General features: G+C 68.9%; 52 protein-coding genes (1 of these 52 only partly in view). 30 read left to right on the top strand and 22 right to left on the bottom strand.

Translation table 11 applies throughout. From position 1 onward, the window contains the following. Positions 1-324, bottom strand: a 324-nt coding sequence (locus tag C5B97_RS00005; RefSeq protein WP_146080674.1) for an aldehyde dehydrogenase family protein, incomplete at its 3' end; no start/stop codon positions are given. Positions 325-513: 189 nt separating this feature from the next. Between C5B97_RS00005 and C5B97_RS00010 the strand changes: the two genes are divergently transcribed. Then, positions 514-1890, top strand: a complete 1377-nt coding sequence (locus C5B97_RS00010; RefSeq protein ID WP_104310564.1) for an NAD-dependent succinate-semialdehyde dehydrogenase — start codon at positions 514-516, stop codon at positions 1888-1890. Positions 1891-1925: 35 nt separating this feature from the next. Here C5B97_RS00010 and C5B97_RS00015 read toward each other — a convergent pair whose 3' ends face one another. Beyond that, positions 1926-2174 (bottom strand): DUF6458 family protein, encoded by a 249-nt coding sequence (locus C5B97_RS00015; protein ID WP_104310118.1) that lies wholly within the window; start codon positions 2172-2174, stop codon positions 1926-1928. Positions 2175-2325: 151 nt separating this feature from the next. Between C5B97_RS00015 and C5B97_RS00020 the strand changes: the two genes are divergently transcribed. The 6 genes from C5B97_RS00020 to C5B97_RS00045 all read left to right on the top strand — a co-directional run bounded on the left by C5B97_RS00020 (position 2326) and on the right by C5B97_RS00045 (position 7461). Next, positions 2326-2766, top strand: coding sequence for a pyridoxamine 5'-phosphate oxidase family protein (locus tag C5B97_RS00020; RefSeq protein ID WP_181026828.1), 441 nt, complete (start codon positions 2326-2328; stop codon positions 2764-2766). A gap of 2 nt (positions 2767-2768) precedes the next feature. Further along, complete coding sequence (locus tag C5B97_RS00025; protein ID WP_146080675.1) at positions 2769-3887, top strand: class I SAM-dependent methyltransferase; 1119 nt, start codon at positions 2769-2771, stop codon at positions 3885-3887. 94 nt (positions 3888-3981) lie between these two features. Then, on the top strand, positions 3982-5538 hold the full coding sequence (locus C5B97_RS00030) for an aminoglycoside phosphotransferase (protein WP_104310121.1): 1557 nt from the start codon (positions 3982-3984) through the stop codon (positions 5536-5538). 148 nt (positions 5539-5686) lie between these two features. Continuing rightward, complete coding sequence (locus tag C5B97_RS00035) at positions 5687-6013, top strand: hypothetical protein (protein WP_146080676.1); 327 nt, start codon at positions 5687-5689, stop codon at positions 6011-6013. A gap of 42 nt (positions 6014-6055) precedes the next feature. After that, on the top strand, positions 6056-6337 hold the full coding sequence (locus C5B97_RS00040) for a hypothetical protein (RefSeq protein ID WP_146080677.1): 282 nt from the start codon (positions 6056-6058) through the stop codon (positions 6335-6337). A gap of 80 nt (positions 6338-6417) precedes the next feature. After that, positions 6418-7461 (top strand): zeta toxin family protein, encoded by a 1044-nt coding sequence (locus C5B97_RS00045; RefSeq protein ID WP_181026829.1) that lies wholly within the window; start codon positions 6418-6420, stop codon positions 7459-7461. A gap of 31 nt (positions 7462-7492) precedes the next feature. Here C5B97_RS00045 and C5B97_RS00050 read toward each other — a convergent pair whose 3' ends face one another. Then, positions 7493-8830 (bottom strand): alpha/beta hydrolase, encoded by a 1338-nt coding sequence (locus tag C5B97_RS00050; protein ID WP_146080679.1) that lies wholly within the window; start codon positions 8828-8830, stop codon positions 7493-7495. A gap of 87 nt (positions 8831-8917) precedes the next feature. Continuing rightward, positions 8918-9697, bottom strand: coding sequence for an L-threonylcarbamoyladenylate synthase (locus tag C5B97_RS00055; RefSeq protein ID WP_104254793.1), 780 nt, complete (start codon positions 9695-9697; stop codon positions 8918-8920). Positions 9698-9842: 145 nt separating this feature from the next. On the opposite strand from C5B97_RS00055, the gene C5B97_RS00060 reads away from it, so the two are divergent. Further along, positions 9843-10805, top strand: coding sequence for a hypothetical protein (locus tag C5B97_RS00060; RefSeq protein WP_104310126.1), 963 nt, complete (start codon positions 9843-9845; stop codon positions 10803-10805). Between the two features lie 124 nt (positions 10806-10929). Then, positions 10930-11346 (top strand): META domain-containing protein, encoded by a 417-nt coding sequence (locus C5B97_RS00065; RefSeq protein WP_181026830.1) that lies wholly within the window; start codon positions 10930-10932, stop codon positions 11344-11346. Between the two features lie 15 nt (positions 11347-11361). On the opposite strand, the gene C5B97_RS00070 is transcribed toward C5B97_RS00065, so the two are convergent. Both C5B97_RS00070 and C5B97_RS00075 read right to left on the bottom strand, forming a co-directional pair. Then, positions 11362-12216 (bottom strand): hypothetical protein, encoded by an 855-nt coding sequence (locus C5B97_RS00070; protein ID WP_146080680.1) that lies wholly within the window; start codon positions 12214-12216, stop codon positions 11362-11364. Between the two features lie 189 nt (positions 12217-12405). After that, positions 12406-17808 (bottom strand): chitinase N-terminal domain-containing protein, encoded by a 5403-nt coding sequence (locus tag C5B97_RS00075; RefSeq protein ID WP_181026831.1) that lies wholly within the window; start codon positions 17806-17808, stop codon positions 12406-12408. Positions 17809-18048: 240 nt separating this feature from the next. On the opposite strand from C5B97_RS00075, the gene C5B97_RS00080 reads away from it, so the two are divergent. After that, positions 18049-19137, top strand: a complete 1089-nt coding sequence (locus C5B97_RS00080; protein WP_104310130.1) for a substrate-binding domain-containing protein — start codon at positions 18049-18051, stop codon at positions 19135-19137. Between the two features lie 3 nt (positions 19138-19140). Here C5B97_RS00080 and C5B97_RS00085 read toward each other — a convergent pair whose 3' ends face one another. Continuing rightward, a complete protein-coding gene (locus C5B97_RS00085) occupies positions 19141-19692 on the bottom strand; it encodes a methylated-DNA--[protein]-cysteine S-methyltransferase (protein ID WP_181026832.1) in 552 nt (183 codons plus the stop codon). Positions 19693-19880: 188 nt separating this feature from the next. On the opposite strand from C5B97_RS00085, the gene C5B97_RS00090 reads away from it, so the two are divergent. The 3 genes from C5B97_RS00090 to C5B97_RS00100 all read left to right on the top strand — a co-directional run bounded on the left by C5B97_RS00090 (position 19881) and on the right by C5B97_RS00100 (position 24134). Next, positions 19881-22052, top strand: coding sequence for an ATP-dependent Clp protease ATP-binding subunit (locus tag C5B97_RS00090; protein WP_104310132.1), 2172 nt, complete (start codon positions 19881-19883; stop codon positions 22050-22052). 244 nt (positions 22053-22296) lie between these two features. Then, entirely contained in the window at positions 22297-22824 is a 528-nt protein-coding gene (locus C5B97_RS00095) for a hypothetical protein (protein ID WP_104310133.1), read from the top strand. 101 nt (positions 22825-22925) lie between these two features. Continuing rightward, a complete protein-coding gene (locus tag C5B97_RS00100; RefSeq protein ID WP_104310134.1) occupies positions 22926-24134 on the top strand; it encodes a hypothetical protein in 1209 nt (402 codons plus the stop codon). Positions 24135-24247: 113 nt separating this feature from the next. Here C5B97_RS00100 and C5B97_RS00105 read toward each other — a convergent pair whose 3' ends face one another. Beyond that, the gene (locus C5B97_RS00105; protein WP_104310135.1) at positions 24248-25027 is read right to left on the bottom strand and encodes an isocitrate lyase/phosphoenolpyruvate mutase family protein; all 780 of its coding nucleotides are present in this window, start codon (positions 25025-25027) and stop codon (positions 24248-24250) included. Between the two features lie 124 nt (positions 25028-25151). After that, positions 25152-25733, bottom strand: coding sequence for a nitroreductase family protein (locus tag C5B97_RS00110; protein WP_104310136.1), 582 nt, complete (start codon positions 25731-25733; stop codon positions 25152-25154). 171 nt (positions 25734-25904) lie between these two features. On the opposite strand from C5B97_RS00110, the gene C5B97_RS00115 reads away from it, so the two are divergent. The 3 genes from C5B97_RS00115 to C5B97_RS00125 are packed head-to-tail and all read left to right on the top strand — an operon-like array spanning position 25905 to position 28151. Further along, on the top strand, positions 25905-26603 hold the full coding sequence (locus C5B97_RS00115) for an NUDIX domain-containing protein (protein ID WP_104310137.1): 699 nt from the start codon (positions 25905-25907) through the stop codon (positions 26601-26603). Then, positions 26596-27489: a dihydrodipicolinate synthase family protein gene (locus C5B97_RS00120; RefSeq protein WP_258067802.1), complete on the top strand. Its 894-nt coding sequence runs from the start codon at positions 26596-26598 to the stop codon at positions 27487-27489. The genes C5B97_RS00115 and C5B97_RS00120 overlap by 8 nt, the downstream gene beginning before the upstream one ends. A 50-nt stretch (positions 27490-27539) precedes the next feature. Beyond that, positions 27540-28151: a 2'-5' RNA ligase family protein gene (locus C5B97_RS00125; RefSeq protein WP_258067803.1), complete on the top strand. Its 612-nt coding sequence runs from the start codon at positions 27540-27542 to the stop codon at positions 28149-28151. 148 nt (positions 28152-28299) lie between these two features. Here the strand turns inward: C5B97_RS00125 and C5B97_RS00130 are convergent, their stop codons facing one another. After that, positions 28300-29313 (bottom strand): DMT family transporter, encoded by a 1014-nt coding sequence (locus tag C5B97_RS00130; protein ID WP_104310138.1) that lies wholly within the window; start codon positions 29311-29313, stop codon positions 28300-28302. Between the two features lie 38 nt (positions 29314-29351). On the opposite strand from C5B97_RS00130, the gene C5B97_RS00135 reads away from it, so the two are divergent. Continuing rightward, the gene (locus C5B97_RS00135; protein ID WP_104310139.1) at positions 29352-29897 is read left to right on the top strand and encodes a CGNR zinc finger domain-containing protein; all 546 of its coding nucleotides are present in this window, start codon (positions 29352-29354) and stop codon (positions 29895-29897) included. A 106-nt stretch (positions 29898-30003) separates the two neighbouring features. On the opposite strand, the gene C5B97_RS00140 is transcribed toward C5B97_RS00135, so the two are convergent. The 3 genes from C5B97_RS00140 to C5B97_RS00150 form a co-directional block, all read right to left on the bottom strand. Further along, positions 30004-30342 carry a P-II family nitrogen regulator gene (locus C5B97_RS00140; RefSeq protein WP_104310140.1) on the bottom strand — a complete coding sequence of 113 codons (339 nt, stop codon included), beginning with the start codon at positions 30340-30342 and terminating at the stop codon, positions 30004-30006. Positions 30343-30463: 121 nt separating this feature from the next. Further along, positions 30464-31717 (bottom strand): ammonium transporter, encoded by a 1254-nt coding sequence (locus C5B97_RS00145; RefSeq protein ID WP_104310141.1) that lies wholly within the window; start codon positions 31715-31717, stop codon positions 30464-30466. Positions 31718-31799: 82 nt separating this feature from the next. Next, positions 31800-32849: a phosphotransferase enzyme family protein gene (locus C5B97_RS00150; RefSeq protein WP_181026833.1), complete on the bottom strand. Its 1050-nt coding sequence runs from the start codon at positions 32847-32849 to the stop codon at positions 31800-31802. A 235-nt stretch (positions 32850-33084) separates the two neighbouring features. Between C5B97_RS00150 and C5B97_RS00155 the strand changes: the two genes are divergently transcribed. The 4 genes from C5B97_RS00155 to C5B97_RS00170 all read left to right on the top strand — a co-directional run bounded on the left by C5B97_RS00155 (position 33085) and on the right by C5B97_RS00170 (position 37087). After that, a complete protein-coding gene (locus tag C5B97_RS00155) occupies positions 33085-34416 on the top strand; it encodes an aspartate aminotransferase family protein (RefSeq protein WP_219819736.1) in 1332 nt (443 codons plus the stop codon). Positions 34417-34707: 291 nt separating this feature from the next. After that, positions 34708-35370, top strand: coding sequence for a GAP family protein (locus C5B97_RS00160; protein ID WP_104310143.1), 663 nt, complete (start codon positions 34708-34710; stop codon positions 35368-35370). 41 nt (positions 35371-35411) lie between these two features. Beyond that, positions 35412-35972 carry a hypothetical protein gene (locus C5B97_RS00165; RefSeq protein WP_181026834.1) on the top strand — a complete coding sequence of 187 codons (561 nt, stop codon included), beginning with the start codon at positions 35412-35414 and terminating at the stop codon, positions 35970-35972. 89 nt (positions 35973-36061) lie between these two features. Continuing rightward, a complete protein-coding gene (locus C5B97_RS00170) occupies positions 36062-37087 on the top strand; it encodes an NAD(P)-dependent alcohol dehydrogenase (RefSeq protein ID WP_104310144.1) in 1026 nt (341 codons plus the stop codon). Positions 37088-37209: 122 nt separating this feature from the next. On the opposite strand, the gene C5B97_RS00175 is transcribed toward C5B97_RS00170, so the two are convergent. After that, the gene (locus C5B97_RS00175) at positions 37210-37854 is read right to left on the bottom strand and encodes an NAD(P)-dependent oxidoreductase (RefSeq protein WP_104310145.1); all 645 of its coding nucleotides are present in this window, start codon (positions 37852-37854) and stop codon (positions 37210-37212) included. Positions 37855-38032: 178 nt separating this feature from the next. Between C5B97_RS00175 and C5B97_RS00180 the strand changes: the two genes are divergently transcribed. The 3 genes from C5B97_RS00180 to C5B97_RS00190 all read left to right on the top strand — a co-directional run bounded on the left by C5B97_RS00180 (position 38033) and on the right by C5B97_RS00190 (position 40015). Then, positions 38033-38401, top strand: coding sequence for a helix-turn-helix domain-containing protein (locus C5B97_RS00180; protein WP_104310146.1), 369 nt, complete (start codon positions 38033-38035; stop codon positions 38399-38401). A gap of 103 nt (positions 38402-38504) precedes the next feature. Continuing rightward, positions 38505-39356: an SDR family oxidoreductase gene (locus tag C5B97_RS00185; protein ID WP_104310147.1), complete on the top strand. Its 852-nt coding sequence runs from the start codon at positions 38505-38507 to the stop codon at positions 39354-39356. Between the two features lie 47 nt (positions 39357-39403). Next, on the top strand, positions 39404-40015 hold the full coding sequence (locus C5B97_RS00190) for a hypothetical protein (RefSeq protein ID WP_104310148.1): 612 nt from the start codon (positions 39404-39406) through the stop codon (positions 40013-40015). A 15-nt stretch (positions 40016-40030) separates the two neighbouring features. On the opposite strand, the gene C5B97_RS00195 is transcribed toward C5B97_RS00190, so the two are convergent. The 4 genes from C5B97_RS00195 to C5B97_RS00210 form a co-directional block, all read right to left on the bottom strand. Then, positions 40031-40468, bottom strand: a complete 438-nt coding sequence (locus C5B97_RS00195; RefSeq protein ID WP_104310568.1) for a VOC family protein — start codon at positions 40466-40468, stop codon at positions 40031-40033. A 70-nt stretch (positions 40469-40538) separates the two neighbouring features. Further along, entirely contained in the window at positions 40539-41312 is a 774-nt protein-coding gene (locus C5B97_RS00200; RefSeq protein ID WP_104310149.1) for a class I SAM-dependent methyltransferase, read from the bottom strand. Between the two features lie 37 nt (positions 41313-41349). Then, the gene (locus C5B97_RS00205; RefSeq protein WP_258067804.1) at positions 41350-42045 is read right to left on the bottom strand and encodes a triacylglycerol lipase; all 696 of its coding nucleotides are present in this window, start codon (positions 42043-42045) and stop codon (positions 41350-41352) included. Then, entirely contained in the window at positions 42042-42806 is a 765-nt protein-coding gene (locus C5B97_RS00210; RefSeq protein WP_104310569.1) for a DUF429 domain-containing protein, read from the bottom strand. The genes C5B97_RS00205 and C5B97_RS00210 overlap by 4 nt, the downstream gene beginning before the upstream one ends. A 239-nt stretch (positions 42807-43045) precedes the next feature. Between C5B97_RS00210 and C5B97_RS00215 the strand changes: the two genes are divergently transcribed. Beyond that, the gene (locus tag C5B97_RS00215) at positions 43046-43996 is read left to right on the top strand and encodes a DMT family transporter (RefSeq protein WP_258067805.1); all 951 of its coding nucleotides are present in this window, start codon (positions 43046-43048) and stop codon (positions 43994-43996) included. A gap of 62 nt (positions 43997-44058) precedes the next feature. On the opposite strand, the gene C5B97_RS00220 is transcribed toward C5B97_RS00215, so the two are convergent. From C5B97_RS00220 to C5B97_RS00235, 4 genes are all read right to left on the bottom strand, one after another. Then, positions 44059-45288: an MFS transporter gene (locus tag C5B97_RS00220; RefSeq protein WP_104310150.1), complete on the bottom strand. Its 1230-nt coding sequence runs from the start codon at positions 45286-45288 to the stop codon at positions 44059-44061. A gap of 44 nt (positions 45289-45332) precedes the next feature. Further along, positions 45333-46463 carry a Gfo/Idh/MocA family protein gene (locus C5B97_RS00225; protein ID WP_181026835.1) on the bottom strand — a complete coding sequence of 377 codons (1131 nt, stop codon included), beginning with the start codon at positions 46461-46463 and terminating at the stop codon, positions 45333-45335. An 81-nt stretch (positions 46464-46544) separates the two neighbouring features. Next, on the bottom strand, positions 46545-47615 hold the full coding sequence (locus C5B97_RS00230; protein WP_258067806.1) for an NADPH:quinone oxidoreductase family protein: 1071 nt from the start codon (positions 47613-47615) through the stop codon (positions 46545-46547). 253 nt (positions 47616-47868) lie between these two features. Beyond that, positions 47869-51369 (bottom strand): glycosyl hydrolase, encoded by a 3501-nt coding sequence (locus C5B97_RS00235; RefSeq protein ID WP_104310152.1) that lies wholly within the window; start codon positions 51367-51369, stop codon positions 47869-47871. Positions 51370-51532: 163 nt separating this feature from the next. On the opposite strand from C5B97_RS00235, the gene C5B97_RS00240 reads away from it, so the two are divergent. The 5 genes from C5B97_RS00240 to rhaS all read left to right on the top strand — a co-directional run. Continuing rightward, positions 51533-52156, top strand: a complete 624-nt coding sequence (locus C5B97_RS00240; protein ID WP_104310153.1) for a TetR/AcrR family transcriptional regulator — start codon at positions 51533-51535, stop codon at positions 52154-52156. A gap of 189 nt (positions 52157-52345) precedes the next feature. After that, entirely contained in the window at positions 52346-53854 is a 1509-nt protein-coding gene (locus C5B97_RS00245) for a sugar ABC transporter ATP-binding protein (RefSeq protein ID WP_104310154.1), read from the top strand. A 47-nt stretch (positions 53855-53901) separates the two neighbouring features. After that, the gene (locus C5B97_RS00250) at positions 53902-54906 is read left to right on the top strand and encodes an ABC transporter permease (RefSeq protein WP_219819748.1); all 1005 of its coding nucleotides are present in this window, start codon (positions 53902-53904) and stop codon (positions 54904-54906) included. Further along, positions 54903-55976 carry an ABC transporter permease gene (locus tag C5B97_RS00255; protein WP_104310156.1) on the top strand — a complete coding sequence of 358 codons (1074 nt, stop codon included), beginning with the start codon at positions 54903-54905 and terminating at the stop codon, positions 55974-55976. Before C5B97_RS00250 ends, C5B97_RS00255 begins: the two co-directional genes overlap by 4 nt. A 96-nt stretch (positions 55977-56072) precedes the next feature. Beyond that, on the top strand, positions 56073-56187 hold the beginning of the coding sequence (gene rhaS, locus C5B97_RS00260; protein ID WP_104310157.1) for a rhamnose ABC transporter substrate-binding protein. It continues 917 nt past the right edge of the window; only the first 115 of its 1032 coding nucleotides appear in the window; its start codon is at positions 56073-56075; the stop codon falls past the right edge of the window.

Raw genomic sequence — 56187 nt, forward strand, 5'->3', positions numbered from 1 at the left:
GCGCTGGATCTCACCGGCCGCGTCGGACACGACCTTGCCGTGCTCGGACGTGATGATCTTCGCGAGCTCGAGCTTCCGCTCGTTCAGCAGCTCACGGAAGCGGAACAGCACTCCCTGGCGCTTCGCCACGGAGGCGTTCGACCAGACGGGGAACGCGGCTTTGGCTGCGGCGACCGCGGCGTCGATCTCCGCCTGCTCCGCCAGCGCGACGTTCGCGGTGGCGACACCCAGGGCAGGGTTGAAGACCGGGGCTGTGCGAGCCGGCGTCGTCGTTGCGAGGGCGCCGTCGATCCAGTGCTGGATCGTGGGAAGTGCAGAGTCCACGTGTTACTCCTCGGGCTTGCTTGGCTGGTGGGATGGCTGGTGTCTGCGGAGCAGAAGCATGGTCAGACTACGGACGGCCACCCACGCCCGAGTGGCGGCTTTGTAGAGTCGAGGGTCAGCATTCGACCAAACTGGCAACGGGTTTTGCGTCAGACTGGCTTCGACACGATGGCCGAGCTGAGGAGCGACATGTCCGAGTACCGAGTGCAGAATCCTGCGACTGGCGAGATCATCGAGACCTTCGACGACGCGACGGATGCGCAGATCGAGCAGGCCGTCGCGAGCGCGGACGCCGTCTACCGCGAGTGGCGGGAGCGCAGCGTGCAGGATCGCGCCGCCGTCGTGCGGCGGGTCGCCGAGATCTTCCTCGAGCGCAAGGACGAGCTCGCGCACCTCATCGCCGTCGAGATGGGCAAGTCGGTGCAGGAGTCGATCGACGAGGTCGAGTTCGCGGCGTCGATCATCGACTACTACGGCGTGCACGGCCCGAGCCTCATCACCGACTTCGAGATCCCGAGCACGATCCCGGGCAAGGCGTACGTCGAGCACCGCCCCGTCGGCACCCTGCTCGGCGTCATGCCGTGGAACTTCCCGTACTACCAGGTGGCGCGCTTCGCTGCCCCGAACCTCGTGCTCGGCAACACCATCCTGCTCAAGCACGCCGACATCTGCGCGCGGTCTGCGCTGACCATCCAGGAGATCATGGAGCAGGCTGGCGTGCCGGTCGGTGGCTACCAGAACGTCTTCGCATCCCACGACCAGATCGCGACCCTCATCGCGGACGACCGCGTGCAGGGCATCTCGCTGACGGGATCCGAGCGTGCCGGCGCGATCATCGGCGCCCAGGCGGGCCGCAACCTCAAGAAGTGCGTGCTCGAGCTCGGGGGCATCGACCCGATGGTGGTGCTCGACTCTGACGACGTCGCGGCCGTCGCGCAGCAGGCGTGGGACTTCCGCGTCTACAACGTCGGCCAGGTCTGCAACTCGAACAAGCGCCTCATCGTCATGGATGACATCTACGACGAGTTCGTGGAGGAGCTCAAGAAGCTCGCCACGGGGCTCGTGCCCGGCGACCAGCTCGACCTCGCCGATGGCGCCTTCTCGCCCATGTCGAGCCGGACAGCCGCCGAGACGGTGCACGCCCAAGTGCAGAAGGCCGTGGCAGAGGGCGCGACCCTCGAGGTCGGCGGAGTGCTGTCAGACGGACCTGGCGCCTACTACTCGCCAGCCGTGCTCACGGGTGTCCCGCGCGACTCCGAGTCGTACGGTGTCGAGATGTTCGGCCCCGTCGCCACCGTCTACCGGGTGTCGAGCGACGAGGAGGCCCTCGAGCTCGCGAACGACTGCGCCCTCGGCCTAGGCGGCTCGGTCTTCTCGACCGACGAAGCGCGAGCCACCCGCGTCGCCCAGCGACTCGAGGTCGGGATGGCGCATGTGAACACGATCGCCGCGGAGGCCGCCGAGCTGCCATTCGGCGGCGTCAAGAACTCCGGCTTCGGTCGCGAGATGGGCCCCATCGGCATCGGAGAGTTCGCCAACAAGCGCCTGTTCTTCGTCTCCGCCTGAACCGGGCGGGCGCCCCGCTCAGGCGTTGGCGCCGGTCAGTTGCTGCGGTTCGTGCGCTCGATGACTTCCTGGCCCGTGTTGGGGTCGATGACCTTGCGGGTCGTGGAGGTCGACTGCTTGCGGCGGAGGGCGGTCACGAGGCTGATGATGAACACGACGGCACCCGCTCCCATGAGGATGTAGCCGATCGTCTTCAGGTCGACGAAGCCGTCGAGGTCGATGTTGATGGCGAACGCCAGGATGGCGCCGATGACGATGAGTGCGATGCCGCTGCCGTAGCCCATGGGATGACCTCCGTGTCGGATCGAGCGGACGTCGCTCGGGGTGCATCAAGTTTCGCACCGCTCGCGGCGTATATCGATGCTCAGTCTCCGATTCGTGGGCCTGGTGCGAAACGGTCAAGCGGTTCAGCCTGTCGCAGGCCATGATGGACCCATGGAAGACGAGCAACTCATCACCGTCCTGACCGACGAGGAAAGCCGCGAGCTCCTGCGGGCCACGAAGTTCGGGCGCCTCGCGTTCGCGGTGAACGGCCGCGTCGAGATCTATCCGCTGAACATCGTGTTCAGTGAAGACGACGGCGAGCTCGTCTTCAAGTCGGCGCCCGGTTTCAAGCTCGCGGGGGCCTCCATCGCGAAAGAGGTCGTCTTCCAGGCCGATGCGGTCGGTGACGGCTTCGCGACGAGCCTCGTCGCCCGTGGTGTGGCGCGAGTGCTCAGCACTGAGGCGGAACTCGAGCGGGCAGAGCAGCTCGACGTGCGCCCCCTCATCGCGACGCCGAAGAACGAGTATGTCGCCATCACGGTGGCGGAGGTCACCGGCCGCCGGTACATCACCGGTGACGAGCCCGAGCCGCTCATCGACACCGTCGCGTGACCGTGAGCGATTCCTCTCCGGGCCTGCCCTTGCTCGGCGTTCAGCCTGACCCCGTCGATCGCCTCATCCTCGATGAGGCTTCCGAACTCGAGGGTGTGGATGCGCCCCTCGCGGTCGTCGGCGACGGCACTGGTGCGCTTGCCGTCGCGGCTGCCGAGCGGTTCGAGCTCGACACGATCCGCACGTTCCACGACTCGGTCACGGATGAGCGGGCGAGCGACGAAGCGGTCCGGGCGAGCTTCCGCTCACTGAAGGCGGTGCGCTTCGGGCTCGAGCCAGCTCTTTTCGACGGGGTGCGGCTCGTTCTCCTGCGCCTCCCGAAGTCGCTCGCTGAACTCGACGAGGTTCTGCGGCTCGTTGCCGCGCACGCGCATCCGGACGTGCGCGTCGTGGCCGGCGGGCGCATCAAGCACATGAGCCGCGGCATGAACGAGACTCTCGAGCGGTCCTTCGCCTCCGTGTCCGCGAGCCTCGGCAGGCAGAAGTCGAGGGTGCTGCACGCGAGCGGTCCGAAGCCCGAGCTGCGCGACGCGGAGACCGGGTACCCGATCGTGCAGAACTCCGACGAACTGGGCTTCGCGATCGCGAGCCACGGCGGTGCGTTCGCGGGTCCTCGCCTCGATCTCGGCACGCGCGAGCTGCTTGCGGCGCTTCGTGACGTCCCCGCCGACGTGCTGCCAGAGCAGGGTGTCGGCGTCGACCTCGGCTGCGGCACGGGTGTGCTGGCGGTCTCGCTCGCAAGGCTCCGCCCGCGCTTCGAGGTCATCGCCAGCGACCGCTCCTGGACGGCGGTCGCCTCTGCCCGCGAGACGGCGCGGCTGGCTGGAGTCGAGGACCAGGTTGAGGTGCGTCGGGAGGACGCGGGGTCGAGCATCGAGTCCGCGACCGTCGACGTGGTGCTCCTGAACCCGCCCTTCCACGACCGCCACGAGGTCGTCGAGGACATGGCGCATCCGCTCTTCCAGCAGGCCGCGCGCATGCTGAAGCCGGGCGGCGCCATGCTGACGGTGTTCAACTCGGGCCTCGCTCATCGCGCCGCGCTCGAGCGGACCGTCGGCCCGAGCACGCAGATCGCTCGAGGCGCGAAGTTCACCGTCGTCCTCAGCCGAAGACGCGACTGATCGTCGCCTGCGCCCTGCCAGGCAACACAGCGGCGGATTGACGCGAACCGGCGGGCATCCGGTCGGTAGGCTGATCATCTGAACCGGAGGCGCAATGACCGATCTCATCCACATGCTTCGCGACTGGATGCCGAAGCAGCGCTGGTACTCGGGCGGTGAGGGCCGAGCACCGCAGCTCACCCACCTCGGCAGCTACGTGCTCGCCAACCCGAATGGCGAGGCGGGTGTGCACCTCGTGACGGTGCCGTGCATGCTCGATTCCTCCGGGGACGTGCCGGTCGTCTATCAGGTGCCGATCGTGCTCCGCGAGGTGGATGCGCGTGTGCCCGCCCTCGGGTACATCGGGTCGATCAGCAACGCGGCCGGGCGCGTGAGCGCCGTCGTGGACGGACCTCACGACATCGCGTTCGCGAAAGCGCTCCTGGCGCTGTTGGAGCGTGAGGGGCATGCGACCGGCGCTGGCGGGCGAACCGACATCGCGGCGTACGGTCTGCCGATGCCCGGGGCCGTCGTCGGCAGCTTCGTCACCAGCCGGGTGCTGTCGGGCGAGCAGTCGAACACGTCCATCATCTGCGAGATGCGGCTGCCGGATGGCAGCGATGCTCCACCGCTCATCCTCAAGGTGTTCCGGATGCTGCACGACGGCGAGAATCCGGAGGTGACGCTCCAGTCTGCGCTCACCGCGGCCGGATCGGTGCGGGTGCCCCCGGCCATCGGGCATCTCTCGGGCTTCTGGCCTGACCCGCGCACGAGCAGCGGTCGTGCGTCGGGAAACTTCGTGTTCGCGCAGGAGTTCCTTCCGGGCGTGGAGGATGCGTGGCGCGTCGCGCTTCGTGCCGCTGAGACGGGCGACGACTTCGGTGACGCCGCGTACACCCTCGGAACGGCAACCGCTGAGGTGCATCGCACGCTGCGCGACGTGCTTCCGAGCGTCGAGGCGACCGCCCCGAAGGTGCAGGCCGAGGTCGCCGCTATGCGCCAGCGGCTGGATGCGGCCATCGCGGTCGCGCCGTCGCTGGAGCGCCTGCGTGGTGCGGCAGAGGAGGTCTACGCGCGCGCGGCGGACATGAACTGGCCCCGCCTGCAGCGAGTGCACGGGGACCTTCACCTTGGCCAGGTGCTGGCCGTCGAAGATCGCGGCTGGGTGTTCCTCGACTTCGAGGGTGAGCCGCTGCGCAGCATCGAGCAGCGCAACACGGCGGATGCGCCGCAGCGTGACATCGCCGGAATCCTTCGCTCCTTCGACTACGTCGCAGGGTCGCTCGAGATGACGACCGGCCGCAACGTCGCGGGCGATTGGGCCGCGCGGGCGCGTCAGTCGTTCCTCAACGGCTACGCGGCAGCAGTGAGCGGTGAGCCGCGGGTCGGTCGCCACACCGGTGCGATCACCCTTGACGGACGGGCGGCCCGCCGACAGGCGCAGGATGCACGCGACGGTGGCAGCGCTCGGGAAGGCGCGGGCGAGGGCCCGTCAGGCGGCTATCCGCGACCGGACGCGTCGGAGAATCGACCGCTGAGCGCTGCCGAGGCTGCTGCGCTCATCCGCGTGTTCGAACTCGACAAGGCCCTCTACGAAGTGATCTACGAAGCGTCGCAGAGGCCGGCCTGGCTGCGGATCCCCGTGCGGGCGGTGCAACGCATCCTCGCCTGAGCGGAGGCGGGTTGCCGCTCGGCCCCTGGTCCCTGATGTCTGGTCGTCGGTTTGGGATGCAGACGAAGTTATCCACAGATCAGGCACGCCATCGTTCCGGTTGCGTACTCGCGACTACGTTCGCGAGTACGCAACCGGAAGGACGTACGTGACGCGTGACAACACTTTCAACAGCTTCGTGACCGACCCGCGAGGGGTGCCGAGCGCCGGAGGCTACTCGCCCGAGGTGTACGACCTGCTGCTCGACGCGGGTGGGCGACTGGCTTCGTTCTACGCGGCAAGAGCCGCCCGAGCTCGAAGCGCCCACGAGTACCGGCGCTGGCAGGACAAGCTCGCCGCGCTCCGCGAGGAGATCGCCGACGTCGATGCGCAGTCGAACGTGAGCGTCGTCGCGAAGCGCAACGAGCTGATCGAGCGCTACCGCGCCGAGACGCGCGGCAGCGAAGGGGCGGGCACCGTGCGCGGCGCGAGCTGACCGACGGCGATGCGTGCAGACAACCACGATGAGAGGACGAGCATGACCGAGGAACCCCAGAACGACGAGCGCGTCGAGCCTGTCGAGCCCGCCGACGACTACGACCCCATGATCTACGACGCGATGCGTGAAGCCGCGAACCGGCTTCGGAGCCTCTATGTCGCTCGACAGAACGAAGCGAGTTCTGAGGAGGAGCGGCAGCGCTGGCTCGAGAAACAGATCAGCGTTCGTGTTGAAGCTGACAACGTTGACACGTATTCGCTAGGGGCCGTTCAAGAGCTACGAGCGTCATTCGTTGCGCGGTTCAAGGCGGAGGAGCGTTGAATCTGCGGTCCGAGCTGTCCCGAGAAGAGCTGAACGCCATCTTCCGACGGTCGATCGAACCGGAAATCGAAGCGCTCCGTGTGAGCAATGAAGCTCTGGAACCGACGCTGGTTCTGGTCGGCGCCCAGCCTGGCGCAGGCAAGACTCGAACAGTCGGGCGTGCTCAGAAGGAGCATGTCGGTTCCAGTGCAGTTGTGGGTGACGACCTCCGCGTATTTCACCCCGACTACGTTCGTCTCATGCGTGAGGATCCGCTGCGGATGCCGGAGGTGACGGCGCAGGCGGCGGGTGCGTGGGCGCGCATGTCGAGCGACTACCTGCGGGAGCGTCAGGCGTCGGTTGTGTTCGAGACGACGTTCAGGCAGCCGGACGCGGTCGTGGCGACGGCGAAGGAGTTCCGGGATGCTGGCTACCGCGTCGAGGTGCGTGCGCTTGCCGTTCCCGAGGCCGTCTCACGCCTCGGGGTGCTGTCGCGCTATGCGGAGCAGGTGCGCGACCAGGGAGTGGGCCGTTGGACGCCGCAGGAGTTCCACGACAACGCCGCCGAGCAGATGCCGAAGTCGCTCGAACGGGTGATCTCCGAGGGCTACGTGGACAGGGCGCTCGTCGTCGACCGCGCCGGCCGCGCGCTCTACGCCGCCGACATCGACGCCGCCCTGGCGAGCTCGCCCGACGCGAGAGACGGCGTTCACGCTCGCACCGCTGTCGACAACGGCAGGGCGCTCGAGAACCTCGACCGTGCCTCCGCCCGCTCGTGGCTCGGCACGCTTGACCGAGACGCGAACGACGTCCTCGACCGCGCCACCCTGGGCCGCGACGTGCTGTCCACCATCGACGACCTCCGCCGCGACGGAGCCCGAATCGCACCCCTCGCGCACGAACCGAACAGCGCGGCAGCGTCCACCGCAGCCGCCAGGCTCACAGCCCTCGGCGACCGAACCAGCCAAGCGCGAGACGCTCTGGAACGCAGAACAGGGCACGACCAAGCTGCCGCTGCGCCCACACAGCAGCTGCAGTCGCAGCTCACCACCACACTCGACACGACACTCGGCACCAGTTCCCGGCTGCAGCCTGAAGCCGTGCGCACGCACACGCAGCAAGCAGCCCCTGTCCAAGAACGCTGAACCAACACCGAGGGCACCGGGCTGCGTCAGGTCAACCGACCCGGCGCAGCTCCGGCTCCCGCACCCGCAGGAACGGCGCATACGGCAGCAGGAACCGCTGCGCCAGCCGACCGAGCACGCCGGCGTCCGGAGCCAGCTCCACCTCAGCTCCACCACCCACCAGCACCGCAGCCAGATTGCGCTTCGCGGTCGTACCCCACTGCTCCAAGATCGACGTGTGCCCCGTCAACAGGTCCCTGAAGGCCAACGGCGCCCCAGAGGCGCGCTTCTCCTGCGCCGCACCCAGCACACCCGTCTCAAGACGAACAACACCCTGCGCGTGCGCCGGATCCGCTCCGTGCCCGAAATGCCCCGCCCGACCCAGGAACGGGAGATGCACGTTGATGCCGAGAATCGGACCAACCGACGGATCCACAGGGGACAGCAACGCATAGTGCGGCACACGAGCCGACGCCGGCAGATCATCAAGCGACGTCACCCCATGCCCAAGACCAGCGCTCGACACATGCACGACCCGATCCACGCGCATCCCCAACGACATGGCACGCCCCGTCACCCCACCGCCGAAGCTGAAGCCGAACGCCGTCAACGCCACCCGTCCATCCCGAGGAATCGCGTTCACGAACGCCCCGAGCTTGCGGGCGAGGCCATCCGCCATCGCGGCCGACAACGCCAGCGGGCCACGAGGGAAACGGCCACCCTGCCACACCACCAGCCCAGCCTCCCCAGCTGGTGCGAGCTTCAACAACTCCGACATGGTGTGCGCCTTGCCCTCGAAGTCCAACAACCTCGCCTCATTGCCAGGCACGAAGATGCCCACCGAGGAGACACCCTCCGCAAACGGAGAAGCCATGGGATCCTCCGACTCCGAGATCGCAGTCCCCACGTACTCGACGATCGAATCCCGTTCAGGATCGAACGCGAGCACGAACCGAGGCTTCCCACCACGATCCACGAAACCGCGACCGCCGTGCAGCTCCTTCAACTGATGCACAAGACGCTCGCGGTCACGCAGCTCACCCCGGCTCGCGTCCGCCAGGATGCTCTTGATCTCGCCACCCGCGAACGCGCTCGCACTACCGAGAGCCCGCTCGATGGAGGCGCCGGACTCGAGCGCCTTGATGGCCCGCCCAAGCGATTCCTGATTCGCGCGCACACGCAGGGCCCACGGAATGCCCTCGAGGTTGCCGACGAGAAGCGGCACCTGCTGCAGCAGCCGCGCCCGCTCCGAGGCAGACAATGCACCCCACCACTCCCGCGTCGTCGCGGCCGAGGGCGGCGCGTTCAGCACGCGGCGCAGGCGCCCGCGCGAGATCGGCCTCGACTCGATCAGGCGGGTGAGGTCAGCTAACGAAGAACGGGCTCGCACGCAGAAAGCGTAGCGAGCCCGTCCGACAATCCACGACGTGAATCTGCCGAGGCACAGGAGGCGGTCAGCCCCCGGCGCCAGCCAGAATCAGTAGTACTCGCCCTGGCGGAAGTCCCAGCTGTTGAACGATTCGGCGAGGATCGCCATGATGCGGTTGATGTCGAGGCCCTTGCGGATCACGACGGGCGCCGGCGAGATCGAGCGCTGGCCGCCCTGCTCGGGGATGAGGGTGCCGTCGGCATCCACCATCGAGATCATGACGCCCTGCTCGTGGCGCGTCTCCGTCGTCGCCTCCGGCTGGATTGACGCGACGTAGTCGTTGGCCTCGATGATGAGGTCGGCGCGGTCGTGGATGCGTTCGCCGATGCCCTCGACAAGGCCGCGGTTGCCCTTGCCGGACGGGTTCGCGGAGCTGGCGAACGCGAAGCGGCCGTGCTTCTCGTAGAGCTCCTTCGCGAGCTTCTCGCCGGGGACGCCGAACTTGATGACGAAGCAGCTCGTGCCGCGGCCGTCCATCATGAGCTCCTTGGTGCCGTCATCGGGAAGGGCGGCGACGGCCTCTTCCTTCCACGGCAGGATGCAGCCGAGGAGGATGTCGTCGTTCCAGTGGCGCTCGTAGAAGGCGTCGATCTCCGGCGTGAGCTGCGCGAGCGCACGGAGCTGCTCGAGCGAGCCGCAGAGCACGACGCCCGGCTTGTTGCGGTTGCGCTCCTTCGCCTCGAACTTGCGCTCGAGTCCCTCCTTGTCGGAGGTCATGATGATGTAGCCGACCTTCGTCGGGACGACGACGAGTCCGCCGTCTCCGGTGAGGATGTCGACGGCTTCTGGCTGCACGTCGCCGTTCCACGCGATCAATTTGCTGTCCATAGCTGCGTTTCTCTCGAGAGTGGTGCTCGGGCTCGTCGAGCCGGAGTGAACTGTCGCGTCCGCTTGGGTCGCGTCGAGCATCGATCCTACTTGGTGTTGGCGCTCGACCAGGGTCGGGGGAGCCTCCGCCCGTAGGCTTGAGGGCATGGAGACTCCCCAGCAGGTCCCAGAAGACGGTGCTTCTCCGGAGCCCGAGCCGGAGCCCGAGCTCGAGGCGCTGGTCGTCGCATCCGGCTCCCGCCCGACCACGTCTGACGAGGCGGCTGCGGTGCTCGAGCGGTTTCTACGCGAGACGGTCCCCCCGATCTTCGACCTCGACCCGACCATGGACGTGCGCGGTTTCGATGCGGCGCGCGTCACCGCGCATCCTCTTGCCGGCGACCTCGTGGGGCTCGACCTCGACTTCTCGGGCCTCGAGGTGACCCTCGATCCGACGGTCGTGGACACCCCGCCGGCGCCCGACTTCCCGGCGTTCGGCACCGAGGTGTCGAGGGCGGATGCGAAGGTCGCCGAGGTGCGTGCGCGTGCGCTCCCCATCCGCATCCAAGACGTCGACGTCGATGCGACGGTCACGGCGACCGGGGTGCACGTCGACTGGGCGGAGGACGATCTCGGTCAGCTGGCCCTCGCGCTCAAGCGCGGCACGGCCGGGGGTGAGGCCGTGACGGTCTTCCCCGTCGATGCCCTGTCGATCGATCTCTCGGCGCAGCAGCAGGCAGTGTCGGACGCCGTGGCCAAGTTGGTGCAGGAGTCGGCCGCCAGCCAGGGGTTCAGTGTGCCGCGCCTGGAGATCGGGCTGACGCAGGCCGGGCCTCGCGGAGTGCACGTGCACGTCTCGGGCAAGGTCAAGCGCGGGCTGCTGGGGGCCAGTCTGCTCTTCTCGACGGAGGCTCAGCTCGGCGACGACCTCAAGCTGCGGCTGCTCAAGCCCGCGCTCACGAGCCACAACCCCATCATCGGGCTGCTGCTGCTCGCCGTGCGGAAGCAGGTCCGCGAAGAGCTGAAGGACCCGATCGACCTGCGCGACCTTCAGCTCGACCCGCTGAAACTCGACGATGTGCAGTTCGAAGTCGGCGAGCGCCTACGGCTGCGCCTCGACTACAAGTAGACGCGCGGCGGCGGAGGCCGCGCCTTCCCGGGGAAACGCAGCGCTTCATGGCCGAGAGGAAGGACTCTCCGTAAGGTGATGACGAGAGGACGAGCGGAGAAAGCCCGCGGAGACCGGAGGAATCGTGCACAGCCAGCCCAAGTCCCGCCGCGCTCGGGTGGCCTTGTCGTTCCTCGCCCTCGTCGCCCTCGCTCCTGCAGGCTGTGCTTCGCCGTCGCTCTCTGAAGCGGAACTGGTCGGCACCTGGGCGGTGAGTCGATCACCAGTTGGTGTCCCTCCCGAGTTCGCGATGGCGACGATCGAGTTCACCGACGAATACGCGTTCACCGGAGCTGGCTGCAACGGTGCAGGTGGTGCCTATTCTGTGCGAGGCAACGCAATCCGAATAGGCTCCTGGTCAGCGACGGAGGTGGGTTGCGATCCGAAACTCCACGAGGTAGAGGACTTGCTCTACAGCGGCTTCACGGACCTCACTATCGAAGGTGAAGAGATCGTGATGCCGACGTCGGCCGGAGAAGCTCGCTTCATTCGCGAGGGCTGAACCCAGACGTCCGCGTCAGCCGGCACCTCCGCTCGACCGAACCTCTTGCAGAGCGACGGCGATCTGCTCCGCTTTTCCGAAGCTCGTTAGGCCCAGCCAGAGCATCAGCGTCATAGACGCGAACGACGCCATGCGCGGAAACTCTTCGCCGCCCGAAAGAGCTAGCTGAGCGCCGATGGCCGCGACCACCGCAACGGTCGCGCTGGCCGCGATGGGGACGAGCAATGGGTAGACGGCACGTCGTTGATCGATACCTTCCTGCAGGTCCTCGAGCCTGGCGGTATTGATGCGTATGCGGTCATTCGCGGGATTGATGGATTGCTCGAGGAGCCTTCGTGTGCTGCGATCAAGCGTCGCATCCCGGTGAGCGATAGCCAGCCAGGCGAGCAGGAGCACGAGTAAGAGGACCAGTGCTCCGGTCACGCCGAACAGCGCGGCACTGAGGCCCGTCTGCCAGGGTTCGGGAGCATCGGTGAGGCCCAGGGTCATCCAGACGCCCGCGCCCGCGCCGAGGAGCCCTGCGATGATCAGGGCGCGCCTGCGCGCTGGTGGCAGCAGAGGTGGAAGATGCTCCAGGGTGGCGCGCCAGCCGAATGTTGTGATCGGTACGTCAGGAACATCCATTTCGCGGATCTCACCTGGGCCCAGAGCAGTGAGAACACCCGGCCCGGCCTTCGCCATCCTGGCGTCACCCCAGCGAAGGCCAAGCAGCGCGGCCGGCGCCAGGACGAGAGGGAACCCGACGAGGGCGATGAAGATCACCCACCCAGTCGGAGTGCCGAGCAGCGCAGCAGCTGCCACTATTCCAATGAGCAGCAGGGCCGCCGCGAGGACGGCGAACATGCCTGTGCGGTTGCGGTCCTTCGGCATCGACGCCTCCATTGTCGGATCGCTCTTCGGTCAGCACGATGAGCCGTTTGGTCGATGATCACGCTATCGAACGGGCGCGGCGAGTGACTGAGGAAAGGCGATCCCGTCGAGTGCCTTGCGCTCGTCCTCGAGTACCGCTGGCTGGGCGCCGCATCCACCTGCGATACGGCGCCCACCCAGTGCGTGCGGCTACTTCGTGACCGAGACGGTGTGCGTGGTGCTCACCGTGCTGCCTGCGGCGTTGATGAACTCGACCGTGTACTCGTACTGGCCAGGGGCATTGCCCTCGACCTCCAGCACCGCCTTCTGGGCCGCGGGGCTCGCTGCGGTGAGCGTGCCGGCGCCGACCTCGACACCGTTCTCGAGGAACCGGTAGGAGGTGGCGTTGGTGCCCCACCAGAGGTTCGCGGTGACGGTGTAGCTGCCGTCTCCGTCCCAGTTGTCCGAGGAGAGGGACGGCGCGCCGGGGGAGGCGTTGGTCACCGTCACCGTGAGCGATTCCGTCGCGGTGATCCCCTTCGAGTTCACCAGCTCGCCGGTGAAGACGTAGGTTCCGTTCTTCAGGCCGGCGATGTCGACGACAGCTGACTGCGCCGCCGGTGAGTTCATGCCGAGCGGTGTCGTGCTGACCAGCTGGCCGTCTTGGTAGAGGCGGAAGACGGAGCCGTTCTCACCCCACCACAGGTTCATGGTCAGCTGGAACTCGCCGTCGCGGAGGCCGGTGTTCCAGCCGTCGTTGGAGGAGAGCACGCCCTTGCCTGGCGCCTTCGTCGCACCGTCGTCCGTGGGAGCTTCGCTCAGGGTCACGGGTGCGGTCGCCGCCGAGCGGGGGCTCTCTCCGGAGGCGTTGACGCCGGTCACCTCGTAGGAGTGCGTCGAGCCGGGAGCGAGCCCCTCGACGGTGCAGCTCGTCTCGGTTGCCTCGCAGACCGGGTCCGAACCGCCCGCCTCGTAGACGCGGTAGCCGGTGAACCCTGCACCGGTGTCCTGGAGGTCGTCCCAGGACACGGTGATGGCGGTGTCGCCCGCTTGCGTCGCGACAGCGTTCTGCGGGGTGCCGGGCAGCGTTTCGTCGGCGACTGCCAGCCAGGAGATGACCGGCTTCTCGCCGCCAGCGCCCTCGTTGGTCACGAGGTAGTCGACCGTGGCTGCCTCCGAGAGCGTGAAGGTCAGCCCTGCGGAGAGCTTGGGGGTGGAGCCGGAGAGCGGGATGCTTCCCTTCGCGAGCTCCGTGCCATTGACCGACACGGTCTGGTACATGGTCCTGCTCAGGTTCCACCACTCGGTGAAGCCACCGGTCAGCGTGTAGGTTCCGGCCTCGAGTGGGAGCCGGTAGCTCAGCTTGGTGGTGTCCTGGTAGAGACCCGTCGAGTACTTGTCCTTGAGGTCGGTTCCGGTCTTCAGCTTCATGCCATCCGCGACATGCCCCCATTGCTCGGCCGACGTGGAGACCTGGTCGACCTTGTCGTTGCGCAGTTCATCGACGGCGGCTGACACTGCCGCGTATTGCGGCGAGGCGACACCGTTCGTCCCGGCGTCGATGAAGTAGACGAGCCCTGGCGGGACGATCTCGAACTGCGCGACGACCGGTGCGTCGCTGTCGTAGAGGCGTCCGTGCGCCGTGATCGTCTCGTACTCGGTGCGGGCCTGCTCGTGGGCGGCTGGCTCCCACGTGACGGCCCGTTCGACGTCTGCGACCATCACCGTGTCGGGGAGCGGGTCATCGGTGTCGAGCACGCCCTGCACGCCGAGGTCGCGGGGCAGCGTCTGCACGTAGACGAGCGCGAGTCGGGCGTTGTAGCCGCTCGTCCCGTTGGTGCCGAACTCAAGCTCGACGACGGCTTCCTCGTCGAGCGTCAGCGTCTGCGCGATCGGCGTCGCCGACCCTGTCGAGACCGCGGTCTTCGAGGTGGTCTCGCCGTTCGCGGTGAGTTTCGCGGACAGGTTCGTCGTGAGTCCGGCACGGGGTGCCTGCACGCCGACGATGTTGTAGGAACCGGCGGGGAGAGTGAGGTGGTAGGTCACCGGCTTGTTGAAGTCGGCGCCGATGTACGACGACCCCCAGTCCTGTGGGGTGCCGCCCGCGAGCGTCGTCGCCGCAGTCGAGTACCCCCACGTGCTGCCTGGGGCCGCGCCGTCCCACTTCTGATCGGCAGTCTCGTTGCGGAGCTCGGGCGAGACGGCCGCCGCGGCCGCATGAGCTGAACCTGCTGCTGACCCGCTCGAGCCAGAGTCGATGAAGTAGTCGAGGTCCGCGGGGATGACGAGCACGCTCGCCGAGAACCGCTGGTAGACGCCGGCTTCGGTCTTCTCCGCGGTCCGGCCGGTGGCCGTGAAGGTCGCAAGCTCACCCGTGGTCTTCGCGCTGGCGTTCGACGCGGCAGTCCAGATGACATCCGCCTCGGTCCCCGAGAGCGTGAGGGAACCGGGCAGGGCACGCTCGGCCGTGGTGATGGCGACGGAACCCAGGTCGGTCACGTCGGCGCTCACATCCTTCGGGGTGAGTGCGTCTGCAGCGGATGCGAGTCGCGCTTCGATCGCCGTCGCGCCTTCGACGTCGAGTCCGTACCCGACCGGGTCGGCGACCGCGGACTGCGCCGCCGTTCGAGCGGCAGCGAACGGGGCCCATGACTGGGGTGCGTAGTCAGCCTCGACGAGCTGCGCGACGGTGGAGACGGCTTCGGTGAGTGCTCCCGTGTCGACGCGCGTCGAATCCGCGACTGCACTGATCGTGGCGACCGAGTCGACGTTGAGCGAGCTGTCGTTGGCCGTCTTGACGACGACGGTGTGAGCACCGTTCGCGAGGCCGCGGAGCGTGAACGTCGTTCGGGCGCTGCCCGCGCTCCAGGTCGGGGCTCCGAGCGCGACGGGGATCCCATCCACCTCGACATCGAGCGTTGCAGTTCCGGGGTTGGAGCCGATGATGTCCAGGCCCGTTCCGGTGAAGGAGTAGCTCAGCGCGGCGCCCTTGGCAGTGCTCTTGGATGCGGTTCGCTGCCACTCGAACATGCCCTGTCCGTTGACGTGGCTCCAGTTGGCGTCGAACTCGAGCACCGGCGTCGACGTGTTCGACCAGCTGCTCTGGTGCATCCCATCGATGATCTGCGTGGCGTATGGCGTGTATCCGGGCAGCGTCTGGATCTTCAGGTTGTCGAACTGCACGAAGTTGAAGCTGGATCCGAGTTGGATGCGCCCGGTTGCCTGCGGCGCGGCGTCCGTGTACGTGGCGATCTGCACGCCGTTGATCGAGGCCGTGTACGTGTCGGCGGCGACGGTCACGGCGATGGTGTTCCAGACGCCCGCGCCCGCGTTGAACGCGACGTCCGCGTTGCCTGCCACGGTGCCCGTGGCGAGCGTCGTGCCGTAGCGGGTGAAGGTCCACGCTCCGGTGGGCTCGACCTTGAGCTCGGCTGCCGAGACGTTCTGCCCGTTCGCGGTGCCGCCCTGCTCTCGGGCGCCGATGGTCGCGTACTGCGCCCCCGCGGCTTCGAAGAGCACGTCGGCCGACACGGTGTAGTTCGCCCAGCGGGCGTCGCCGATCGTCGTCTTGGGGTCGCCGCTGTTCCAGGCGCCTCCGGCCATGCCTGGGCCCACCTGCTGCCTGAGCACGCGGCCGTGGGCGGCATCCGCCGTTGCGACCGACTCGAATGCGCCGTTGGTGTCGTTCGTGTACCGGGGGGTCACGCCCTGATCTTCTGGCTGCAGGGCTGGCGTCCCGTTCGGCTTCGCCTTGGCGCCGCGGCTGTCCAGGAATGACTCGCCGGAGTCGACGAGCGATCCGGTGGCAGGGTCGTAGCCGCTGATGTTGCCGGTGCTGGCGTACTCGAAGTCGTCGGCGTAGAGGAACGTGTCGGCGGCGACACCGTTCTGGGCGCCGGTCGAGTCCGTGTCCAGGACGTCACGGCCGCCGGCCGGGTCCGTGTATTCGGGGGACGTGGGCAGTGCGCTCGCGTAGCCGTCCTTGGCGGTGAGCGTGCCGTCGGCTGCTGCTGTCGCCTGGTCGAGCGTCGTGAGGGTCATCGAGGACCAGGGTTTGACCTCGACCGTGTAGAGCCCGTCCCCGTTCGGCTCGATCTCCCCGACGGGTGCGAGGTAGTTGGCGTTGTACGCCTGCCCGGCATCCGCGGCGCGAGTCTCCCAGAGCTCGGCCGTGCGGTCTGCGCCGAGGGCCATGTCCTTCGCCGTGATGCGGTAGCTCTTCGTGAAGCTGCTGTCGTTGATGATGACGGTCGAGAAGTCGCTGGCATCTGGAGCCGCCAGGGTCGTGTAGGACGCGCCTCCGAGACGTGCGCCGTCCGGCGGGTTGCCCTTTCCGAGCTGGCTGTCGGAAGCCTGCGGGATGGCACGCCAGATGCCGGCGGTGTTGTCGTCGTTCTCCCAGCCGAGCTTCGCGAACTTGGTGAACTGCTCGATCATGGCGAGACCGCCGTCGTAGTACAGCCAGCCGGACCACGGGTCGCGAGCGCTCACGAGCTCCTTGGACGAGTACTGGAACCCGTCGTAGAACGAGCCGATCGCGGGCTGGAAGATGTTGAGGGTGCGTCGCGACTCGTCGAACCCGGTCGTCACCCAGTTGCCCATCTCGAGAGCGCTGTTCGGCCCGCCGAATCCGGTGCCCGTTCCGCCCTGCTCGTCGCTGTTGGTGTTGTTCGGGCGGTCGGCCGAGTTGGAGAACGTGGACTGGCCCTCCGAGTTCCACACCTCCTTGTCGAGCTGCTCGGCCACCTTCTTGAGGTTGCCGGCGCTGTCGTCGGCGCTCGAGTAGTGGAAGCCCACGACGTCCACCGCGTCGCGCAGCGAGGAATCGGTGGGGGACATCATCTCGTTGCCGAAGGACACCGGCGGGGTGCCGACCGTGTCGGCGGCGACCGTCTCGATGGATCGGTAGAGGTCCCGCTCCTCCTCCGAGGCGAAGCCGCTGTTCGGGTCTGCCGAGCTCGTGCCCTCGTAGCCCTTCTCGTCGCCGCGGAGCCAGCCGGAGAAGTCCTTGTACAGCTGGATCTCGGGGGTACGCGTCTCGTTCGCGTCCGGGTTGATCGAGTCGACCATGATCCCGTACTCGCGGTAGGCGGCGAGCACGGTGTTCTTGAACCAGATGTACTGGGCGGCGTGGTCGGTGGCCCAGGCCGGCCGGTTCCAGCGCAGGATGCTGACGTGCACGTCGCCGTGCGCGACGAGCTGCGCGTCGGCGGCGAGCTGGAAGCCCGGCTCGCGCTGCACGTTGGGGTACTCGTCACGCGTGCGCATCGTCGACGGGTTCGGTCCCGTGGAGGTGTTGCGGTCGTTGCCCATCTCGATCTTGATGGTGTTCATGATCGGGCGGTCGCCCCCGAAGAGGGTCTCGATGAGCTCCCAGTACTTCTCCGGATGCTGCGACTTGTAGTCGAGGAGCAGCGCGCTCGTCGAGTTGGCGGTGAGGACGCCGAAGCCCTTGAAGGTGAGCCCGTTCACGTTCTCGGCGGCCGCCGCGACGTCTGCGGCGTCGATGGTGACCGAGACCGGGTCTGATCCTGCGGCCTGGGCAGGCGTCGGTGAGACGAGGACCGGGGCGATCATCGCCGCCGCCGTCGCCGCGATGAGGGACAGGCTCATCCGCCTCCTGCGAGCTCCCGGGGTGCTCGAGACTCGATCGAGCCGCTGGTCCTGAGGCATGTGCGCTCTCCGTTCTGTGCGCTGTCCGCGCTGCCTCGTCGACCGAGTGCGCGGCGGGCACGACTGTGTGCTTCCGAGCTGATCTTGGAGGGGGCCCGGGGAAAAGACCAGCAAAACGAACACGATCGTTCATGCTCGACGCGAAGCGAACACCTCTGTACGCTCGGATCCGTGGAAGACATGCCGCAGTTCGGTCTGACGAGGCGAGAACGCATCCTCGGCGAGCTCCGGCGCGCGGGCTCCGTACGAGTGGCTGCGCTGGCGCGGCAGCTCGAGGTGTCCGAGCTCACGATTCGGCGTGACATCACGAACCTCTCCGACCGAGGTCTCCTCACCAGGGTTCACGGCGGCGCGACCCTGCGGAGTCGCCTCGACACGTCGGTGCCAACGGTCGCAGCACAGGCCACCCCGATCCGCTTCCGGGTCGGCATGGTCACCCCCTCGCTCAGCTACTACTGGCCGCAGGTCATCGTCGGGGCGCGGGCGGCGGCCACCGACCTCGGCGTGCAGCTGGTGCTCCGCGGCGCCAGCTACTCCGTCGATGATCAGCGTCGACAGATCTCGTCCCTCGTCGAATCCGGAGGCCTGCACGGGATCATCGCGGCGCCGGAGACCAGCGGCCCCGACGGTTGGGCGCTCCTGCACTGGCTGGAGTCTCTCCCGGTGCCCGTCGTGCTGGCGGAACGCCATGCCGCGTCTGTCGGCTCGCTCACGAGTCTCGAATGGGTCACCACGGACCACGTCTTCGGCGGTTCCCTCGCGGTCGAGCACCTTGCGGCGCTCGGACACCGCAGGGTCGGCATCCTGACGTCGGCGGGTTCCCCGACCTCAGCGCAGCTGCGGCAGGGGTGGACCGGCGCCGTCAAGGAGCTCGGCCTTGAGACGGCCGTCGACGTCGACGCGAATCTCGACGCCATGGACGGGCAGGCGAGGGAGGAGCTCATCGCCCGACTGCTCGACGACTGTCGCCGGGCCTCGGTGAGCGCCCTGCTCATCCACTCGGATCCTCAGGCGGTCCTCCTGCAGCAGTACGCCCGCGACCATGGCTGGTCGATTCCGCAAGACCTCGCGATCATCGCCTACGACGATGAGGTGGCGCAGAATGCCGAGCCGCCCATCACGGCGCTGCGTCCCCCGAAGCAGCACATCGGGCGCCTGGCTGTCGAGACGATGGTGTCTCGCCTCGACGAGGGGCCGAGTCGCCCGGTCCAGCGCACACGGGTCCTCCCCGTGCTGCACGCGCGCAGGTCGACCGCCGTCCCCTCCTGACCGTCAGCGGCCCATCCCCATCGCCCGCTCGTGGTCGATGAGCGCCTGCCGCACGGCGATGTCGGCGGCGTGCCCCGCGAGCTTCCCGCTCGCCCGCACGATGCGGTGGACGGGCACGAAGAGGCCCACGAGGCAGGCGCCGCAGGCGCTCGCGGCAGCCCTGGCGGCGCGGGGATTCCCCGCGATCGCGGCCACGTCGCCGTAGCTGGCGAGGGTGCCTGGCTCGACGAGCCTCGCCGCCCGCCACATGGCGCGGCGCAGCTCGGTGCCGTCCTGGTGGATGTCGATGGTCTCGAGCAGCGCGGGGTCGCCGTCGTCGTAGGCGCGGACGGCGGCGAGCGCCGGGTCGGTGTCGCCGAGCGCCTGCACGTCGAGGAGCTCCGACTGGCGGCCGAACACCGAGTAGGCGAGCGAGCTGGGGTTGCCGAAGCCGGCCGCGCGCACCGTGTCCGAGTCGCCCGCCTTCACGACGGAGAACTGCTCGCCCAGCAGCTCGACGCTGCCGACGCGGAGCGAAAAGGAGGGGGCGGTTCTCTCGTCGTGGGTATCGGCCATGGCAAGAACTCTGCCACGTTCGGAGAAGTCCTGATCAGGCGCGGAAGTGGGCGGCATGCGCGACGCTGGGAGTTGACTGAGGGAGGCCGCCGATGGTGGCACTGGCGCGCTCCAGACTCTAAACTTGAGTCATCACGACTCAACTCTTGTTCGTCTGAGTCGAAAGCACACGTTCAACAAGGAGCCCCATGGCAAACATGCAAGGCGCTCAGGCACCAGACGAAGAGGCCAAGAGCGCACTCGAACAATACGGAATCAACCTCACCGACATCGCCCGCTCGGGCAAGCTCGACCCGGTCATCGGGCGTGACTCCGAGATCCGCCGCGTCAGCCAGGTGCTGACCCGCCGCACGAAGAACAACCCCGTGCTGATCGGCGAGCCCGGCGTCGGGAAGACCTCGGTCGTCGAAGGCCTCGCCCAGCGCATCGTCGCCGGCGACGTCGCCGAGTCGCTCAAGGACAAGGAGCTCGTGAGCCTCGACATGTCGGCGCTCATCGCGGGGGCCAAGTACCGCGGCGACTTCGAAGAGCGGCTCAAGGCGGTGCTCAAGGAGATCACCGAGTCCGACGGCCGCATCATCACCTTCATCGACGAGCTGCACACCCTCATGGGCGCTGGCGGCGGCGAGTCGAGCATCTCGGCCGCCAACATGCTCAAGCCCATGCTCGCCCGCGGCGAGCTGCGCCTCATCGGCGCGACGACGCTCGACGAGTACCGCCAGTTCATCGAGTCGGATGCGGCGCTCGAGCGACGCTTCCAGCAGGTGTTCGTGGGCGAGCCCAGCGTCGAAGACTCGATCGCCATCCTCCGCGGCCTGAAGGAGCGGTACGAGGCGCACCACAAGGTCTCGATCGCCGACCAGGCGCTCGTCGCCGCCGCCGCCCTCTCGAATCGCTACATCACCGGCCGCAAGCTGCCGGACAAGGCGATCGACCTGATCGACGAGGCCGCGTCCCGCCTCCGCATGGAGATCGACTCCTCGCCGGTCGAGGTCGACACGCTCCAGCGGCAGGTCGACCGGCTTCGCCTCGAGGAGCTGGCGCTCAAGAAGGAGCACGACGACGCGTCCAAGCAGCGTCTCGCCGCGCTCCGTGCCGACCTCGACGCCAAGAATGCGCGCCTGGGGGAGCTGAAGGAGCGCTGGAACGTCGAGCGCGCATCCCTCAACCGCATCGGCGAGCTGCGCGAGCAGCTCGACAACATCCGCATGCGCGCCGACCGTGCGCAGCGCGAGGGCAACCTCGAGCTCGCCTCTCGTCTCCTCTACGGTGAGCTGCCTGGCATTCAGAAGCAGCTGCATGAGGCCGAGGCCACGGAAGATGGCGGGCCCAAGCTCGTCAACGACCACGTCACGGCCGAGGACATCGCCGGGGTCGTGGCCGCGTGGACGGGCATCCCCGTCGGGCGGCTGCTGCAGGGCGAGATGGAGAAGCTCCTCCACCTGGAGGGTGAGCTCGGCAAGCGACTCGTCGGCCAAGAGAAGGCCGCCGCGACGGTGGCGGACGCGATCCGCCGCACCCGCGCGGGCATCGCAGACCCCGACCGTCCCACCGGCTCGTTCCTGTTCCTCGGCCCGACCGGTGTCGGCAAGACGGAGCTGGCGCGTGCGCTCGCCGAGCTCCTCTTCGACGACGAGAAGGCCATGATCCGCATCGACATGTCGGAGTACGGGGAGAAGCACTCCGTCGCCCGACTCGTCGGCGCCCCTCCCGGGTACGTCGGCTACGAGCAGGGCGGGCAGCTCACGGAGGCCGTGCGGCGCAGGCCGTACTCGGTGGTGCTGTTCGACGAGGTCGAGAAGGCACATCCGGAGGTCTTCGACATCCTCCTGCAGGTGCTCGACGACGGGCGGCTCACCGACGGGCAGGGCCGCACGGTCGACTTCCGAAACGTCATCCTCATCCTCACCTCCAACCTGGGCTCGCAGTTCCTCATCGACCCGCTGCTCTCCCAGGAGGAGCGCGAGGACCGCGTCATGGCGGCTGTCCGGCAGTCGTTCAAGCCGGAGTTCGTGAACCGCCTCGACGACATCGTCGTGTTCAGCGCGCTCTCGCAGGACGAGCTCGCGCAGATCGTGGCGCTCTACATCGACCGGCTGCAGCGCAGGCTCGGTGAGCGGAGGCTCACGATCAAGGTCGACGACGATGCGCGGGCGTGGCTCGCCGAGCGCGGCTACGACCCCATCTACGGGGCCCGGCCGCTGCGGCGCCTCATGCAGCGCGAGATCGACGACCGCCTCGCCCGGGCGCTCCTCGCGGGCACCGTGCGCGACGGCGACACCGTCTCGGTGGTCGTGGCGAGCGACGGCGACTCGCTCAACGTGCAGTCGACGACGCCGCACACGGCCGCAGTGGAGTAGGAGGCAACCCCGCTGCTTGCAGCCCGAGCCCCGGCTAGCCGTGGCCGAAGAGTGAGCCAGATGCATCCTCCAGCCCGCTGGAGCCTGCGCCTGGCTCACTTTTCGCGTGGTGGATGCGGGCGGGGGCAGGGGCGAGGGGCAGCGAATGCGCGGGGAGCGGCTGCGTGGTGCCGGACATCTCTGGTGGGTAACTCGGGCGCGTCGTGCGCATCGCCTGTCCGCATCCGCGCTTATCTTGAGCGGCATGGAGCACCTGCGCTGGATACTGCCACTCATCGCCGCGCCCGTCGTCGCCGTGCTCGGCATCGTCGGCGTCATCGCCCTCTCGTTCCGGAGGCTCACGTCCGCGCCGGTCGCGAGCGACGACGTCATGGTGCTGTTCGGTCGCGACGCCTACCAGTTCTTCCTCGGCACGCTCGTGCCGTTCGTGCTCCTGGTCTTCATCGTCGGCCTCATCGTCTACGCCGTCTACGCCGTCGGGACGACGTTCGGGTGGATCGCGCTCCGTGAGACCCCGCTCTTCAAGGCGTGGATGCTGCCGCTGCTGTTCTCACCGGCCATCGCGGTCGTCGCGTTCTTCGTCGTCGCGTTCATGCCGTTCGTCGCAGGTCCGAGCGAGGCGCTCGTGCCGGTCGTCAGCGCACTCGGCGCGTTCATGGTGTGCCTCGCCGTCGCGGGTGCGCTGTGGTTCCGTGCGACGCTCGGCGCCCGCGCCAGCAAGCGCGCCGCGGAGGCGGCGCCGGTGACCGGCGAGGTCGGCGTCACCGCCTGAGATCGTCCTCGTACCCGCATTCGGGTGCCGTTTCCGCTTCTGCGACGGAGCGGGGAGGACTGACCTGGCCGAACGTCGGCGGGCGGTCGTACGTTGGCAGGATGACGTCGAAACGAGGCTCTCAGGTCGGTCGCTTCATCTGGCTCGGGATGCTCGTCGCCCTGGTCATCTTCGGGCTGGCAACCGCGCCTGAGCTGCTCGAGGGGCTCCACCTCGGTCCAGGGGCAGACGAGGTCGCGTTCAGCTTCGCCACGCTCGCGTACTTCCTGCTCCTCCCCGCCGCGCTGCTCGCGCTGGTGATCCTGTCGACGTACGTCGTCCGCGTCGACCTCCTGCACGCCATGGAGAGTCGGTGGGCATCCCGGATTCGTACTGAGTCAGGCGCCACCAAATCCAGCAACGCCGAGAAGTTGCGGAGGCGAGGACGTTGGGCGCTGCCGCTGCTTGCGCTGGCCGGAACGCTTGCGCTCACCGCGGCTGTCGTCGCCCTGGCCTTCACCGGGTATGACGGGGGTCCGTACGCGGAAGATGACGTCGCCCGGACACTCAGGGGTCTCGGCCTGGCGCTGCTGTTCTGGGCTAGCGTTCTCCTCGCAGTACTTCTGCTCTTCGGACTCGGGCGGGCGTCGCTTCGCGGGGCGGCTGCGAATCGACGAGAGAGCAGGCACCGCAAAGGCAACTACACGCGCAAGGAGCGTTCGCAGCTCGAGACTCAGCGGTACTCGCATGACCGGCTTGCGGCCGCGCTCCGCTTCCGAGATGAGCTGCTCGATGAACGCGTTCCGCAGACCATCGATGTCTGGGACTTCGGAGCCGCGGACGGCGAGGTGTTCTTCCAGGACGCGCCGGCGACCTATGCGCGGTACTACGGCCGCGACGTCGCGTACTCGACGAGTTCAGGCTTCTTCTTCGGCCACCCGGCTTTCGTCGTGGCTGGTCTCGCGGTGACCGCCATGGGCAACGCCTCGGCGCGATCTCGAGCTCAGATGGAAGCCACGGAGCAATGGCGCGAGTGGCAGACCGCTCGTGTCCTCGTCTCGAACCAGCGCCTCGTGTGCTTTGCGGGTGGGCGGTGGTTGTCGTTCTGGTACTCGGGCGTCGTGGCCAGCTATCCGTCAATGCGCGAGCGCACGCTCACCCTGCAGTTCGGTGATGCGGAACCGCTCATGCTTGTCGGTGACCACGTGCCACTCGCCATCGTCATGGCGACGTATTCGATGCACGGGCGGCGCGGCCTGCTCGGACACCCCGACCTGGTCGCCGCTGCTGCTGCGCTCAGCGCCCCGGTTCGTGATGTGCGAGAGCCCTAAGCAGAGTCGTCGAGGCCCGCGTTCTGAACGCCGAGAGCGGCCTTGTGGTCGTCAGAACTCAGTTCTGACGACCACAAGGCCGCTCTGTGCTGGCCCCGAATGGGGCGTCGCGACTAGTTCAGCGCGGGCGTGTCCTCCGGGATGACGCCCGTGCCGTACAGGTCGGTGGCGAGGTCGCGAAGCGCGCGCAGTGCGACGCGCTGCGTGAGCGGGCCGTAGGAGACGCGGGCGACGCCGAGCTCCTGGAACTCTGCCGCCGTCAGCGCGCCGGGGAGTCCGATGACGGACAGCTTGCCGACGCCGAGACCCTCGACGAGCGGCTCGACCGTCTCACGGTTGACGGCGCCCGGCACGAAGACGAGGGATGCGCCAGCGTCGAGGAACGCGCGACCGCGGGCGATCGCGTCGTCGATGCTCTCGGAGATGGGGCGCTCGCCGCCGCGCACGATAGCGTCGGTGCGCGCGTTCAGCTGGAAGTTGACGCCCTCGCCCTCGGCTGCGCGGATGATGGCGGCGACGCGGGCGACCGACTCGTCGAACGGACGCAGACGGTCCTCGACGTTGGCGCCCACGATGCCGAGCCCGATGGCGCGGCGGATGGTCTCGGCCGGGTCCTCGAAGCCGTCGTCGAGGTCGGCCGTGACGGGCAGGTCGACAGCGTCGACGATGACCTTGGCGCCCGCGAGGGCGACGTCGAGGGGCATGGTGCCGTCGGCGTAGCCGTAGGAGGCGGCTATGGAGTGGCCCGCGGTCGCGATGGCCTTCGTCTCGGGAAGGGCCGCGACGGTCTGGGCGCTGATCGCGTCCCACACGTTCACGACTCGCAGGATCTCCCGGGCCTGGTGAAGTTCTGCCAAGCGATTGGCGCGGTCTGCTGTGCTGACATCCGTCATCGTGCTGTCCTCTGCTTCTGGTGATGCGGGCCGGGGCGACCCGAGCGATATGGCCGTGCGGCCACGGTCACTGTTCTTACGGCACCCGGCTGATGCCGGGCGGTGAGCCTCGTCGGGCCGCGGCTCAGCGCTCGATCGACGCGAAGTCGCTGAGCTCGCGTCGTGAGCGCGGCGACGTGTCGCGGGCGCGGATCTTCTCGTTCACGGCGTCCGAGTCGTCGTGCTGGCCGACGGCGATGACCGTGATCGGGGTCCGACCGGAGGGCAGCTCGAGCGCCTCGGCGAGCGCATCCACGTGGAAGCCGCCCATCTGGTGCGTGTGGAGGCCACGCGACTGCGCCTCGATCGAGAGGTGCGCCGCAACTGCGCCCGCGTCGTACTCGGCCCAGCGCAGCGCCTTCCCGTCGCGCTCATGCTCGACGGTGACGGCGATGAGGAGCGAGGCACGGTCCGCCCAGGCCAGGTTGAAGTCCATGAGGGCGCCGTAGATCTTGTCGAACGTCGCCGTGCCGCGGGCCCCAGCGACGAGGGTCGTCGGCTGCGTGTTGCTCGCCGAGGGCGCCCACCGCCCGGCTTCGAAGATCGCCGTGAGGTCCTCATCGGAGATCTCATGGTTCGCGTCGAAACCGCGCGGGCTCCAACGGTCGGAGAGGGCGTCGAGGATCGGGACGGAAGTCTCGTTGCGGACGGTCAGCTGCTCGGTCATGTGACTCCGTTCTTGGCGCGATGCGCGGGTCTGCGGGGGGAGATGGCCGTGGCCACCCGTACGGCAACAACCAGTTGTAGCTGCAAGCTATTCCCCCGAGCTGTGCGGGGCGATCAGGGTTACGGCGTATTTCCAGATGCGCCCGCCCAAGCCCGTGCGTATCTTTGGGGCATGTCGCATCCACACACCCACGGGCATCTCGGCGTCGACGTGCCCGACAGCCGCGGTCGCACGGGCCTCGATCGCGTCGGACGTGACCTGACCCGCAACCCCAACGTCGAGGTCGAGAACGTCGAGGTCACGTCCGACGGCTGGCACGTTCTGCGGCGCACGACGTTCCGGTACCGCGGACGCGACGGCGAATGGGCGACGCAGCAGCGCGAGACCTACGACCGCGGCAACGGCGCCACGATCCTGCTCTACGACCTCGACGCACGCAAAGTGCTCCTCGGCCGCCAGTTCCGCTACCCCGTCTACGTCAACGGACACGAAGACGGCATGCTCCTCGAGACCGCCGCCGGCCTCCTCGATGGCGACTCCCCGGAGGACGCGATCCGCCGCGAAGCCGAGGAGGAGCTCGGCGTCGTCGTCGGCCAGGTCACCCCGGTCTTCGAGCTGTTCATGAGCCCAGGGTCGGTGACCGAGAGCATCCACTTCTTCGCAGCCCCCTGGTCGGCCGACGCGTCAGTCACCGGCGGTGGCGGCGTCGAAGAGGAGGGCGAGGAGATCGAATCGGTCGCCCTCGACTTCGACGAGGCGCTGCGGATGATCGCGAGCGGCGAGATCCAAGACGCGAAGACCGTGCTGCTGCTGCAGTGGGCGGCCTTGAACCTGCCCTGGCCCGCCTCGCGAGGAGGAACCCATGTCTGACCCGTTGTTCGAGGGCCTCAGCGCCTTCCCCCTCACGCCCATCACATCAACAGGCGTCGACGCGGCCCGCTACGCCGGGCTCGTCGAGCGGATGCAGGCGGCCGGGGTCGACTCCATCAGCGCGCTTGGCTCGACCGGCAGCTACGCCTACCTCGACGTCGCCGAGCGGGCATCCGTCGCGAAGCTCACCGTGCAGCACGCCGGGCCCGTGCCCGTCATCGTCGGCATCGGCGCGCTCCGGACCCGCGATGTGCTCGAGAACCTCCGCTCGGCAGAAGATGCCGGCGCCGCGGCCGTCCTCCTCGCCCCGGTGTCATACCAGCCGCTCACCGAGGACGAGGTCTACGGGCTCTACGAAGACGTCGCCGCCACCTCGAGCCTGCCGATCATCGTCTACGACAACCCCACCACCACGGGGATCGTCGTGAGCGACGCCCTGCACGCGCGCATCGCCGGCCTCGACCTCGTACGGTCGATCAAGATCCCGCCAGCATCGCTGGACGTGGCACAGGTGAGCTCGCGAGTCACCGCGCTCCGCGACGCGGTGGGCCGGCCCATCTCCGTCGGCATCAGCGGCGACCCCTACGCCGCGGCCGGCCTGCTCGGCGGATGCGACGTCTGGTACTCGGTGCTCGCCGGCGTTCTCCCCACCGAGTGCCTCGCCATCACCCGGGCCGCGCTCCGGGGCGAGGCGGAGCTCGCGCTCAGCCTCTCGGCGCGACTCGACCCGCTCTGGGAGCTGTTCCGCGCCCACGGCAGCTACCGCGTCGCATCCGCCATCGCCGCCCAGCTCGAACTCGTGCCAACCGTCAACCTGCCGAGGCCCGTGCACGAGCTGGATGCATCGGGCCAGCGCGCGGTCGCGGCGGCGCTCCGCGCGATCTGAGGTGGGGCGGTCGGCGGGTGGTGGGTGCGCCGGGGTTCGGCGGGTGAGGCGTGAGTGAGATCGTCAGCCTCGAGCTGCTGTTCGACCCCGTGACCGAGGCCCGTATCCGGGACGAGTGGCGCGTGCTGCAGGAGCTCGGCGTGTCCAGCATGGGCGCCCACACGAGTGCCAGCAACCGTCCGCATCTGTCGCTGCTGGTGCGCGGCGGTGTCGCCCCGGTCGACGCTGCAGGGCTGAATGTTGGTGTTGGTGCTGGCGCCGCCGCGGAGTCCGAGCCCGATGCTGCGACGGTGCATCCTCCGCTCGTGTCTGCCGAAGTGCGCCGAGCATCCGGTCGCCTCCCCCTGGCGGTGACGTTGGGTGCGCCCCTGCTGTTCCGGCACGGCGACCGCGCGGTGCTCGCCCGGACCGTGCTGCCGACGAGCGGCTTGCTTGAGCTCCACGCCGAGGTGCACGCGCTCTCCGGAACGGTCTCGGCCGCCTCGGATCTGCCGCACACGACGCCGGGAAGCTGGACGCCGCACGTCACCCTTGCCCGACGCCTGAAGCTGACCGACCTGGATCGCGCACTCTCGGCGCTCGAGCTGGAGCCGATCGAGGCGCAGGCCACCGAGCTGCGGCTCTGGGACGCGCGCGTCGGCACCGCGCACCAGCTCGCCTGACCAACATGAGTGCAGAATCGGCCCGCGCGGCCGGTTTGCGCCGGTTTTCGAGCGATATCGCACTGATGTTGGTCAGAGCGCCCGCCGCCCGCGGCTGACCCGCCGTCGCGAGCCGAGCGAGCCGAGCGAGCCGAACGAATCGTGCAGGTCAGCGGGTGATGCGAGCTTCGCCGAGCCGGACGACGACCACGCCGACGAGGATCAGCGCGCCGCCGGCCAGCTGCACCGGGTTGGGGAGCTCGCCGAGCAGCAGCCACGCGAACAGCACGGCGCCGACGACCTCGGAGAGCCCGACAAACGAGGTCAGTCGCGGACCGAGGCGGCGCGCGGCCGCGATGCCGGTGACGTAGGCCCCCGCCGCAGTCACGAGCCCGAGCACGAGGACCGCGGCCCACCATGGCATGGACGCCCCGCCGAGCTGGACCGGCGCATCCGTCACGGTCATCGGCAGCACGCCGACCAGCCCGGCGAGTCCGAGCACGATGGCTCCGACAAGCAGTCCGCCACCCGCGAGCGCGGCTGCGGGGAGTTCGGTGTCGGTGTCGGCCGACATGACGAAGTAGAAGGCGACGCCGAGCATCGCGCCGAGCGCCCAGAGCACGCCGACAGGATCGAGCTGGACGCCACCGAAGATCTGCAGCACGAGCAGCAGTCCGCCGGCCGCGATGCCCGCGCCGATGAGCGTGAGGGCGTGGGGGCGCTGGCGGTGCCGCAGCCACATCCACAGCACGACGATGGCCGGTGCCGTGTACTCGATGAGCAGGGCGACGCCGACCTGCAGGGTCGCGACGGCCGTGAAGTAGGCGAGCTGCGTGCCGGCGACGGCGATGGCTCCGTAGACGCCGAGGCGAATCAGGTTGCCGCGGTCGGCGAGAAGGTGCCAGCGGCCGCGCAGCGCCAGGAGCGCCACGGGGGCCAGCGCGAGTGCGGCGAGGGAGACGCGTGCCGTGACGGCGGCACCGGGTGTCCAGCCGGCATCGAGGAGTCCGCGAGCGAAGGGGCCGGACAGGGCGAAGGCGCCCGCCGAGATCAGGGCGAAGACGAGGCCCGATGCGAGGCGCGAGTTGGCCGCAGGCGCGAGGGGTGCAAGCGGTGCCGTGTTCGGCGCTGGCGTGCTCGCCGCGGCGGCTGCGGTCGTCGAGTCATTGGCGTTTGTCTTCATAGAACATGACACTAGCTCTCGTTTGGTAATCTGCAAAGGTGCTTTTCACCAATGACACGGAGGAGGCGCTCGCTGCAGCCGCGGCGATCGTCAACAGCGACGTCGAGCCCCGCACGCTCCGCACCCGGGACGAGCTCGCGGACTTCTTCCGCGACCTCGGCTACACGGGCCGCTTCGACGGGGACGACGCCGAGTTCGAGCGCGTCCGCGCGATCCGACCTCGCCTGCGGGAGCTGCTCACCGCCGACCGGGACTCGGCCGCGGCCCTCGTCAACCAGACGCTCGTCGAGTACGACGCCACCCCGCAGCTCGTCCGCCACGACACGCACGACTGGCACCTGCACGCCGTCGGCGCCGAGCGTCCCTTCGACGAGCGCGTCTCGGTCGAGACGGCGCTCGCGGTCGTCGACCTCATCCGCGCCGACGAGATGTCGCGCCTCGGCATCTGCAGCGCCGACGGCTGCGACGGCATCGTCGTCGACCTCACCCGCAACCGCACGAAGCGCTTCTGCTCGACGCGCTGCGCGAACCGCACGGCCGTCGCGGCCTACCGCGCCCGCCGCCGCGAGCATCCGCACGCCTGAGGCTCCGGGAACCAACGCCGAGGCACGAAGTTGTGGCCCGTTGCTGCTCCCAGTGCCGGGAACAACAACGGGCCACAACGCTCTTGGGGGAGCCGGCCGGCGCGAGCTACACGGCGGCGGGCCCGGACTCACCGGTGCGGACGCGCATGACGTGGCTCACATCCGTCACCCACACCTTGCCGTCGCCGACGTTGCCAGTGCGGGCCGCCTCGACGACGACCTCGAGCGCCTTGTCGAGGGTCTCGTCGGCGACGAGCACCTCCACGCGCGTCTTGGCGCGGAACGAGACCTTCACGGCCTGACCCCGGTAGTACTCGGTGAGCCCCTTCTGGTGGCCGTGCCCCTCCACCGCGGTGATGGTGAGGCCCGTGAAGCCTGCCGCCTCGAGGGCGTCCTTCACGTCGTCGACCTTTGTCGGCTGGATCACTGCGGTCACGAGCTTCATCGGCGGGCGCTCCTCTTCTGTGCGGGCGTTGTCTGCGTGTTCTGGTCGTTCGGGACGCGGGGTGTCTGCGTGTTCTGGTCGCGCGGGGCGAACTGCGGTCGGGCGGATGCACCCATCATGGTCAGCGAGTCTCCATCTCGTACGCGCGCTCGGCGTGGATGCCCCGGTCGAGGCCGACCGCTTCCACGTCGTCCGGCACGCGGATGGGCACGATCTTGTTCATGACCCACGCGATGAGGTAGGTCACGACGAACGCGTACACGCAGGTCACGACGATGGCGATCAGCTCGCGCCAGAGGAGGCTCGGGTCGCCGCCGAAGAAGACGCCAGCGATGCCGGCCGGTGCCGCGGCTGCGCCGAGGAACACGACGAACAGGGCTCCGACGATGCCGCCGATGCCGTGCACGGAGAACGCATCGAGCGCGTCGTCGACCTTCGCGCGGTTCTTCCAGCCGATGCAGAGCGCGACGACGGCACCGGTGATGAAGCCGAGCGCGAGGGCACCGACCGGCGTGACCGCATCCGCTGCGGGGGTGATGCCGACGAGGCCCGAGATCATGCCGGTCGCCATGCCGAGCGTTGTGGCGTGCTTGTCGCGGATGCGCTCGATGAGCAGGTAGCCCAAGGCGCCGGTCAGCGCGGAGAGGGTGGTGGTGAGCACGACGTAGCCGGCGAGGAAGTTCGCGCCAGCGGCCGTGCCGCCGTTGAAGCCGATCCAGCCGAAGAACAGGAGGCCCGCGCCGAGCAGCACCAGCGGCATGTTGTGGGGTCGCAGCTCCGTGTTCTTGCGGCGGCCGAGCACCATCGCGAGGGCGACGGCGGAAGCGCCTGCGTTCATGTGCACCGCCGTGCCGCCGGCGTAGTCGTGCAGGCCGAGGACGTTGCGCATCCACCCGCCGACCGTCTCGCCGTCGTCGCTCGTGAACACGAACACCCAGTGGGCGAGGGGCGCGTAGACGAGGATCGTCCAGAGCGCGGCGAAGATCAGCCACGCCCAGTACTTCATGCGGCCGGCGGCGCCTGACGCGACGATCGCGATGCTGATGGCGGCGAACAAGATGTAGAAGGCGCCCCAGTACGCGTCGACGGAGATGATGTCGCCCTCGGACGCGTCGGTCATGAACGACTCCATGCCGACGAACGCGAGCGGGTCGCCGATGATTCCGGCACCGCCAACCGAGTTGCCGAGCACCATGCCGTGCACGAAGAGCACGTAGATGACGGCGACCACGGCCATGGATCCGAAGACCATCATGGCCATGTTGAGCATGTTCTTGCTGTTGAGCATTCCTCCGTAGAAGAACGAGATTCCGGGGAACATCAGGAGGACGAGACCGAATGCGGCGAGCATCCAGGCGAGATCGGCAGCGGGCATACATGGCTCCTTGGGTGGGGGTCATGGGAGAGAGGCGTGCGGGATGCACGGGTGGAGCAGTCGGGGCGTGGTCGCCCCGAAGTCAGTCGACGAGCCAGGTGGGCGAGGCGAGGAAGTTGTCGGCGGCGAGGATGGCCGCGTCGATGACGCCGCCGCCCTGCAGGTCCGGTGGGAGCGCCTCGTCGCGGTGCGTGGTGCTCCAGCCGAGCATCGTGAGGGTGCGCACCATCGAGAGGGCACAGCCGAGCTCGAGCTGCGCATCCATCAGCTGGCCCTCGGATCGATATCCATCGATCCAGTTCCGTGCCATGGTTCGCACCTCCGGCTTGTGCTCCTGGAAGGTGAGGGCAGACGCGAAGTCGTAGAGGAACCAGCTGAAGCCCGAGTCATCGAAGTCGATGACGATGAGGCGCTCGCCGTCGCGGATGACATTGGTCGGGCGGAGGTCTGAGTGGACGAGGCCCCAGTCCTGCCAGCCGGCGGGCGCTGTCTGCACGCGAGTCAGGGCTGCCATCTCGGCGCGCTCGAGGTGGTCGAGCTGCGCCGGGGTGAGGGATGCGCGGCGCCAGTCGCCCCACCGTGCGGTGGACCCGAGCAGGTCGGGAAGGCCCCAGGTGAAGCGGTCGAAGCCGGCGGGCCGCCGCCAGCTCCGGGCGTGGTCGTGCAGGCGTGCCGTGATCTGCCCGAGCTCGGTGAACCACGGGGCCGCGTCGTCGACGTCCTGCAGGATCGAGCCGGTCACGTGCTCGAAGTAGACGGCCTTGAGCGCCGGGCCATCCGGCGACTGGATGCTCTGCGTCACCTGCCCGTCTGTCCCCGGGATCGGGGACGGGACGTCCGCACATCCGGAGTCGCGGATGGCCTCGACCCAGAGCATCTCCGAGCGGAGCTGCTCGTCGCCCTCCTGGTAGCCGGGCTGCTGCAGGCGGACGACGCCGACGGGCTGGCCGCCGAGCTCGACGAGGTACGACGCGTTCTCGGAGACGGAGATGAGCTTCGTCGAGGCCTCCGGTGGGATCCCGAACGCCGCGAGCATCCCGTCGTGCAGCCAGCTGGGCGCGGGCTCACCCTTGACGAGGGCGTCGAAGACGCGCAGCCCCGAGACGGGCTGTTTGAGCGTTGCCTCGATCATGGTCGTCTCCTCGGGCTGGGGTGATCCGGGCGGCGGATGCGCGGGTCGCGGCGGCTTTGGTGTGTGCCGGCTGAGTGCGGGGTGCTCCATGTCTAGGTGCTGATTCGCTGAAGATGCGGCCCAGATGGGCACTCGTTACACACGATTTACCGGGAGGAAACAGTGCGCTTGCCTGCGCCGGTCAGGATCGGAGCGCCGAACGGGCGAAGTGCGCCCGCGGGAGAGGACGCGTCACGTGAGCAGATCGACGATCATGGACGGCAACAGCTACCGGGCGGGGGAGTCCTCTACGGCGGCCGGCACCTCGGCCATGATCGAGCGGCGAACGCGGCTGCTCGGGCCCTCCTACCGGCTCTTCTACTCGAACCCCGTGCACCTCGTTCGCGGCAGCGGCACATACCTCTACGACAGCGACGGCGTGGAGTACCTCGACATGTACAACAACGTCGCGAGCCTCGGCCACGCGCATCCGCGGGTCGTGGAGGCGATGGCGGCGCAGGCCGGCACGCTCAACACGCACACGCGCTACCTGCACGAGGCGATCCTCGACTACACCGAGGACCTGCTCTCGACCATGCCCGCCGAGATCGGCCAGGTCATGTACCAGTGCACCGGCTCGGAGGCGAACGATCTGGCGCTGCGCGTCGCGGCCGCCTACACGGGTGGCAGCGGCGTCATCGTCACGAGCGAGGCGTACCACGGCACGTCCGGGCTCACCTCGGCCGTCTCGCCCGCGCTCGGCAGCGGCCAGACGCTCGGCCTCGAGGTGCGCACGGTGCCGGGGCCCGACACCTACCGCACCGCGCCGGAGCTGGTCGGGGAGAAGCTCGCCGCCGATATCCGCGCCGCGATCGCCGACCTGGCCAAGTACGGGGTGAAGTTCTCGGCGTTCCTCGCCGACTCGGTGTTCTCCTCAGACGGCGTCGCCGCCGACCCGGCTGGCTTCCTCAGGCCCGCGTTCGACGCCGTGCACGAAGCGGGTGGCGTCTGGATCGCGGACGAGGTGCAGCCCGGCTTCGGTCGCCTCGGCCCGCGAATGTGGGGCTTCGCCCGGCACGACATCGTGCCCGACATCGTGACCATGGGGAAGCCCATGGGCAACGGCATCCCCGTCTCCGGCATGGCCGCGCGGCCCGAGGTGCTCGAGCCGTTCGCCACGGGGATCCCGTACTTCAACACCTTCGGCGGCAACCCGGTCGCGATCACGGCCGCGCAGGCGGTGCTCGACGTGCTGCGCGACGAGGGTCTGCCCGAGCGCGCGGCAGTTGTCGGCGATCAGCTGCGCGCCGCGATCCGCTCGGTGGGGGACTCGCGCATCGGCGACGTGCGCGGGGCAGGCCAGTTCACGGGAGTCGAGATCGTGGTCGACCCCGCCTCGAAGACCCCGGACGGTGCGACCGCGCTCGCGCTGGTCAACGCGCTGCGCGAGCACCGAGTGCTCACCTCGACCGCCGGGCCGAACAACAACGTGCTCAAGGTGCGACCCCCACTGTCGTTCCAGGAGCACGACATCGACCGGTTCACGGATGCGCTCGCCGCGGCGCTCGCGGACGTGCCTGCGCGCTGAGGCGACTGTGTCGATGGAGTGCCGCGTCTGCGGCGCTCAGTGGGACGCTCTGGGTCGCCGGGCTGACACTCAAGGTGACGTGGGGTGTGCTTTGCGCAATCTGCGATCGATCCGTGTGCCACGTCACCCTGACTGCCCGGGCAGCAATCAGAGGCGCCTCCTGGGGGCCGCGCCGCGCCGCGCACGGCTGGCGCCCACGCGTGCGCTGTCGGGGTGCCACGTCGCGAGGGGTGAGAGGCCTTTGAGGGTGCCCGCGCCCGGTAGAGTCCACGGCATGCGGGGAAGCGAGCAGTGAGCGGTGGTCTTATCGCGGCGCTCATCGGCCTCGCGGTCGTCGACTCGCTGAACCTGTCGACGATCGCCGTCGTGATCCTCATCCTGCTCACCGTGCAACGGCCCGCCGCGACCGGTTGGGTCTACGCGGCGGGCGCGGTCGTCGCGTTCTTCGGGCTGACGATGCTCGTGTACTTCGGGGCGAGCTTCGCGGGCACGCTCGTCGAGGATATGGCGACGTGGATGCGGCGCATCATCTTCGTGGGCTTCGGGGTCATGTTCGTCGTGTTCGGGGTTCGACGCTTCCGCACGCGCGAGCGCCGCGGCTATCCGCTGCTGCGCTGGGTGAATCCCCTCACTGCGTTCCCACTCGGTGTCGTCGCGACGCTCGCCGACCTCCCGAACGCGTTCCCCATGTTCTTCGCGGTGGAACGGCTCATCGACGCCGAGGTTCCAAGTGCCGCGGCTGTTGCTGCTCTCGCGGGGTACACCGTGATCTACGCCGTGCCGACCGTGGCGGTGCTGGTGGTCGGCATCGTGCTCAAGGATCGCCCCCGCGACCGGTTCCGCGCGGTGTACACGCGCCTCACGAGCGGCGAGGTGAGCGCGAGCCGACCCATGGCCGGGCTGCACTTCACGCTCGCGGCCGTCTGCGTCGCAGTCGCCGCCTTCTTCGTGTGAGCAGTGTGGGCATCGTGGCGGCCATGGGTAGTCTCACTCACATGAGCGTCGAGAAGCCGGAGCGGTCGGCCGCTGCCATCGTGGTCGGCTGTGTCGGGTTCCTGCTTGTGGCTGGGTACGCGGGCCTCGGGATGCTGCAGGTTCTTGTGCTCGACCCTCTCGCAGCGGTCCCCGACATGACCCTCGAGGAGATCTACATCCACGCAGCTCGCCCCAACGAGACCATTCACGTCTGGGTGGTTGTCATGCTCCTGGGTCCGGGGCTGCTGCTGGGGTTCGTAAGTCTTGTGCTCTCCTGCCGGAGGGGCGCGACGTGGGTCCAGAGCGCTGCCGTGGCAGCGGGACTCCTGTTCCTCGGTGGACTTCCTTTCTTCTGGGCGTGGTTCGGTGTCGGCATGAATATCGCGGATGCGTTCGGCACCGGCGGTGGCGACCACACTGGCTTGAGTGCAGTCATGTGGGCGACGAGCGGATGCGCCGCGCTGGTCTTGCTCCTGCTCGCGGTCTGGGTGGGCGTCAGGAGCGGCGTCAGGGCTTGGTGGGGCCGTCGCGCTGTGCTCGCCCAGCCGGAATTCGCTGACTCGCCACATAGCGAGGCGTAGCATCGGACGGAACCCCACTTCCGGGTTCGCGACGCCTCGCGTCGCACACTGAAGCCGGGCTGTCGCTCCGCCCGGAGAGAGGCAGCGCCATGAAAGCACTGCAGTACCGCGCGATCGGCTCGCGCCCCGAACTCGTCGAGATCGACACCCCAACGCCCGCCGCCGGCGAGATCCTGCTGAAGGTGACGGCCGCCGGTGCCTGCCACTCAGACGAGTTCATCATGGGCGCATCCGAGGACGACTACTCCTTCAAGCCGCTGCCGCTCACGCTCGGCCACGAGGTCGCTGGCGTCGTCGAGGCGATCGGCAGCGGTGTCCACGACGTCGAGATCGGTGAATCCGTCATCGTCTACGGGCCGTGGGGCTGCGGCCGCTGCTACCACTGCGCGAGCGGGGCCGAGCAGAACTGCGAGAAGGGGATGCGCGCGCCCGGCATCTTCAGCGACGGCGGCATGGCCGAGTACATGATCGTCGACGACGCGCGCCACCTCGTGCCGCTCGGCGACCTCGACGCGGTCAAGAACGTGTCGCTCACGGACGCTGGGCTCACCCCGTACCGCGCCGTGAAGTCGGCGCTGCCCAAGCTCGTTCCCGGCTCGACCGCGGTCGTCATCGGCTCCGGCGGCCTCGGCCACGTCGCCATCCAGCTGCTCAAGGCGCTGTCGGCCGCGACGGTGGTCGTGCTCGACGTCGGCGAGGCGCAGCTCGAGCTCGCCCGCACCGTCGGTGCGGACCACACGTTCCTGTCGAACCCGGACGCGATCCCAGCGGTCAAGGACCTCACCCGCGGCCTCGGGGCGACCGTCGTGTTCGACTTCGTCGGCATCCAGACGACGGCCGACCTGTCGGCGAAGATGGTCGCGGCCGCCGGCTCGGTCGTGGTCGTGGGTGTCGCGAGCGGCGCCGTGCCCATCGGTCAGACGACGGTGCCGCTCGACGTCACGGGCCGCGCCATCAACTGGGGCTCCAGGACGGAGCTCATGGAGGTCGTGGAGCTCGCGAAGCGCGGCGCCATCAACATCCACGTCGAGCAGTTCTCGCTCGACGAGGCGCCCGCCGCCTACGAGAAGCTGCACGCCGGCGAGATCCGCGGTCGCGCCGTCATCGTCCCCTAGTTCGCGCCAGCTCGCTCCCGTCTCCCGGTCCGCCTCCCGCTGCGCCGCCCGTAGACCTGGGGGTTGTGCATGGTGGTTGAGCCAGGAGCATGCGCAACCCCAAGGTCTGCCGGTGCCGCGGTTCAGTACGCGACGCCGAAGCGCGCGCGACGGTGGGCGGGGTGCTCGATCTCGGCGATGATCGCGGTTGCGAAGTCGGCGCCGGAGATGTTCGAGTCGCCGTTCGCGTCGGTGAGGAGCACGTCGCCACCGATGCGGTACTCGCCCGTCGCCTCACCGGGTGCCCAGGCGCCGAACGCGGCGGCGGGGCTGACGTAGAACCAGTCGAGTTCCGGGGCGGATGCGCGGAGGTCGTCGAGCACGCCCGCCATCTCGGCGGCCTCCGGCTTGATCGCATCCGGGAAGCCCTCCGTGTCGAACAGCCGTGGGCCGCCCTCGGCGACGAAGAGCGAACCGGCGCCGCCGACGACGCCGAAGCGCACGCCCTTCGCGGTGGCGAGAGCCGCGGCCTGCGCGAGCACGCCGCGGGTTCCGCCTTCCAGGTCGCCGCGAGGCGCGAGTGCGGAGACCACGACGTCGGCGCCGTCGATGGCGTGCTCGAGCGTGCCGTCCTCGAGGACGCTGGCGCTGACGTAGGCGACGCCCTCGATCTCTTCGTCCGGGCGCGAGCGGCTGAACGAGGTCACCTCGTGGCCCGCGGACGCCGCCGCCTTGACGAGGTTGCTTCCGGCGTATCCGGTTCCGCCGAGGATGGTGATCTTGGCCATGGTGGTCCTTTCGTCTCGGCGACCGGTGTCGGGCGCCGACAGTCACCGTAGGAGACCGACTGCGGGGAGGGGAAGAAGGCACTTTGGGGAGCATCGGTTACCGCAAAGTGCCTGTGGCGTGGCCCTTGAGTCTCTCTCGGTGACTGAGTACCGTGCAGTTACCAACGAAAGGTGGGGCATGTCCGAACCGCTCTGGGACCCGTACGTGCGCGACTGCCCGTCGCGCCGCCTGCTCGACCGCATCGGCGACCGGTGGACGTTGCTCGTCGTCGGCACGCTGCACGAGGGGCCGAAGCGCTTCTCGGAGATCCAGGCCGCGGTCGATGGGGTCTCCCAGAAGATGCTCACCCAGACGCTCCGCGGACTCGAGCGCGACGGCCTCGTCACCCGCACCGTGTTCCCGCAGGTCCCACCCCGTGTCGACTACGAGCTGACGGATGTCGGACGCAGCCTGCTCGGCCCGCTGCGCGTGCTCACCGAGTGGGCGACCGAGCACATGTCCGGCGTCGCGGATGCGCAGCTCGAGTACGACGCGGCGCGCGGATGAGCGCTCGGCCGAACCGAGACGAACGCGTGCCGGGCTCGACGCACGAAGCCCCACCACCGCAGCACAACCCCACCACAGCGGCACCGAGTCCGAGGAGTTCACCATGACCGCAGCATCCACCGACCGCATCGCGGTGACCGGCAGCACGGGAGCGGTCGGAGGCGTCGTCGCCGAGCTGCTCGCCGACGCGGGAGCCCCGCAGCTCCTCCTCGCCCGCGCTCCGGCGAGGGCCCCGCGGCTGCCCGGGTGCGTGGTCGCGCCGTTCAGCTACGCGGACCGCACCGCATCCACCGCCGCGCTTCGCGGGATCCGGACGCTGTTCATGGTGTCCGCGGCAGAGAGCGAGTCGCGGCTCGACGAGCACAAGGCGTTCATCGACGCCGCGGCGGAAGCTGGCGTCGAGCACGTCGTCTACACGTCCTTCTTCGGCGCCTCGCCGGACTCGACGTTCACGCTCGCTCGCGACCACTTCGCGACGGAGGAGCACCTCATGGCCTCCGGGATGACGTGGACCTTCCTCAGGGACAACTTCTACATGGACGTCATGCCGATGTTCGTCGGCGACGACGGCGTACTGCGCGGGCCGGCTGGCGACGGCCGGGTGTCGATCGTGAGCCGCGCCGACGTGGCGGCGGTCGCGTCGAGCGTGCTGCTCGCCCCGGATGCGCACCGCGGGGCGACCTACGACCTGACCGGCCCGGAAGCGCTCACGGCGACCGAGATCGCCGCGGCGATCGCGCACGCTCGGGGCACGGCGGTGACCTTCCACGACGAGGGCATCGAGGAGGCGTACGAGTCGCGGGCGAAGTGGGGTGCGCCCGCCTGGCAGAACGACGCCTGGGTCAGCACGTACACGGCCATCGCGAGCGGCGAGCTGTCTCGCGTGACCGATGATGTTGAGCGCGTCACCGGCCGGCCGCCGCTGTCGTTCGCCGAGTACCTCGCGGGAGCGTAGCCGACGTCGGTGGCGCATGAGGCGGTGCTCGGTGCGAGAATCTTCCGATGACGTTCGCAGCCGCTCGCCTCGCCCTCGTTTCCGCACTTGTCGCCGCGGCGCTCACGCTCAGTGGCTGCACGGGGACGGGAACCTCTGGGGGCTCGACCCCTGAAGCGGCGTCCCCGACGCCGACGATCGCGGAGCCCCCGAGCACCCCGATCGTCGAGCAGACGATCACGGACGAGCTCACGGGAACGTCCGTCACCACGCTCGCGATGGTGACGGATTTCGAGTCCGCGGCGAACGCGTCCGTCTCCGACGGGCTCCAGGCGGTGCTCGTGAAGGTCCGCTTCACTGCGGGCGACGAGTACGGCGGCGCGGAGAGGCCGACGCTGGTCTCCATCACCGACCGCGACGTCAACCTCGACTACGTCTCGCTCGGCCTGACGAACCCGGAGACGCTCGCGCCGGCGATGACCGCCGCCGGATACACGCCGATCAACAGCGTCCAGCCGGGTGAGACGGTGACCGGCTGGGTCGGAGCGTGGCTGCGCGATGACTACACGCAGTTCGACCTGGTCTACGACCGCGGCGAGAGCACGGTCTTCGGCGGCGACCAGAGCGGGGAGAAGATCCCGCCGTTCCAGCAGATCGTGCCGCTCGAGCCGAGCGCGTAGCGCCTGCGCGGCGCGTCAGCTCTTCGTCAGGTCCTGCGCGAGCATCACGATGATGCCGCTCGGGCCGCGCAGGTACGTGAGCTTGTACACATCCTGGTAGTTGGCGACGCCTCGCAGCGGGTGGCAGCCGTGCTTCGCGGCGATCGCGAGCGACTCGTCGATGTCGTCGACGGAGAACGCGACGCGGTGCATCCCGATCTCGTTCGGCAGCGTCGGCTCCGTCTCGATGGCTTCCGGGTGGAGGTACTCGAACAGCTCGAGCTGCCCGTGCCCATCTGGCGTCTGCAGCACGGCGATCTTGGCGTGGTTGCCGTCGAGGCCCACGGCGGTGGACGCCCATTCGCCGCTCACCTCGTCGCGCCCGAGCACCGTCAGGCCGAGGTCGGTGAAGAAGGCGATGGTGGCTTCGATGTCTCGGACGGCGATGCCGACGTTCTCGAGTCTGATGGGCATGGTCCGCATGCTACTCAGCGCTGTCGAGCGGATGCGGAATCCCGGGTGGGGCGGTCGCCGCGGGCGGGGTTCAGACGCCGCTGGCTCTCACCCGACCGACGCGGCCGCCGATGGGCCAGGTCGTGAGCCGCTCCGTCGCCGGGTCGCCCCAGAGGGCCGTCAGGTCACGGCCGACGTCCTCCAGCAGGCCCGCCCGGCCCGCCTCCCGCGCGGCGCGGACGGCCGACCACGTCGAGAAGTACCCGAGCAGCCCGTCTAGGGTCAGCCGCTTCCGGATGCTCGGGGCCCGGAAGTCGAGCTCCTCGAACGGAAACGGCAGGTCGCGGTATTCGCGCTCGACCAGCCGCCGGGACGGTGGCCAGTACGCGTCGAGGTCGTCGGCGTAGAAGCGCTGTGCTCGTTCGTCGATGGCGGGGTCCTCGATGCTGAGGACGCCGTAGCAGAGGAGCGCGATCACACCGCCATCGGCGCTCACACGGGTGACCTCGTCATAGAACCTGGGCAGCTCGAACCAGTGCGCGGCCTGAGCGGCGCTGACCAGTCCGACGGAGCCGCTGCCGATGCCAGCAGGCAACGACTCCGCGGGTGCCTGCTGGTACTCCACGCCCGGATGCGGAGCCGCGTTCGCGATCTGCTCCGCGCTCGGGTCGACACCGATCACCCGGTCGAAAGCTCCCCCGAGCGTCGTCGTGAACTGGCCGTTCCCGCATCCGACATCGACGGCGAGGTCCGTGCTCGGGGCGAGCCGTGCGAGGTCGGCCGTGAGCGAGGCGGGGTAGCTGGGGCGGAAGCGGGCGTACGCCTGCCCGCCCTCGTCGAACCAGTTGCGTGCATCCGGGGTCATGCCGTGATGCTAGGCCGGACAGCTGGACGCGCCACGGTCACTCCGCGGCGGTCTCCGCGGCGAGTCGTGCGAACTCCACCAGGACGCGCGGGTGCTCGAGCACGCGGAAATGCCCACCCGTGTCCAGCTGCACGTTCTCGGCGCCCAGCAGGAAGCTGCCCTTCGGGATATGCGGGTCGAAGCAGCCGTAGACCGACACGATCCGGGAATTCACCTCCTCCTCGAGGGAGAGCGCCAGGATCGTGCGGTCGCGCGGCGAGAAGATCCGCAGGCTCGGGGTGAACAGGAGGCGCGCGTACGAGGATCCTCCGAAGGGTGTCGCCACGGCGAGCATCGAGCGGATGCGCGGCACCCCCGCGCCCTGCGTCATCGCGTACTTGCCGACGAGTCCGCCCTTGCTATGGGCGACGATGATGACGTCGTCGAGGTCGTGGCGTTCGAGCGCCTCGACGAGGTGCGCGGCCGCGTCCGGCACGGGCTTCCGGTTGAAGCCGAGCGGGTCGAGGACATGCACCGAGTGTCCCGTCGCGTGGATGGCGCGGATGGTCGGCAGCATGAAGCGCCACGGCTCGTACACCCCGGGGATCACGACGACGGGGGCACGGTGGCCGTCGAGGAATGCCGCCGGGTCCGTGCGATCGAGTGCGGCGCGTGCCTGCTGCGCGACGACGTAGGCGTAGTCGAGGGCCCACCACCAGAGGCGCGTGGCTGAACGGCGGATGGCGCGGATCATGCGGTCCCCGCGAGCTCGGAGACGCCGCAGGTGGGCAGCGCCACCCACCCCTCGATCTTCGCCGCCTCGAGCAGCTCGGTCGGCACCGGTAGCGTCTTGCCGAGCGCGTGGGCGCGAGCGATGAGGGAGGCCGCGACGGCGTCGAGCGCATCGTCGGAGCTGCCCAGGAGCGCCTGCTGCTCCTGAGTCGTCTCGAGCCAGGGAAGCGCCTCGAGCAGCATCTGCGCGGCCAGGACGCGCGCTTCCGGCTTGGTCTTGTAACCGGGGGTCAGCAGGCCCCACGCGCGCAGGGCCGCCGCCGGGTACACCTCGGCGAGGCGACCGCCACCGGAGCGGTCGACCTGCTCTCCTGCGGCCGCGAACCCGTCGAGCAGCTCGGCGCAGTGGATGGCCGTCATGCCGAGGCGGTCGGTGGAGACGCTGAGCGGCCAGCGGCCCGTCTGCTCCCGCACGACCCGGTCGGTGTGCCGGTAGGCGAGGCGACGGCGCAGGTCGATGCCGGTGTGTGCGTGCGTGCCTGGCACCCGGGCGGCGTGCGCCGAGACGAACTCCACGAACTCGATCGGCCAGCCGAACGCGCAGTCGATGCCGATGCTCGCCGCGTCTTCGGCCAGCTCGATGATCTCGCTGTCCGAGATGCCGAGCTGCAACTGGGTGAGGCGTGCTGCGCCTGCATCTGCACCCGTACTGGCGCCCCACTCGATGCTGGCGAGCGCCGTGCGCGTGGGTTCTGCTGCCAGGTCGACGCCAACGGTTTTCACCCGCGCCACGCTACGCGAACGTGCTCTGGTCGGTGCTCAGCTCCCGCGGGGTTGACAGTCACGGTGACGACAGCGCGATTTCTGTCCCCGGGAAGCGTGATCGGGCCGTGTCGTCACCGTGGCTGGCAGCTCGGCGCGCGCACCGAGGGCTCTGCTGCGGGGCGGTCTGCTCGGCGGCACCTGGCTAGGCTGGCGTCGTCGAGGCGCGCTCCGCTGCGCGAGGTCAGAGAGGGGCGCTCGTGAGCGTGGGGTCGAGTGCCGCGGGACCGGAGGCGGCGGCTCGCCGTTCGCTGCTGATCGCGGTCTTCTCGCTGCTCGGAGCCACGCTCTTCTGGGCGAGCAACTACATCGTCGGCGCGGCCGTGCTCGAGACGATGGACCCGCTCAGCCTCGTGCTGTGGCGGTGGACGCTCGCAGCCGTGCCGCTGCTCGCGATCGCGCACTTCGCGGAGCGCCCGGATTGGCGCGAGGTGCTGCGGGCGTGGCCGTGGCTGCTGGCGCTCAGCTGCACTGGCCTGGCCGGGTACAACCTGACGCTCTACGCGGCGTTGCAGTACAGCGACGCCTTCAGCGCGTCGCTCATCAACGCGTTCAACCCTGCCGTGATCGCGGTGGCGGCGGCGATCTTTCTCAGGCAGCGCCTCACGCGGACCGGTGTCGCCGGCGTGGTGATCGCCCTGGTCGGGGTGTTCGTCGTGGTGAGCGGCGGCGACGTCGGTGCGTTCCTGGAGACGGGGTTCGGAGTCGGGCAGATGCTCATGTTCGGTGCTGTCGGCATCTGGACGGCCTACACGATCATCGGCCGCAGGTCACCGCCGCTGCCGCCGATCACGTCGACGTCGATCCAGGCGGTCATCACGGTGCTCCTGGTCGCGCCCGTCACCTTCGCGACGGGTGGTCCGCAGCTCCCGGTGTCAGCGGATGCGGCCACCTCGCTGGTTCTGATCGCCGTGTTCCCGTCGGTGCTGTCCTACCTGCTCTGGAACCGCGCGCTCGCGGTCATCCCGGCGGCTCGAGCGGGGGTGTTCCTGAACCTGATCACGGTGTTCACGGTCGCGTTCACCCTGCTGGCGGGCCAGCCGTTCACGGTCGGACAGCTGGTGGGAGGCGGCGTCGTGATCGTCGGCGTGGTGGTCGCGAACGCCGAGGCGTTCCGGCGGCCGGGGGAGCCGCATCCGCGGATCTTCTGATCAGCTGGCTTGCGAGCGCACGCACCTTCACGGCAGCGAGGTCGCGAGAAGCACGGATGCGCTCAGTCGGCTCGTGTGCCCGCGGGCGCCGTCGGGGCTTCGGCCGGGTGTTCGCGCGTCGGCGTCCTCCGGCCGACCAGCCAGCTGGCGACGGCTGCCAGGGCGACCAGCACCAGCACGGCGATGAGCGCGGACCTGAGCCCGAAGTCCTCGCCGAGGAAGCCGAGTGCGGGCGGGCCGACGAGGAACGCGATGTACCCGAGGGTGGCGGCGAACGCGACGCGGGCATCCGGCCGGTCGCCTGATGCTCCGGCTGCCGACAGCGCGACGGGGAAGCCGAGTGCGGTGCCGAGGCCCCACAGGATCGCGGCGCCGGCGGCGACCGCCTGGTTGTCGACGAAGATGATGAGCGCCAGGCCCGCCGCCCCGATGAGCGCGCTCGCGCACAGCACTGCTGGCCGGCCGAAGCGGTCGACGAACGAGCCGCCCACGAAGCGACCGACGGTCATCGACAGGGCGAAGACCGCGAAGATCCCGGAGCCCCAGGCGGCGTCGAAGCCGTGGCCGTCGACCATGACGAGGGGCAGCCAGTCGTTGGCGCTGCCTTCGGCCATGGCGAGCGCGAGCACGATGACGCCGATGAGCAGCAGCGTCCTGTCTCGCCAGAGCGGGTGGCTCGCAGGCGCGCCTCGCTCGTCGGTGCTCACGGTGGTCGCAGCCTTCCCGGTGGCGGGCGGCAGGAGGCGGATGGACGCCACGAGCCCGACCGCGACGACCACCGCCGCGATGCTGAGGTGCAGCAAGACCGGGAACGACGTGGCTGTGGCCACGATGCCGCCGACGGCGCCGATGGTCGTGCCGAGGCTGAAGAAGCCGTGCATGGCCGGCAGCGTGGACTTGCCGAGCTGCCGTTCCACGTCGGCACCCTCGATGTTGAGGGCCACCTCGGCGCCGCCCATGCCGAGGCCGAAGAGTGCGAGGCCGAGCGCCACGACGGCCCCGGACGCCAGTGCTGCGCCCGCCCCGATGGTGAGGGCGCTCGCGGCGACGAGCGACATACCCGCGGTGATCACGGGGCGGGCGCCGAACCTGCTGACGAGCCTGCCGGAGCTGAGGATGCCGACCATCGACCCGACCGAGAGGCCGAAGAGGATCAGCCCCATCTCCGCGGTCGAGGCGCCGAGCGCGTCTCGAACATCCGGGGTGCGGGTCACCCAGGAGGCGATGGTGATGCCGGGGAGGAAGAAGAGCACGAACAGCGCGATGCGGCGCCGCTGGGGGGAGGGGGACATGGGGTCCGTTTCAGGCTGGGGAGAGGCTCCAGCCTAGCGACGCCTCACGACGCGGTGGCTTCCCCCGGGTAGACGACGCCGATGGCGGCTCGAGCCTGGTCGAGCACCTCCATGATCTCGATGGATGCCTGCCAGGGCATCACCGGTGACTGCGTGGCACCATTCGCGAGAAGGCGCGCGAACTCCGCGGCCTCGAACTGGAAGCCACCCGACACCGTCGCATCCCACTCGGTGGTGACGGCACCGCTGACACCGTCGGTCGATTCTTCGGACGCCTGCTCGGAACCGTCACCGCCGAACTCGCTCACGCGCAGCATCCCGGGGACGAAGAACTCGGCGGGCAGCTCGACGATGCCGCGCTCGAACACGAACTCCGCCCTCGAGGGGGCCCGCCCTTCGAAGCTGCAGCGGGCCGTGCCGACGGCGCTCGCGGTTCGCATGATGACGGATGCGGAGCCGTCGACGGCGTACCCGGGCAGCAGGTTGCCGGCTGCGGCGACCTCGATGGGCGGGCCGAGGAGGTCGTGCACGGCTGCGATCGAGTAGACGCCGATGTCGAGCAGCGCGCCGCCGCCCTGTTCGACGCCGACGATGCGCGGGACGGGAGCGTGCATGATCCCGGCGAAGTTCGCGTGCGCCGTGACGAGGCGGCCGAGCAGTCCGTTGGAAGCAATCTGCCTGGCGACCGTGAACTGGGGGAGGAACCGGGTCCACATGCCGTCGACGACCAGCACTCCATGCTCTTCTGCGGCGGCGAAGACGTCGCGGGTCTCGGCGGCGTTGAGGGCGAAGGGCTTCTCGACGAGCACCGGCTTGCCGGCGCGGATGCACTCCAGCGCGAGGTCGCGGTGGGTCGAGTTGATGGTGGCGAGGTAGATGGCGTCGACGTCCGGGTCAGCGATGAGGTCGGCGTAGGAGCCGTGCGCGCGCTCGATGGCCAGCTCGTCGGCGAACACCTGGGCGCGTGACAGCTCGCGCGCCCCGACCGCCGCGATCGTCGACAGGGTGTGCTCGGGCACCTCCCGCGCGAACCTGCGCGCGATGTGGCCGGCGCCGAGGATCCCCCAGCGCAGCGGGGGCGCATCCACCGGGTCGAGCAGCTCGACGCCCTCCGCGAGGCGGGCGATGGGGGCGGGGAGCTCGGCGACGAACGCGGGGGAGGTGGGGGAGGTCATCGTTCGAGTCTGGCAGGGGAGCATGGTGCCAGTCGAGGAGCGGATCCGGCGCGCGGATGCTCGGGGACTCGCGCTGTCTGCCTACCCCAGCCCCAGGTCGATGACGATCTTGCCGCGGGCCCGGCGCTCGTCGAGGCTCGCGACGGCCTCGGGGACCTGCTCGAGCGGCACGACTTCGCTGATGGAGGCCCGCAGCTCACCAAGCTCGACGGCGGGTGAGAGCCTGGCCCACTGTTCGGGGAGCGAGACGAGGCACTCGGGCATGAGCCCCTCCCAAGCGGCTCCGACGACGGAGATGTTGTTCAGGAGGAGTCGGTTGGTCTTCACGGTCGGGATGCTCCCGCCCGTGAACCCGAGCACCACCAGGCGGCCGCGCTTCGCGAGGCAGCGCAGTGAGTCGGTGAAGCGGTCACCGCCGACCGGGTCGAGCACGACGTCGACACCGCGGTGGTCAGTGAGCTGGCGGACCTCGGTCAGGAAATCGGCCGCGAACACCGTGTGGTCGGCACCGACCGAGCGTGCCAGCGCGGCCTTCTCCTCGGTCGAGACGACGGCGATCACGGTGGCGCCGATGAGCTTCGCCTGCTGGATGAGGGCGACGCCGAGCCCGCCCGCGGCACCCTGGATGAGGACGGTCTCGCCGGGCTGCACCTGCCCGCGGTCGCGGAGCGCGAAGTCGGCGCTCAGCAGGTTGATGGGCAGGGCGGCGGCGTCGACGAAGCCGATCGAGTCGGGCAGCGGCAGCACGCGGTCGCCCGGAGCGACGACGTAGTCGGCGAACGCGCCGTGGCTCGCGACGCCGAAGACCCGGTCGCCTTCTGCGAACCCGGAGCCTTCGCCAGCCTCGGCGACGACGCCCGCGAACTCGCTGCCCAGCGCAAACGGGGTCGGGATGCGGTGCTGGTACTCGCTGCGCGACTGCAGCACATCCGGGAACGCCACGCCGGCCGCGCGCACCTCGACGAGCACGTGGCCGGGCGGCCGGTGCGGAACGGGCAGGTCGCGGAGCTCGAGGCTGCGCGGTCCGCCGTCCGTCGAGTTCACGATCGCCCGCATCGAGCCGGCACGGCCGTGCACGGGCTCGGTCGCGGGCTCGTGGTCGGGGTCGAGCGTCGGGTGATGCGTGGGCTGGTCTGGCTGCGCATCCGACATGACTGCCACGGTAGCCGCTGCGTTGCGAGCTCGCCCGCGAGCTGCCCCGAATGGTCGCTGGTCGTGCTCCTCCCGGCGCGAGATCCCCCAAATGGTTGTTTAGGAGGGCTCCAAGGCGACCATTTGAGGCGACTCACGGGGAGTGGGAGTGGGAATGGCGCGGGGCGTAGGGCGTAGGGCGTAGACAACCGAGGCCCCGCGCATCCACCGGTGAAGTGGATGCGCGGGGCCGCGGTTGTCATGCGTGCGAGAGCTACTCGCTCGTCGCGCGTCCTCGGCGCTTCTTGATGAGGAACGCCGCCCCGGTGCCCGCGAGGACGACCCCGAGGAGCGCGAGGAAGCCGGCGAGGCTGCCGTCGACGCCCGTGGTGGCGAGGTCGCCGTCCTTGCCGCCAGCATCCGAACCACCGTTGCCGTCTCCAGAGTCGTCTCCGTTTCCGGGGCTCGACGTTGGCGCGGTCGTGCCGCTGCCGTCAGTCGAGGTCGGCTGCGGCGTCGGCTCGGTCGTGCCGGTCGGCTCCCGCCCCGGCTCGGCGATGCTCTCGACTGCGCTGTTCAGCGTGACGGGACCAACGAGGCCGGCCGGGATGAGGCCGGACCCGCCATGCACGCTGTTGTACGCCTGGTACTTCACGTTGGCGGCGGGGTCGCTGTTGTACAGCTCCTTGAGGCCTTCGCGGCGGTTGCTCTGCACGGGCTGCACGTCGATCTCGATGACATTGGAGCCGTTCACGAGCGCCGGCGCGATGTCGACCTCGTAGGGTGCGGCGTACAGCTGCGTTACGACCTCGTGCTCGGTGCCGGGGTTCACGCGCACCGTCGCGGCGTTGTGCACGGTGCCGAGGTTCAGCACCGCTCCGCCTTCGAGCAGGTCGGCTGCATCCGGAATCTCGACTGAAGTGCGGTAGGTGCCCGAGTCGGTGACGTACCGAAGCTCGTTGCCGAGGAAGCCGTCGGCGCTCCAGTCGCCGAGCACCTCGCCGGTGTACTCGGACGTGCTCGCCTCGCCTGGCGCGTTCGAGCCGATGTTGTCGGCCGTCACCTCGAGCGAGAACGCCCCGAGCTCGTGGGCGACGCCGCGTTCGGTGGTGTCGATCGAGGACGGACTTCCGTCGGAGACGGCGGCGTCGGCGATACCGGTGCCGGCTGGCTCGCAGAGCAGGGCGACCGCTCCGCTCGCGTCGAGCGTCGCCGAGACGACGTTGCCGTCGACCTGTGCGCCGAAGATCTCGCCCGTCTCAGGGTCGAGCCACCAGCACGCGTCGAGGCCATCGCCGACGGTGAGGTTCACACCCGTGGCCGCTTCCGTGGAGGTGTTGCGCACGTAGGCGAGCTCGCCTCCGGTCGGGAGCGCGCGGCGCCCGAAGCGGACGTCCGTGTTCTCCTCGTAGGAGATGGGCGCGTCGACCGAGGCCGCGAGGGCCGCGGGGACGGCAGCCGCATCGACGGCGCCGCCCATGGCCGCGGCGATCTCACCGACCTGTGCGTCCAGGGCTGCGTAGTCGCCGCCGGCGTAGCCGGGCTGCGCGGCGGGAGCGGCGCCCACGAAGACGATCGGAGCGCCCGCGTCCTTGAGCTTCTGCAGCGCCTGCATCGTCTCGAGCGGCACGGTGCCGCTCTCGACGAGCATCGCGTCGAAGGATGCGTTGCCGCCGTTCGCGACGAGGTGCGAGCCGTCCCAGCTGAGGCCGGTCTGGATCGTGTCGTCGTTGATCGCATCCCACGCCCAGCCGGTCGCCTGGGCCGCGGTGACGGATGCGAGCGGCGTGGAGCCGCCACCGAACCCGCCGCCGCTGGCGAGTGCCCCGAAGAGCGGCATGTAGATGGCGACGTCGCTGCTGTTGGTGCCGGACTGCATCAGGTAGTTCGCACGCGAGGCGTAGGAGTTCATCGACGCGTAGTAGTCGGCGATGCCCGCAGTGTCGGCCATCTCGACGCCGATCGTGGGCCAGGCGCGCCAGCCCTCCTCGGCGTAGAAGTCGTCGTCGGACGTGAAGGCGGGGTCGTCGTTGCCGCTGTAGGTGGCGCTGAGGCCGTGGTAGAAGAAGTTGTTCACGCCGCTCGTGGCCATGAGGTCGTAGCCCTGCTTCATGAACTCGGGCGTGATCTGGAACGGCACCGAACCCAGCGTGAACACCTCGGAGGTGACGAGGTTCTTGCCGTAGAGGTGCGCTCCGGATGCGACGCGCTTCAGCGAGTACTCGTCGAGCCCCTCGGTCTCCGGGATGTCGACGTACTGCGACGACTTGAGGGTGTCGATGGGTGGGTTGTACGCCTGCTGACGGTAGTCGATGCCGTACTCGCCGAGGGTCGTCGAGAAGGCCTCGAGCCCCTGCAGGAACGAGTCGTTGAGGAGCACGCCGTAGTCGTGCACGATGCGCTGCGACTCCTCCTCGCTGAGGTTCGTGGCGAGGAGCGGGACTCCGCTGCCGCCGCCGAAGCGGTTGACCTCGGGGGTCTGCATCCCGAGGGCCGCGTACTCGGGCTTGACCGTCGGGGTGCCGTCGATGAGGAACGAGTCCTGGTAGAGCGAGTAGAGGGAGGCGAGGTACGGGGTGATGTCGTAGCCGAGCAGCTCCTGTGACTCCGCCGCGGCCTGAATGAGGTCGTTGTAGTGGCGGTCGGTGTAGAACTCGTAGCTGTCGTTGAAGGCCGCGCGGATGTCGCGCGACTCGACGATGTCGTTCAGCGCCGCTTCGCCGAGCCAGCCGTCGACGAGCTTCGTGATGGCGACCGGGTTGAGGTGGTCGACGACGTAGTTGCGCTTGTCGGTCGTCGTGTTCTCGATGATCGAGTTGAAGCCGTAGGCGCCCGTCGCGGCGCTGTAGAGCGCGACGACCTCGTAGTCGCCGGCTTCGAGCTTCGAGGTGTCGACGCCGAAGGTCGTCTGCCCGTCGCTCGGGTAGGAGAGCTGGGCGGCGTCGAGATCGAGGACGGGCTGCTGCTCGTACGTCTTGACGGCGCTGAGATCGGAGGTGAGTGTCTGGTTCGCCGTGGTCAGGTCGGCGCCCTGGCCGGTGATCGGGGCGAGCATGACCGAGTTGAGGTGGACGTTCGCCGGGTCCCACTCGCCGAAGTCGAAGCCGAACTTCTCGGACGCGAAGAGCGGGCTGACCTCCGCCTTCGGGATGCCGAGTGAGACTGGTCCCGTCCCAGAGGGAACCGACACGTCACCCGACACGAGGGTGAGCGCTCCAGCCGCGTCCACGCGAACGGTGGCCCGGCCGAGCGCCATCGTGTTCTGGCTGTCCTCGAGGCCGATGGAGTCGTCGCTCGCCAGGTACCCGCTGCCGATGTTGAGGTCGACCGTGATGCCGAGCTCGTTGGCGCGGGCGACGACCGCGTCGAGCTTCGCGAAGTACTCGGGCGACTCGTAGCCGAGGATCGCCTCGGTGTCGTGACCCGGGGCGGCGTCGTAGATCGAACCGCCGTTGCCTCCGTTGCCGGCGATGCCTTCCTCGGTGAGGAATCCCTTGGAGAAGGCGACGATCTCGACGGCGCCGAAGCCGTTCTCGTGCAGGTAGTCGACCTGGGCGAGCAGGTCTTCCTGGCTGGCCGCGTTGCCCGGCCACCACCAGCGCACACCGGGTCGGAAGTCGACGCCCGGCTCGGCGAACTCGGTGGGGTCGATGGCGCTGGTCGTCGTTGAGTGCTCGTCTCCGATGGCGGGGCCCGCGACCGCGAGCGTGCAGGCCACGGAGAAGGCCGCCCCGAGCGCAAGCGCCCGTCGCCCTCTTCTTCGTTGATCGTTCATCTTTGGACCTCTCTGGCATCGTTGCCAATGACGGGGTGTGAACTGTCGCGCGGGTGCGCACCGTGGGGGAGAGCTGCGGTGTGCGGCGCGAACCGCTTCGATTGAATCGATTCACGGGTGAACCTAACACGTGTTAGGGAACGCGGCAAGAGACAATGAGGACATGCCTCCAGGCCCCAGCGACACCTCCATACCGCGGTACTCGAGACGGGACGTCACCCCGCATCCGCGACGCGACGAGATCCTGGATGCGGCGACTCGCGTGTTCACAGTCAAGGGCTTCAACGCGGCATCGATCCGCGAGATCGCCGTCGAGGCTGGCATGTCCCACACCGGCGTGCTCCACCACTTCCCCGACAAGGCCGTGCTGCTCGAGACGCTCCTCGAGCGCCGCGGCCAGCGCGCCGCCGCGGAGGTCGGCCTCGACTTCTCCACCGGGCTCTCCTACCTCAGAGGACTGCTCGCGCTCGCCACTCGCGACGTCGAGAAGCCGGAGGGGGTCCTCATGTTCAGCATCGTGTCCGCAGAGGCGCTGGCGCCCACGCATCCAGCACACGCCTCGATAGCGCGCTGGTACGAGTTCCTGCGCTCGACGGCACTCGACGCGCTCACGGATCTGCAGGAGAAAGGGCTCTACGCTCGCGCCGACGTTCCGCTGGAGCTCGCGGCAGTCCAGATCGCCGGCCTCAGGGCAGGGCTGACGCAGCAGTGGCTCCTGGCGCCCGAGGTGGATGCGGTAGGAGCATTCCGCGTGCAGCTGCAGTCGTACGTGACCGAGGCGCTCTAGGTGCGGGTTGAGTCCCGTCGATAACAACTCTGCATCCCCCGCTTGACGTTTTCTGCGAGCGTCGCGTAGTGTCACATCCAGTCGCTTGAAACGATTCACAAAGTAGGTGAACGACAAGCGGATCACCACGCTCGCCACCGAGCATCCCCTCGATACCCCGCAATACTCAACGAAGAGAACGGAGCCACCGTGACGAGTTCGCAAGTCGTACTCGAGCTGCGCGATGTGCAGAAGTCATTCGGATCCGTCGTCGCACTCCGATCCGGCACGATCGCCGTCGAGTCCGGTTCCATCCACGCACTCGTGGGTGAGAACGGCGCCGGCAAGTCCACGCTCGTCAAGATCGTCGCTGGCCTCTACCAGCGCGACGCCGGCACCTTCCAGCTCGGCGGCGAAGACGTCAACTTCACATCCACGGCCCAGTCGAAGGCCGCGGGCGTCGCGGTCATCTACCAGGAGCCGACGCTCTTCCCCGACCTCTCGGTCACCGAGAACATCTTCATGGGCCGCCAGCCCACGAACCGCTTCGGCCGCATCAACCGCGCAGCGATGCGCGATGAGGCGAAGGCGCTGTTCGCCAGACTCGGCGTCAACATCGACCCCGACCGCCCGGCCGAGGGTCTCTCGATCGCCGACCAGCAGGTCATCGAGATCGCCAAGGCCGTCTCGCTCAACGCGCGAGTCCTCATCATGGATGAGCCGACCGCCGCCCTCTCCGGCGTCGAGGTCGACCGCCTCTTCGCCATCGCGCGCAGCCTGCGCGATGAAGGCCGAGGCCTCATGTTCATCTCCCACCGCTTCGACGAGGTCTTCGCGCTCTGCGACAAGGTCACCGTCATGCGCGACGGCAGCTACATCGCCACGAACCTCATCAGCGAGACGACGGTGGATGCGCTCGTGCAGCAGATGGTCGGCCGCGAGGTCACCGAGCTGTTCCCGAAGCAGGACGCCGTCATCGGCGAACCCGTCCTCGTCGTCGAGGACCTCGAGAGCCCCGGCATCTTCCACGACATCAACTTCACGGTCCGCTCCGGCGAGATCGTCGGCCTCGCCGGCCTCGTCGGCGCCGGCCGCAGCGAAGTCGCCCGCGCCGTCTTCGGCGTCGACAAGTACAAGTCGGGGCGTGTCACCGTCGACGGCAAGACCGTCAAGCCGGGCTCACCCGTCGCCGCCATGCAGGCTGGCCTCGCGCTCATCCCCGAAGACCGCCGCAAGCAGGGCCTCGTCGTCGACTCCGGAGTCGGCGAGAACATCACGAGCGTCATCCTGAACCAGCTCACCAAGCTCGGCGTCATCAGCGGCCGCAAGCAGAACGACGACGCCCGCGAATGGGCAACGAAGCTCGAGGTGAAGGCGCAGGCGCTCGACACGATCGCCGGCACACTCTCCGGCGGCAACCAGCAGAAGGTCGTCATCGCCAAGTGGCTCGCGACGAACCCCAAGCTGCTCATCATCGATGAGCCGACGCGAGGCATCGACGTCGGCACCAAGTCAGAAGTGCACCGCTTGCTCTCCCAGCTCGCGGGCACCGGGATGGGAATCCTCATGATCTCCTCGGAGCTCCCAGAAGTCCTCGGCATGGCCGACCGCGTGCTCGTCATGCACGAAGGCCGCATCGCCCAGGAAATCGATCGCAGCCAGGCCACCAGCGAGAGCGTCATGCGCGCCGCGACCGGCGCAGTGACGGTGGTGCTCTGATGACCACGACCACCACCCAGGGGCCGCACCCCACCGCCGGCGCACCCATGCCGCCCAAGAAGGCCCTCCGCTTCGGCAACTTCGGCAAGGCGCGCGAGCTCGGCATCCTCCTCGCCCTCGCGATCGTCCTCATCGTCGCGACCGTCGCCAACCCGAACTTCCTGTTCAGCCCCGACGGCTGGCGCGACCTCTTCCTGACGCCGTCCATCCTGCTGCTCGTCGCAGTCGGCCAGGCCATCGTGCTCATCACCCGAAACGTCGACCTGTCCGTCGGCTCCGTGATCGGCCTCACCGCCTTCCTCACGGGCCGCCTCTTCATCGACTTCCCGGGCATCCCGATCCCCGTCGTCGTCATCGCGGCCGTGCTGTTCGGCGCGATCCTCGGCTTCGTCAACGGCGCGCTCGTCGCCTACGTGCGAGTCCCCGCCATGGTGATCACGCTCGGCACGCTCTACGCCTACCGCGGCATCAACGTCATGTGGGCTGGATCGAGCCGCATCAATGCAAGCGACATGCCCCGCGACTTCCTCGGGCTCGGCACCGGCCAGATCCTCACGATCCCGATCCTCACGATCGTCGCCGTCATCGTGCTCGCCATCGCCGCCTGGGTCATGAAGAACACCCGCCCAGGCCGCGAGTTCTACGCCATCGGCTCCGACCCCGACGCCGCGAAGCTCTACGGCCTCCCCGACGTGCGCCGCGTGCTCACCGCGTTCGTGCTCTCCGGCGCGCTCGCCGGCCTCGCCGGAGTGTTCTACGTGGCCCGCTACGGCACCGTCAGCTCCCAAGCCGGAGCCGGTTGGGAACTGGATGCCGTTGGCGCTGCCGTCATCGGCGGCGTCGCCATCACCGGTGGCGTCGGAACGCTCTGGGGTGCAGCCATCGGCGCGATGCTCCTCATGACCATCAACCGCGTGCTCCCGCTCGTCGGCATCCCGGACTTCTGGCAGCGCGCCGTCGTCGGTGTGCTCATCCTCGCCGCGATCGTGCTCGACCGCGTCCTCGCCACCCGCCAATCCCGCAAGCTCGTCGAAGCGAGGGAGGAATCATGACCGCTCTCACGACCCCAACGTCGTCCGCTGCCACGCAGCGCACCATCGAGAACTACTCGCAGCCAGCCTGGCGGCGGATGCTGTTCACCCGCGAGATGGCGATCGTCGCCCTGCTCGTCGTGGTGTGCGTCGTCTCCATGGCCGCGGTGAAGGGCTTCTCGCAGCCCATCACCATCACCTACCTGCTCATGGACGTCGCCGCGGTGCTCATCATCGCCCTCCCGATGACGCTCATCATGATCACCGGCGAGATCGACCTGTCGGTCGGCTCCATGGTCGGACTCTCCAGCGTCACCACCGGCGCCCTCTACCAGGCGGGCCTCCCGTTCGAGGTCGCAGCCCTCGCCGCGATCATCGTCGGCGTCATCGGCGGAGCGTTCAACGGCTTCCTCGTCACCAAGGTCGGCCTGCCATCGCTCGCCGTCACCATCGGTACGCTCGCCCTCTTCCGCGGCATCGCGGTCGGCGTCCTCGGCACCGCAGCGGTCACGTCGTTCCCCGAGTTCTGGACCGACATCGCGAAGGCCAAGATCGTGGGCACGCCACTGCCCGCCATCATGATCCCGTTCCTCATCCTGCTCGCGATCTTCATCATCGTGCTGCACTACACGCCCTTCGGACGCGGGGTCTACGCGATCGGCCTCTCCAAGGAAGCCGCCCACTTCTCGGGCGTGCCCGTCGGCCGCACGAAGTTCATCCTGTTCGTGCTCTCCGGCGCCCTCGCGGCCCTCGCCGGCATCTACTTCACGCTGCGCTACGGCTCAGCGCGAGGCGACAACGCGACCGGCCTGGAGCTGCAGGTCATCGCGGCGGTCGTGCTCGGCGGCGTCTCCGTCTTCGGCGGACGCGGCAAGCTCTTCGGAGTCGTCGCAGCCGTCCTCCTCATCGGCGTCCTCGCGAGCGCCCTGCGCCTCGCCAACGTCACCTCCGACGTCATCAACATCATCACCGGAGTGCTCCTCATCGCCTCCGTCGTCGGAGCAAGCCTCCTGCCCAGGATCCGCCGCAAGCGGCCCAGGGTAGAGAAACCGCTGGTTGGCACGACCAGCGGCACAGTTCCGAAGGCCTGAGCGGCCCCACGACCTGAAGCTCACATCCACCCACACACGCAACACCCCAACCGTCGCCCGGAACACCGAGCGGCTCAGTACCCGAAGGGAAACCCCATGAAGCTCGCAACGAAGCGGCTGAGCGCAGCTGGCGCACTCGCAGTGAGTGCAGCACTCGTGCTCACTGGATGCACCACCGGCGGCGACGACACCGCAGCAGGCGGCGGAGACA

Origin of the sequence: Pseudoclavibacter sp. RFBB5 (genome assembly GCF_002931555.1) — a bacterium.
GTDB lineage: Bacteria > Actinomycetota > Actinomycetes > Actinomycetales > Microbacteriaceae > Pseudoclavibacter.

What these genes read in the sequence shown, in the direction of transcription:
- C5B97_RS00095 (WP_104310133.1), top strand. Translation starts at nt 22,297, where the DNA reads ATGGAGCACCTGCGCTGGATACTGCCACTCATCGCCGCGCCCGTCGTC.
- C5B97_RS00030 (WP_104310121.1), top strand. Translation starts at nt 3,982, where the DNA reads ATGACCGATCTCATCCACATGCTTCGCGACTGGATGCCGAAGCAGCGC.
- C5B97_RS00040 (WP_146080677.1), top strand. Translation starts at nt 6,056, where the DNA reads ATGACCGAGGAACCCCAGAACGACGAGCGCGTCGAGCCTGTCGAGCCC.
- C5B97_RS00120 (WP_258067802.1), top strand. Translation starts at nt 26,596, where the DNA reads ATGTCTGACCCGTTGTTCGAGGGCCTCAGCGCCTTCCCCCTCACGCCC.
- C5B97_RS00180 (WP_104310146.1), top strand. Translation starts at nt 38,033, where the DNA reads ATGTCCGAACCGCTCTGGGACCCGTACGTGCGCGACTGCCCGTCGCGC.
- C5B97_RS00100 (WP_104310134.1), top strand. Translation starts at nt 22,926, where the DNA reads ATGACGTCGAAACGAGGCTCTCAGGTCGGTCGCTTCATCTGGCTCGGG.
- C5B97_RS00255 (WP_104310156.1), top strand. Translation starts at nt 54,903, where the DNA reads ATGACCGCTCTCACGACCCCAACGTCGTCCGCTGCCACGCAGCGCACC.
- C5B97_RS00220 (WP_104310150.1), bottom strand. Translation starts at nt 45,288, where the DNA reads ATGTCCCCCTCCCCCCAGCGGCGCCGCATCGCGCTGTTCGTGCTCTTC.
- C5B97_RS00250 (WP_219819748.1), top strand. Translation starts at nt 53,902, where the DNA reads ATGCCGCCCAAGAAGGCCCTCCGCTTCGGCAACTTCGGCAAGGCGCGC.
- C5B97_RS00020 (WP_181026828.1), top strand. Translation starts at nt 2,326, where the DNA reads ATGGAAGACGAGCAACTCATCACCGTCCTGACCGACGAGGAAAGCCGC.
- C5B97_RS00105 (WP_104310135.1), bottom strand. Translation starts at nt 25,027, where the DNA reads ATGACGGATGTCAGCACAGCAGACCGCGCCAATCGCTTGGCAGAACTT.
- C5B97_RS00145 (WP_104310141.1), bottom strand. Translation starts at nt 31,717, where the DNA reads ATGCCCGCTGCCGATCTCGCCTGGATGCTCGCCGCATTCGGTCTCGTC.
- C5B97_RS00165 (WP_181026834.1), top strand. Translation starts at nt 35,412, where the DNA reads ATGAGCGTCGAGAAGCCGGAGCGGTCGGCCGCTGCCATCGTGGTCGGC.
- C5B97_RS00170 (WP_104310144.1), top strand. Translation starts at nt 36,062, where the DNA reads ATGAAAGCACTGCAGTACCGCGCGATCGGCTCGCGCCCCGAACTCGTC.
- C5B97_RS00110 (WP_104310136.1), bottom strand. Translation starts at nt 25,733, where the DNA reads ATGACCGAGCAGCTGACCGTCCGCAACGAGACTTCCGTCCCGATCCTC.
- C5B97_RS00080 (WP_104310130.1), top strand. Translation starts at nt 18,049, where the DNA reads ATGCCGCAGTTCGGTCTGACGAGGCGAGAACGCATCCTCGGCGAGCTC.
- C5B97_RS00185 (WP_104310147.1), top strand. Translation starts at nt 38,505, where the DNA reads ATGACCGCAGCATCCACCGACCGCATCGCGGTGACCGGCAGCACGGGA.
- C5B97_RS00130 (WP_104310138.1), bottom strand. Translation starts at nt 29,313, where the DNA reads ATGAAGACAAACGCCAATGACTCGACGACCGCAGCCGCCGCGGCGAGC.
- C5B97_RS00240 (WP_104310153.1), top strand. Translation starts at nt 51,533, where the DNA reads ATGCCTCCAGGCCCCAGCGACACCTCCATACCGCGGTACTCGAGACGG.
- C5B97_RS00200 (WP_104310149.1), bottom strand. Translation starts at nt 41,312, where the DNA reads ATGACCCCGGATGCACGCAACTGGTTCGACGAGGGCGGGCAGGCGTAC.
- C5B97_RS00055 (WP_104254793.1), bottom strand. Translation starts at nt 9,697, where the DNA reads ATGGACAGCAAATTGATCGCGTGGAACGGCGACGTGCAGCCAGAAGCC.
- C5B97_RS00060 (WP_104310126.1), top strand. Translation starts at nt 9,843, where the DNA reads ATGGAGACTCCCCAGCAGGTCCCAGAAGACGGTGCTTCTCCGGAGCCC.
- C5B97_RS00175 (WP_104310145.1), bottom strand. Translation starts at nt 37,854, where the DNA reads ATGGCCAAGATCACCATCCTCGGCGGAACCGGATACGCCGGAAGCAAC.
- C5B97_RS00230 (WP_258067806.1), bottom strand. Translation starts at nt 47,615, where the DNA reads ATGTCGGATGCGCAGCCAGACCAGCCCACGCATCACCCGACGCTCGAC.
- C5B97_RS00070 (WP_146080680.1), bottom strand. Translation starts at nt 12,216, where the DNA reads ATGCCGAAGGACCGCAACCGCACAGGCATGTTCGCCGTCCTCGCGGCG.
- C5B97_RS00140 (WP_104310140.1), bottom strand. Translation starts at nt 30,342, where the DNA reads ATGAAGCTCGTGACCGCAGTGATCCAGCCGACAAAGGTCGACGACGTG.
- C5B97_RS00085 (WP_181026832.1), bottom strand. Translation starts at nt 19,692, where the DNA reads ATGGCCGATACCCACGACGAGAGAACCGCCCCCTCCTTTTCGCTCCGC.
- C5B97_RS00195 (WP_104310568.1), bottom strand. Translation starts at nt 40,468, where the DNA reads ATGCCCATCAGACTCGAGAACGTCGGCATCGCCGTCCGAGACATCGAA.
- C5B97_RS00010 (WP_104310564.1), top strand. Translation starts at nt 514, where the DNA reads ATGTCCGAGTACCGAGTGCAGAATCCTGCGACTGGCGAGATCATCGAG.
- C5B97_RS00015 (WP_104310118.1), bottom strand. Translation starts at nt 2,174, where the DNA reads ATGGGCTACGGCAGCGGCATCGCACTCATCGTCATCGGCGCCATCCTG.
- C5B97_RS00190 (WP_104310148.1), top strand. Translation starts at nt 39,404, where the DNA reads ATGACGTTCGCAGCCGCTCGCCTCGCCCTCGTTTCCGCACTTGTCGCC.
- C5B97_RS00205 (WP_258067804.1), bottom strand. Translation starts at nt 42,045, where the DNA reads ATGATCCGCGCCATCCGCCGTTCAGCCACGCGCCTCTGGTGGTGGGCC.
- C5B97_RS00235 (WP_104310152.1), bottom strand. Translation starts at nt 51,369, where the DNA reads ATGAACGATCAACGAAGAAGAGGGCGACGGGCGCTTGCGCTCGGGGCG.
- C5B97_RS00225 (WP_181026835.1), bottom strand. Translation starts at nt 46,463, where the DNA reads ATGACCTCCCCCACCTCCCCCGCGTTCGTCGCCGAGCTCCCCGCCCCC.
- C5B97_RS00115 (WP_104310137.1), top strand. Translation starts at nt 25,905, where the DNA reads ATGTCGCATCCACACACCCACGGGCATCTCGGCGTCGACGTGCCCGAC.
- C5B97_RS00090 (WP_104310132.1), top strand. Translation starts at nt 19,881, where the DNA reads ATGGCAAACATGCAAGGCGCTCAGGCACCAGACGAAGAGGCCAAGAGC.
- C5B97_RS00150 (WP_181026833.1), bottom strand. Translation starts at nt 32,849, where the DNA reads ATGATCGAGGCAACGCTCAAACAGCCCGTCTCGGGGCTGCGCGTCTTC.
- C5B97_RS00075 (WP_181026831.1), bottom strand. Translation starts at nt 17,808, where the DNA reads ATGAGCCTGTCCCTCATCGCGGCGACGGCGGCGGCGATGATCGCCCCG.